General features: G+C 70.5%; 58 protein-coding genes, 1 tRNA gene and 1 other RNA gene (1 of these 60 cut by a window edge). 38 read left to right on the forward strand and 22 right to left on the reverse strand.

What is annotated here, in order from left to right:
* Positions 1 to 362: the 3' portion of a MarR family winged helix-turn-helix transcriptional regulator gene (locus RY076_RS13960; protein ID WP_323099078.1), read on the forward strand. Its footprint begins 151 nt before the window's first position; the window shows 362 of its 513 coding nt (coding positions 152-513); its start codon lies off the left edge, out of view; the stop codon is at positions 360 to 362.
* A gap of 60 nt (positions 363 to 422) precedes the next feature.
* Complete coding sequence (locus tag RY076_RS13965) at positions 423 to 1,307, forward strand: ZIP family metal transporter (RefSeq protein ID WP_323099080.1); 885 nt, start codon at positions 423 to 425, stop codon at positions 1,305 to 1,307.
* A 25-nt stretch (positions 1,308 to 1,332) separates the two neighbouring features.
* Here the strand turns inward: RY076_RS13965 and RY076_RS13970 are convergent, their stop codons facing one another.
* Positions 1,333 to 2,022 (reverse strand): response regulator, encoded by a 690-nt coding sequence (locus RY076_RS13970; protein WP_323099082.1) that lies wholly within the window; start codon positions 2,020 to 2,022, stop codon positions 1,333 to 1,335.
* Complete coding sequence (locus RY076_RS13975) at positions 2,019 to 3,626, reverse strand: sensor histidine kinase (protein WP_323099083.1); 1,608 nt, start codon at positions 3,624 to 3,626, stop codon at positions 2,019 to 2,021. The genes RY076_RS13970 and RY076_RS13975 overlap by 4 nt, the downstream gene beginning before the upstream one ends.
* Before the next feature lie 160 nt (positions 3,627 to 3,786).
* On the opposite strand from RY076_RS13975, the gene RY076_RS13980 reads away from it, so the two are divergent.
* The 6 genes from RY076_RS13980 (at position 3,787) to RY076_RS14005 (ending at position 9,634) form a co-directional block, all read left to right on the forward strand.
* Positions 3,787 to 4,596 carry an ABC transporter ATP-binding protein gene (locus RY076_RS13980; protein ID WP_323099085.1) on the forward strand — a complete coding sequence of 270 codons (810 nt, stop codon included), beginning with the start codon at positions 3,787 to 3,789 and terminating at the stop codon, positions 4,594 to 4,596.
* Positions 4,593 to 5,528, forward strand: a complete 936-nt coding sequence (locus RY076_RS13985; RefSeq protein ID WP_323099087.1) for an ABC transporter permease — start codon at positions 4,593 to 4,595, stop codon at positions 5,526 to 5,528. Before RY076_RS13980 ends, RY076_RS13985 begins: the two co-directional genes overlap by 4 nt.
* A gap of 63 nt (positions 5,529 to 5,591) precedes the next feature.
* Positions 5,592 to 6,650 carry an ABC transporter substrate-binding protein gene (locus tag RY076_RS13990; protein WP_323099089.1) on the forward strand — a complete coding sequence of 353 codons (1,059 nt, stop codon included), beginning with the start codon at positions 5,592 to 5,594 and terminating at the stop codon, positions 6,648 to 6,650.
* Positions 6,651 to 7,037: 387 nt separating this feature from the next.
* Positions 7,038 to 7,772: a hypothetical protein gene (locus RY076_RS13995; RefSeq protein ID WP_323099092.1), complete on the forward strand. Its 735-nt coding sequence runs from the start codon at positions 7,038 to 7,040 to the stop codon at positions 7,770 to 7,772.
* A gap of 470 nt (positions 7,773 to 8,242) precedes the next feature.
* Positions 8,243 to 9,115: a hypothetical protein gene (locus RY076_RS14000; protein WP_323099095.1), complete on the forward strand. Its 873-nt coding sequence runs from the start codon at positions 8,243 to 8,245 to the stop codon at positions 9,113 to 9,115.
* Positions 9,116 to 9,286: 171 nt separating this feature from the next.
* A complete protein-coding gene (locus RY076_RS14005) occupies positions 9,287 to 9,634 on the forward strand; it encodes a YtxH domain-containing protein (RefSeq protein WP_323099098.1) in 348 nt (115 codons plus the stop codon).
* Positions 9,635 to 9,736: 102 nt separating this feature from the next.
* Here RY076_RS14005 and RY076_RS14010 read toward each other — a convergent pair whose 3' ends face one another.
* Complete coding sequence (locus tag RY076_RS14010) at positions 9,737 to 10,786, reverse strand: M4 family metallopeptidase (protein ID WP_323099100.1); 1,050 nt, start codon at positions 10,784 to 10,786, stop codon at positions 9,737 to 9,739.
* Positions 10,787 to 11,185: 399 nt separating this feature from the next.
* Between RY076_RS14010 and RY076_RS14015 the strand changes: the two genes are divergently transcribed.
* The 7 genes from RY076_RS14015 (at position 11,186) to RY076_RS14045 (ending at position 17,014) form a co-directional block, all read left to right on the forward strand.
* Positions 11,186 to 11,554: a hypothetical protein gene (locus RY076_RS14015; protein ID WP_323099103.1), complete on the forward strand. Its 369-nt coding sequence runs from the start codon at positions 11,186 to 11,188 to the stop codon at positions 11,552 to 11,554.
* Positions 11,555 to 11,634: 80 nt separating this feature from the next.
* Positions 11,635 to 13,269 carry a DNA polymerase IV gene (locus RY076_RS14020; protein ID WP_413785777.1) on the forward strand — a complete coding sequence of 545 codons (1,635 nt, stop codon included), beginning with the start codon at positions 11,635 to 11,637 and terminating at the stop codon, positions 13,267 to 13,269.
* Positions 13,270 to 13,562: 293 nt separating this feature from the next.
* Positions 13,563 to 13,868: a DUF5808 domain-containing protein gene (locus RY076_RS14025; protein ID WP_323099108.1), complete on the forward strand. Its 306-nt coding sequence runs from the start codon at positions 13,563 to 13,565 to the stop codon at positions 13,866 to 13,868.
* Between the two features lie 161 nt (positions 13,869 to 14,029).
* Positions 14,030 to 14,569: an SRPBCC family protein gene (locus RY076_RS14030; RefSeq protein WP_323099110.1), complete on the forward strand. Its 540-nt coding sequence runs from the start codon at positions 14,030 to 14,032 to the stop codon at positions 14,567 to 14,569.
* Between the two features lie 570 nt (positions 14,570 to 15,139).
* A complete protein-coding gene (locus RY076_RS14035) occupies positions 15,140 to 15,523 on the forward strand; it encodes a hypothetical protein (protein WP_323099111.1) in 384 nt (127 codons plus the stop codon).
* A gap of 200 nt (positions 15,524 to 15,723) precedes the next feature.
* Entirely contained in the window at positions 15,724 to 16,149 is a 426-nt protein-coding gene (locus tag RY076_RS14040) for a Crp/Fnr family transcriptional regulator (RefSeq protein WP_323099113.1), read from the forward strand.
* Positions 16,150 to 16,327: 178 nt separating this feature from the next.
* Positions 16,328 to 17,014, forward strand: a complete 687-nt coding sequence (locus tag RY076_RS14045) for a GOLPH3/VPS74 family protein (RefSeq protein WP_323099115.1) — start codon at positions 16,328 to 16,330, stop codon at positions 17,012 to 17,014.
* Between the two features lie 140 nt (positions 17,015 to 17,154).
* Here the strand turns inward: RY076_RS14045 and RY076_RS14050 are convergent, their stop codons facing one another.
* Together RY076_RS14050 and RY076_RS14055 are read right to left on the reverse strand one after the other, a co-directional pair.
* Positions 17,155 to 17,868 carry a DUF4386 domain-containing protein gene (locus RY076_RS14050; RefSeq protein ID WP_323099117.1) on the reverse strand — a complete coding sequence of 238 codons (714 nt, stop codon included), beginning with the start codon at positions 17,866 to 17,868 and terminating at the stop codon, positions 17,155 to 17,157.
* A 490-nt stretch (positions 17,869 to 18,358) separates the two neighbouring features.
* The gene (locus RY076_RS14055) at positions 18,359 to 18,874 is read right to left on the reverse strand and encodes a hypothetical protein (protein ID WP_323099119.1); all 516 of its coding nucleotides are present in this window, start codon (positions 18,872 to 18,874) and stop codon (positions 18,359 to 18,361) included.
* A 418-nt stretch (positions 18,875 to 19,292) separates the two neighbouring features.
* Between RY076_RS14055 and RY076_RS14060 the strand changes: the two genes are divergently transcribed.
* The 3 genes from RY076_RS14060 to RY076_RS14070 are packed head-to-tail and all read left to right on the forward strand — an operon-like array spanning position 19,293 to position 22,447.
* Positions 19,293 to 20,567 carry an alkaline phosphatase family protein gene (locus RY076_RS14060; protein ID WP_323099121.1) on the forward strand — a complete coding sequence of 425 codons (1,275 nt, stop codon included), beginning with the start codon at positions 19,293 to 19,295 and terminating at the stop codon, positions 20,565 to 20,567.
* Entirely contained in the window at positions 20,564 to 21,706 is a 1,143-nt protein-coding gene (locus RY076_RS14065) for an alkaline phosphatase family protein (RefSeq protein WP_323099122.1), read from the forward strand. Before RY076_RS14060 ends, RY076_RS14065 begins: the two co-directional genes overlap by 4 nt.
* 42 nt (positions 21,707 to 21,748) lie before the next feature.
* Positions 21,749 to 22,447: a hypothetical protein gene (locus RY076_RS14070; RefSeq protein WP_323099124.1), complete on the forward strand. Its 699-nt coding sequence runs from the start codon at positions 21,749 to 21,751 to the stop codon at positions 22,445 to 22,447.
* Positions 22,448 to 22,474: 27 nt separating this feature from the next.
* Here the strand turns inward: RY076_RS14070 and RY076_RS14075 are convergent, their stop codons facing one another.
* A complete protein-coding gene (locus RY076_RS14075) occupies positions 22,475 to 23,467 on the reverse strand; it encodes an AraC family transcriptional regulator (protein ID WP_323099125.1) in 993 nt (330 codons plus the stop codon).
* Between the two features lie 211 nt (positions 23,468 to 23,678).
* Here RY076_RS14075 and RY076_RS14080 point away from each other — a divergent pair, with 211 nt between their 5' ends.
* Positions 23,679 to 24,512 carry an oxidoreductase gene (locus tag RY076_RS14080; protein WP_323099127.1) on the forward strand — a complete coding sequence of 278 codons (834 nt, stop codon included), beginning with the start codon at positions 23,679 to 23,681 and terminating at the stop codon, positions 24,510 to 24,512.
* Between the two features lie 216 nt (positions 24,513 to 24,728).
* Positions 24,729 to 24,965, forward strand: a complete 237-nt coding sequence (locus RY076_RS14085; protein WP_323099129.1) for a hypothetical protein — start codon at positions 24,729 to 24,731, stop codon at positions 24,963 to 24,965.
* Here RY076_RS14085 and RY076_RS14090 read toward each other — a convergent pair.
* Positions 24,958 to 25,149 (reverse strand): hypothetical protein, encoded by a 192-nt coding sequence (locus RY076_RS14090; protein ID WP_323099130.1) that lies wholly within the window; start codon positions 25,147 to 25,149, stop codon positions 24,958 to 24,960. The genes RY076_RS14085 and RY076_RS14090 overlap by 8 nt on opposite strands.
* Positions 25,150 to 25,420: 271 nt before the next feature.
* Between RY076_RS14090 and RY076_RS14095 the strand changes: the two genes are divergently transcribed.
* The 3 genes from RY076_RS14095 (at position 25,421) to RY076_RS14105 (ending at position 26,816) form a co-directional block, all read left to right on the forward strand.
* Complete coding sequence (locus RY076_RS14095; protein ID WP_323099133.1) at positions 25,421 to 25,669, forward strand: hypothetical protein; 249 nt, start codon at positions 25,421 to 25,423, stop codon at positions 25,667 to 25,669.
* A 338-nt stretch (positions 25,670 to 26,007) separates the two neighbouring features.
* Positions 26,008 to 26,370: a hypothetical protein gene (locus RY076_RS14100; RefSeq protein WP_323099134.1), complete on the forward strand. Its 363-nt coding sequence runs from the start codon at positions 26,008 to 26,010 to the stop codon at positions 26,368 to 26,370.
* The gene (locus RY076_RS14105) at positions 26,367 to 26,816 is read left to right on the forward strand and encodes a hypothetical protein (protein ID WP_323099136.1); all 450 of its coding nucleotides are present in this window, start codon (positions 26,367 to 26,369) and stop codon (positions 26,814 to 26,816) included. Before RY076_RS14100 ends, RY076_RS14105 begins: the two co-directional genes overlap by 4 nt.
* A 224-nt stretch (positions 26,817 to 27,040) precedes the next feature.
* Here the strand turns inward: RY076_RS14105 and RY076_RS14110 are convergent, their stop codons facing one another.
* From RY076_RS14110 to RY076_RS14120, 3 genes are all read right to left on the reverse strand, one after another.
* Positions 27,041 to 27,517, reverse strand: coding sequence for a (2Fe-2S)-binding protein (locus RY076_RS14110; protein ID WP_323099138.1), 477 nt, complete (start codon positions 27,515 to 27,517; stop codon positions 27,041 to 27,043).
* A 10-nt stretch (positions 27,518 to 27,527) separates the two neighbouring features.
* Entirely contained in the window at positions 27,528 to 29,774 is a 2,247-nt protein-coding gene (locus RY076_RS14115; RefSeq protein WP_323099140.1) for a molybdopterin cofactor-binding domain-containing protein, read from the reverse strand.
* A 428-nt stretch (positions 29,775 to 30,202) separates the two neighbouring features.
* Positions 30,203 to 30,826 carry a TetR/AcrR family transcriptional regulator gene (locus tag RY076_RS14120; protein ID WP_323099142.1) on the reverse strand — a complete coding sequence of 208 codons (624 nt, stop codon included), beginning with the start codon at positions 30,824 to 30,826 and terminating at the stop codon, positions 30,203 to 30,205.
* Between the two features lie 64 nt (positions 30,827 to 30,890).
* Here RY076_RS14120 and RY076_RS14125 point away from each other — a divergent pair, with 64 nt between their 5' ends.
* The 6 genes from RY076_RS14125 (at position 30,891) to RY076_RS14150 (ending at position 34,581) form a co-directional block, all read left to right on the forward strand.
* Entirely contained in the window at positions 30,891 to 31,379 is a 489-nt protein-coding gene (locus RY076_RS14125; protein WP_323099145.1) for a YybH family protein, read from the forward strand.
* Complete coding sequence (locus tag RY076_RS14130) at positions 31,369 to 31,674, forward strand: NIPSNAP family protein (RefSeq protein WP_323099147.1); 306 nt, start codon at positions 31,369 to 31,371, stop codon at positions 31,672 to 31,674. Before RY076_RS14125 ends, RY076_RS14130 begins: the two co-directional genes overlap by 11 nt.
* 245 nt (positions 31,675 to 31,919) lie before the next feature.
* A complete protein-coding gene (locus tag RY076_RS14135) occupies positions 31,920 to 32,738 on the forward strand; it encodes a hypothetical protein (RefSeq protein ID WP_323099150.1) in 819 nt (272 codons plus the stop codon).
* A 94-nt stretch (positions 32,739 to 32,832) separates the two neighbouring features.
* The gene (locus RY076_RS14140) at positions 32,833 to 33,297 is read left to right on the forward strand and encodes a NucA/NucB deoxyribonuclease domain-containing protein (RefSeq protein ID WP_323099153.1); all 465 of its coding nucleotides are present in this window, start codon (positions 32,833 to 32,835) and stop codon (positions 33,295 to 33,297) included.
* Positions 33,294 to 33,794 carry a hypothetical protein gene (locus tag RY076_RS14145; RefSeq protein WP_323099157.1) on the forward strand — a complete coding sequence of 167 codons (501 nt, stop codon included), beginning with the start codon at positions 33,294 to 33,296 and terminating at the stop codon, positions 33,792 to 33,794. Before RY076_RS14140 ends, RY076_RS14145 begins: the two co-directional genes overlap by 4 nt.
* A 466-nt stretch (positions 33,795 to 34,260) precedes the next feature.
* Complete coding sequence (locus RY076_RS14150; RefSeq protein ID WP_323099158.1) at positions 34,261 to 34,581, forward strand: hypothetical protein; 321 nt, start codon at positions 34,261 to 34,263, stop codon at positions 34,579 to 34,581.
* Between the two features lie 320 nt (positions 34,582 to 34,901).
* On the opposite strand, the gene rnpB is transcribed toward RY076_RS14150, so the two are convergent.
* Positions 34,902 to 35,297, reverse strand: an RNA gene (gene rnpB, locus RY076_RS14155) — RNase P RNA component class A.
* Positions 35,298 to 35,358: 61 nt separating this feature from the next.
* A complete protein-coding gene (locus RY076_RS14160) occupies positions 35,359 to 37,158 on the reverse strand; it encodes a GAF domain-containing SpoIIE family protein phosphatase (protein WP_323099161.1) in 1,800 nt (599 codons plus the stop codon).
* 67 nt (positions 37,159 to 37,225) lie between these two features.
* Between RY076_RS14160 and RY076_RS14165 the strand changes: the two genes are divergently transcribed.
* Positions 37,226 to 37,639 (forward strand): ATP-binding protein, encoded by a 414-nt coding sequence (locus tag RY076_RS14165; RefSeq protein ID WP_323099162.1) that lies wholly within the window; start codon positions 37,226 to 37,228, stop codon positions 37,637 to 37,639.
* 97 nt (positions 37,640 to 37,736) lie between these two features.
* On the opposite strand, the gene RY076_RS14170 is transcribed toward RY076_RS14165, so the two are convergent.
* Positions 37,737 to 38,066 (reverse strand): STAS domain-containing protein, encoded by a 330-nt coding sequence (locus RY076_RS14170; protein WP_323099164.1) that lies wholly within the window; start codon positions 38,064 to 38,066, stop codon positions 37,737 to 37,739.
* Positions 38,067 to 38,326: 260 nt separating this feature from the next.
* Between RY076_RS14170 and RY076_RS14175 the strand changes: the two genes are divergently transcribed.
* Positions 38,327 to 39,154 carry a hypothetical protein gene (locus tag RY076_RS14175; protein WP_323099165.1) on the forward strand — a complete coding sequence of 276 codons (828 nt, stop codon included), beginning with the start codon at positions 38,327 to 38,329 and terminating at the stop codon, positions 39,152 to 39,154.
* 106 nt (positions 39,155 to 39,260) lie between these two features.
* Here RY076_RS14175 and RY076_RS14180 read toward each other — a convergent pair whose 3' ends face one another.
* Complete coding sequence (locus tag RY076_RS14180) at positions 39,261 to 40,697, reverse strand: RNB domain-containing ribonuclease (RefSeq protein ID WP_323099167.1); 1,437 nt, start codon at positions 40,695 to 40,697, stop codon at positions 39,261 to 39,263.
* A gap of 146 nt (positions 40,698 to 40,843) precedes the next feature.
* Here RY076_RS14180 and RY076_RS14185 point away from each other — a divergent pair, with 146 nt between their 5' ends.
* The 3 genes from RY076_RS14185 to RY076_RS14195 all read left to right on the forward strand — a co-directional run bounded on the left by RY076_RS14185 (position 40,844) and on the right by RY076_RS14195 (position 43,161).
* Positions 40,844 to 41,593 (forward strand): YaaA family protein, encoded by a 750-nt coding sequence (locus tag RY076_RS14185; protein ID WP_323099169.1) that lies wholly within the window; start codon positions 40,844 to 40,846, stop codon positions 41,591 to 41,593.
* A gap of 4 nt (positions 41,594 to 41,597) precedes the next feature.
* Complete coding sequence (locus RY076_RS14190) at positions 41,598 to 42,689, forward strand: ArsB/NhaD family transporter (protein ID WP_323099171.1); 1,092 nt, start codon at positions 41,598 to 41,600, stop codon at positions 42,687 to 42,689.
* 82 nt (positions 42,690 to 42,771) lie between these two features.
* Positions 42,772 to 43,161 (forward strand): hypothetical protein, encoded by a 390-nt coding sequence (locus tag RY076_RS14195; protein ID WP_323099172.1) that lies wholly within the window; start codon positions 42,772 to 42,774, stop codon positions 43,159 to 43,161.
* Between the two features lie 45 nt (positions 43,162 to 43,206).
* Here the strand turns inward: RY076_RS14195 and RY076_RS14200 are convergent, their stop codons facing one another.
* The 8 genes from RY076_RS14200 to RY076_RS14235 all read right to left on the reverse strand — a co-directional run bounded on the left by RY076_RS14200 (position 43,207) and on the right by RY076_RS14235 (position 48,754).
* The gene (locus RY076_RS14200) at positions 43,207 to 44,400 is read right to left on the reverse strand and encodes an O-succinylhomoserine sulfhydrylase (protein WP_323099174.1); all 1,194 of its coding nucleotides are present in this window, start codon (positions 44,398 to 44,400) and stop codon (positions 43,207 to 43,209) included.
* A complete protein-coding gene (locus RY076_RS14205; protein WP_323099175.1) occupies positions 44,397 to 44,810 on the reverse strand; it encodes a rhodanese-like domain-containing protein in 414 nt (137 codons plus the stop codon). Before RY076_RS14205 ends, RY076_RS14200 begins: the two co-directional genes overlap by 4 nt.
* A gap of 24 nt (positions 44,811 to 44,834) precedes the next feature.
* On the reverse strand, positions 44,835 to 45,854 hold the full coding sequence (locus tag RY076_RS14210; RefSeq protein WP_323099177.1) for a reverse transcriptase-like protein: 1,020 nt from the start codon (positions 45,852 to 45,854) through the stop codon (positions 44,835 to 44,837).
* A gap of 19 nt (positions 45,855 to 45,873) precedes the next feature.
* Complete coding sequence (locus RY076_RS14215) at positions 45,874 to 46,614, reverse strand: zinc ribbon domain-containing protein (RefSeq protein ID WP_461782308.1); 741 nt, start codon at positions 46,612 to 46,614, stop codon at positions 45,874 to 45,876.
* Positions 46,611 to 47,513, reverse strand: coding sequence for a Nif3-like dinuclear metal center hexameric protein (locus RY076_RS14220; RefSeq protein ID WP_323099181.1), 903 nt, complete (start codon positions 47,511 to 47,513; stop codon positions 46,611 to 46,613). Before RY076_RS14220 ends, RY076_RS14215 begins: the two co-directional genes overlap by 4 nt.
* A gap of 1 nt (position 47,514) precedes the next feature.
* A tRNA-Val gene (locus RY076_RS14225) sits at positions 47,515 to 47,587 on the reverse strand.
* A 125-nt stretch (positions 47,588 to 47,712) separates the two neighbouring features.
* Positions 47,713 to 48,228, reverse strand: coding sequence for a peroxiredoxin (locus RY076_RS14230; protein ID WP_323099183.1), 516 nt, complete (start codon positions 48,226 to 48,228; stop codon positions 47,713 to 47,715).
* 109 nt (positions 48,229 to 48,337) lie between these two features.
* Positions 48,338 to 48,754, reverse strand: coding sequence for a DUF3052 domain-containing protein (locus RY076_RS14235; RefSeq protein WP_323099184.1), 417 nt, complete (start codon positions 48,752 to 48,754; stop codon positions 48,338 to 48,340).
* A 306-nt stretch (positions 48,755 to 49,060) separates the two neighbouring features.
* Between RY076_RS14235 and aceE the strand changes: the two genes are divergently transcribed.
* The 4 genes from aceE (at position 49,061) to RY076_RS14255 (ending at position 55,584) form a co-directional block, all read left to right on the forward strand.
* Positions 49,061 to 51,832, forward strand: a complete 2,772-nt coding sequence (gene aceE / locus RY076_RS14240) for a pyruvate dehydrogenase (acetyl-transferring), homodimeric type (protein ID WP_323099185.1) — start codon at positions 49,061 to 49,063, stop codon at positions 51,830 to 51,832.
* 270 nt (positions 51,833 to 52,102) lie between these two features.
* On the forward strand, positions 52,103 to 53,527 hold the full coding sequence (gene argG / locus RY076_RS14245; RefSeq protein WP_323099186.1) for an argininosuccinate synthase: 1,425 nt from the start codon (positions 52,103 to 52,105) through the stop codon (positions 53,525 to 53,527).
* A gap of 86 nt (positions 53,528 to 53,613) precedes the next feature.
* A complete protein-coding gene (locus RY076_RS14250) occupies positions 53,614 to 54,330 on the forward strand; it encodes a class I SAM-dependent methyltransferase (RefSeq protein WP_323099188.1) in 717 nt (238 codons plus the stop codon).
* 90 nt (positions 54,331 to 54,420) lie between these two features.
* A complete protein-coding gene (locus tag RY076_RS14255; protein ID WP_323099189.1) occupies positions 54,421 to 55,584 on the forward strand; it encodes a PucR family transcriptional regulator in 1,164 nt (387 codons plus the stop codon).
* Positions 55,585 to 55,721: the final 137 nt, after the last annotated feature.

Genomic DNA, 55,721 nt, shown 5'->3' on the forward strand with positions numbered 1-55,721 from the left:
CGGGACTCGACGCGGACGAGTTCGCGATCTACTCGGTTTTGGCGTCGGCGCCCGGCCTGACGCCGACCGAGCTGGCTCGCTGGATGGCGGCACCACCGACCACCGTGTCTAGCTACATCAAGCGGTTCGAACGCCGCGGCCACGTACGGAGGGCTGCCCATCCTGAAGACCGCCGCTCCTACCGCGTGCACCTGACGGCAGCAGGTGCGGCGGCCCACCAGGCCGCGGGCGAGCGGTTCCTGCCGAGGCTGCAGGAGGTCACCCGCCTCCTCGGCCGCGGCGGGCCGGACACGCATCGACGGCTGCGAGTCCTGCACGAGGCTCTCGCCACCCTGAACGAGAGCGGCGAACGGCAGATTTGACCAGTTAGGTGAGGCTGACCAAAACTTCGAGCTGGTCAACTGATCGTCGAAGGAGCTGTCGTGGGACTTGGCCGCACCATGGTGCTGGGTTTCATCGCGGGCGCCACCATCCTGCTGGGCCTGCCCATCGGTCGGCTGCGTCGCCCCGCGCCCACCCTGCGGGCGGTGCTCAACGCGACCGCCGTCGGCGTGCTGCTCTTCCTCGTGTGGGACGTGCTGTCCCACGCCTGGGAGCCGATCGACGCCGCACTCGGGGCGTTGCACGACGGTGGCGGCAGCATGTCCACCGTGCTCGGCTACGGGGTGCTCTTCGTCGGTGGACTGGCCGTGGGCCTGCTCTCCCTGGTGGCCTACGAGGGGTGGATCGGCCGGCTCACGGCCCGGGCTCGCCTGACACCGTCGGCCGATGCCGTCGCGGGCCTGCGGGTCGAGGACGCCGAGAGGCGGCCGACCGGGATCGCATCGTGGTCCGTGGCTCGGCGGCTGGCGCTGCTCATCGCGGTCGGCATCGGGCTGCACAACTTCGCCGAAGGCCTGGCCATCGGCCAGTCGGCGGCTCGGGGCGAGATCGCCCTCGCCACCTTGCTCGTCATCGGCTTCGCCCTGCACAACGCCACCGAGGGCTTCGGCATCACGGCGCCACTGGCAGGAGATCTGGGGCCTGACGGCGCTCCTCGGCGCCCGTCGTGGGCCTTCCTGCTGGGCCTCGGCCTGATCGGCGGCGGGCCGACGTTCGTCGGCGCGGCGGTCGGTCACGGGTACACCAGCGAGCCGCTCAGCGTCGTGTTCCTGACCCTCGCCGCCGGCTCCATCCTCTACGTCGTCACGCAGCTGCTCGGGGTGGCCGCACGCGCCAAGCGTCCCGACCTGCTCGCCTACGGCCTGCTGCTGGGCATGGTCGCCGGGTTCGCCACCGACGCGATCGTCACGGCCGGCGGCGCCTGAACGCGGCCTCCCGCTCTGCCGATCCTCAGCGGCGACGCGGCAGGTAACGGTGCTCGGGGCGTCCCGTCGCGCCGTAGGACAGGTCGAGGTCGACGAGCTGCTTCTTGACCAGGGTGGCGAGATATCGCTGCGCCGTCGGGCGGCTCGCCCCGAGGATCTGGGCCACCTCGGCGGCCCCGACGGGCGCGGGGGCGCTGGTGACGATCTCGAGGACGCGGGCCATCGTCGGCTGCAGCCCGCGGACCGTGGCGGCCCGACGCGGTGGCGTGCCACGGAGCGTGTAGAGGGCGTCGACGAGGTCCTGGTCGAGGTCGTCCGGGCCGGCAGGAGACCGGTGCAGCCGCTCGCTCCAGGCGCGGTAGGCCTCGAGCTGCTCGCGCAGCGCGGCGAAGCTGAACGGCTTGACGAGGTAGTAGAACGCGCCGAGCTGCATCGCGGTGCGGACCGACTCGAGGTCGCGGGCCGCCGTGACGAGGACGAAGTCCGGTACGGGCCGGCCGCTCGCGGCCAGGCGGCGCACGAGGTCGAGGCCGGTGAAGTCAGGCAGGTACATGTCGAGCAGGACGAGGTCCGGCTCGACCTCGCCGACGAGCCGCTCGGCCTCGGCGCCGGTGTGGGCCTCCCCCACGACGCGGAAACCCTCGACCTTTCCCACGGCCAGGGCGTGCGCGTGCGCCACGTGGTAGTCGTCGTCGACGACGAGGACGCTGATCACGTCGCTCCCTCCCGCACCCGGACCGGCAGGCTGACCTCGAAGCGCGCGCCGCCCGGCGAGGATGCCGCGATCGTCCCGCCCGCTCGCGTCACGAGCCGGTGCACGAGGGCGAGGCCGACGCCTCGGCGCATGGCCCCGCGCGGGTCCTTCGTCGAGTACCCGTCGACGAAGACGTCCTCGAGCCGGTCGGCCGGGATGCCGGGTCCCGAGTCGGTGACGCCCAGGTGCAGGACGCCGTCACGGCACAGGATGCGCACCGTGACCTCACCGCGCGGGTGCCGCCCTAGCGAGGCGGGGTCGTCGGCGACGGCGTCGACGGCGTTGTCGACGAGGTTGCCGAGCACCGTCGTCACGGGCAGCCCGTCGACGTCGTGGGCCTCGACGCGGCTCGCGGGGTCCAGCCGCACAGTGACGTCGCGCTCGGCGGCCACGGTCGTCTTGGCGAGCAGGAGGGCGGCGACGACCGGGGCCGCGACGCGCGAGCGGATCTCCTCGCTGGCCAGGGAGGTCTCCTGCCAGAGCTGCTGGCTGTAGCGGGTCGCCTCCTCCACCTCGCCCATCTCGAGCAGGACCGACAGCACGTGCAGCCGGTTGGAGAACTCGTGCTCCTGGGCGCGCAGTGCCGTCGTGAGCCCTTCGACGGAGTCGAGCTGGCGCAGCAGGCCCTCGAGCTCGGTCCGGTCCCGGATCGTCACGACCCAACCGGCACGCCGCCCCCCGACGACGACGGGCATCCGGTTGAGCACGAGCAGGTGCTCGTCGGTGACGGCGACGAGGTCGGTCCCCTCGACGTCGCCCGTCACGACGTTGCGCAGACGCCCCGGCGGCACGACCTCCTCGAGGGGCTGGCCCAGTCGGGCGGCCTCGAGGCCGAGGAGCCGGCGCGCCTCGTCGTTGAGCACGTTGATCGCGCCGTCGGCGTCGATGCCGAGCACCCCCTCGCGGATGCCGTGCAGCATCGCCTCGCGCTCCTGCACGAGGGCGACGATCTCGGCCGGTTCGACGCCGAAGGTGACCCGCTTGATGGCGCGCGCGAGCAGCAGCGACGCGATGACCCCGAGGCCCAGCGCGACGAGGCTGTAGAGGGCGATGTCGGCCACCTCCGCCGACACCTTGACCCCCACCTCCGACTCGAGGATGCCGACGGACACCTCCCCGATCGGGCGCCCGGACGCGTCGAGGATCGGCGCGCGCGAGTTGGCCGACCGTCCGAGGCTGCCCTCGTCGACGCCGGTGTGCACCTTCCCGTCGAGGGCCACGACGGGCTCCTCGACGCGCTGCCCGATGAGGGCCGGGTTCGGGTGGGAGTACCGCAGGCCGTCGCGGTCGATGATGACGACGTAGGAGGCCTGGGTGGCCGAGCGGATGTGCTCGGCGAGCTGCGGCAGCACACGTGCCGGATCGCCCTGCTCGACGGCCGTGGCCACCGCCGGGATGCGCCCGACCGTGACGGCCACGCTGGTCGCCTGGTCGATGGCGTGCGCGTCCGCGGCCTGGCCGGTGAGCCGCGTGAAGAAGCCGAAACCCACCGCCATCGTCACGACCACGATGCCGAGCACGGCGATGAGGATGCGCGACGCCAGCGTCCGGGCCCACCTCGGCATGGCTCTCCTCACGTCATCGGGACGCGATCAAGCATGGCTGAGCAGAACGCACAAAACCACAGACAACGCGACTATCACGACCAAGGCGCACAAGGCTTCAGGCCCGGGGCCGCCCACTCCTACGGTGACGCAACTCAACGAGGAGAAAGGGTTTCGGCCCATGGCCGCCATCGAGCTACGCAACGTCACCAAGACCTTCCCCACGAGCGGGGGCGGCACCTACACCGCGATCAAGGACCTGAGCCTGACCGTCGAGGACGGCCAGTTCTGCGCCGTCGTCGGACCCACCGGCTGCGGCAAGTCCACCACCCTCACCCTGGTCTCCGGACTGGAGCGCCCCACTCGGGGCGAGGCCTTCGTCCACGGCGCACCCGTCGACGGCATCGACACGAGCACAGGCTTCGTCTTCCAGCAGGACGCCGTCTTCCCGTGGCGGTCGGTCCTCGACAACGTCGCCTCCGGACCGCTCTACCGCGGCCGGTCCCGGGCGGAGGCCACCGGGCTGGCCCGGGACTGGCTGCGCCGCGTCGGGCTCTCGGGCTTCGAGGACCGCTACCCGCACCAGCTCTCCGGCGGCATGCGCAAGCGCGTCGCCCTGGCCCAGACGCTCGTCAACCAGCCGCGGATCCTGCTCATGGACGAGCCGTTCAGCGCGCTCGACGTGCAGACCCGGGCAATCATGTCGACCGAGCTGCTGCACCTGTGGGACCAGACGCGTCCGGCCGTCGTCTTCGTGACGCACGACCTCGAGGAGGCGATCGCCCTCGCGGACAAGGTCGTCGTCATCACCGCCGGTCCGGGCACCGTCAAGGCCGAGTTCGAGATCGACCTGCCGCGACCGCGCGTCGTCCAGGAGATCCGGCTCGACCCGCGCTTCACGCGCCTCTACACCGAGATCTGGGAGGCGCTCCGCGCCGAGGTCGAGGAGGCCTACGCGCGCACGACGCGTCTGGCGGAGGTGGCGTCGTGATCGACACGACCGCGGACCGTCCCGCCCCCGCCACCGACCAGCCGACCCCGCCGCAGGCGCGGAGGACCACGCCCGACGCGGCCGACGTGGCCGTCGCCACCGACGAGCCCCGCACCGACCCGCGCGTGGCGGTGCGACGCCGACGCGCGCGTCTCGCGGCCGTCCGTCTCGGCATCGTCGTCGTCCTCCTCGGCGCCTGGCAGCTGTGCGTCCACGCCGGGGTCGTCGACCCGTTCTTCTGGGGCGAGCCGACCGGCGTCTGGAGCACCCTCGTCGACTGGGTCACCGTCGGCACGCCGCAGGGCTCGCTCGGCGCCCAGATCGTCGTGACCCTCGAGGAGGCCGTGCTCGGCTTCATCATCGGCTCGGTGCTCGGCGTCGTCTTCGGCATCGCCCTCGGCCGCATCCGGATCCTCTCGGAGATCTTCGCCCCGTTCCTCAAGGCCGCCAACTCGATCCCGCGCATCATCCTCGGCTCGATCTTCACCGTCGCGTTCGGTTTCGGGATCCAGTCGAAGGTCATCCTCGCCGTCGTCCTCGTCTTCTTCGGCGTGTTCTTCAACGCCTTCCAAGGCAGCCGCGAGGTCGACCGCAACCTCGTGGCCAACGCCCGGCTGCTGGGTGCCTCGAGGTGGCGAGTGACCCGTGACGTCGTCCTGCCGTCCGCGTTCACGTGGATCCTCGCGAGCCTGCACATCAGCTTCGGCTTCGCCCTCATCGGGGCGCTCGTCGGGGAGATCCTCGGCGCGAACGAGGGGCTGGGACTGCTCATCCGGTCCTCGCAGAACAACTTCGACATGAACGGCGTGCTCGCCGGCATGGTGCTCGTCGCCGCCATCGCCCTGACCGCAGAGGGGCTCATCACCCTCCTCGAGCGCCGCCTGCTGCGGTGGCGTCCTCCGCAGACGCACGGAGGAGGCGCGCACGAGTAGCCGCCCACGCCTGCACCTCCAGCACCAGACCTGACCTTCACCACGACTCAAAGGAGAGTTCCCTTGAACACCAAGCGATTCGGCGCCCTCGGCGCCGCCCTGCTCGCCGCCTCGACGATGGCTGCCTGCGCCAACAGCGCGTCCGGCGCCACGGGCGCTGCCGGCTCGGTCGACGCCAACGCCCCCACCGTGACCATCATGGTCGGTGGCATGAGCAAGCAGATCTACCTGCCGTTCATGCTGGCCAAGCAGCTGGGCTACTACGCCAAGGCCGGCGTCAACGTCAACCTCGTCGACGAGCCCGCCGGCGGCGACGCGACCCAGAACATGCTCGCCGGCCAGGTCCAGGGCGTCGGCGGGTTCTACGACCACAACATCGCCCTCCAGGCCCAGGGCAAGTCGTCCGAGGCGGTCGTCTCGATGCTCCAGATCCCGGGCGAGGTCGAGCTGTGCCGCAGCGACCTCAAGGGCACCATCAAGAGCCCCGCCGACTTCAAGGGCCAGGCTCTCGGCATCACCGACACCGGCTCGTCGACGGACTTCCTGACGCAGTACCTCAGCAAGAAGAACGGCGTCGACCCGACGCAGGAGACCCGCCGTGGTGTCGGCGCCGGCCAGACCTTCATCGCCGCGATGAAGCAGAAGACCATCGCCTGCGGCATGACGACCGAGCCGACGGTCAGCAAGGCCCTCTCGGACGGCACGGCGTTCATCCTCCTCGACATGCGCACCGCGGCCGGGTCCAAGGCCGCGCTCGGCGGCACCTACCCGGCCACCTCCCTCTACATGCCGACCGAATGGGTCAACAACAACAAGGGCACGGTGCAGAAGCTCGTCAACGCCTACGTCGCGACGCTGACGTGGATCCAGGCGCACGACGGCGCCGCCATCGCCGACAAGATGCCGGCCGACTACTACAAGGGCGTCGGCAAGGACGCCTACGTCGCCGCGCTCAACAGCGAGAAGGGCATCTTCAACCCGACCGGCCTCATGCCGGCCGACGGGCCGCAGACCTGCCTCGCGGTCCTGGGCGAGTTCAACCCGAAGGTCCAGGGCAAGTCGATCGACCTGTCCAAGACCTTCACGAACGAGTTCGTCACGGCCGCGACCCCGCTGAGCTGACACCTGCCCGTCGAGAGGCCACGCCCCTCGGGCCTCGAGGCCATGACACCCGGTCGCCCGCTGGTTCGGGCGACCGGGTTGTCGTGCGGGGTCGACGGGCACTGTCCGACTACTAGAGGCTCGAGGAGCGGTCTGACTCGCACGCTCCTACCGCTGACGGCAAGGTCGTCGAGCGGCGATGTGGCGCTGGTGTCCGCGCCCCGGCGGCATCCAGGGTATGAGCGCCTTCTTCTCCTGGTCCTGCGAGTCCTCTCGCGGTTCACGCTCTTGCCGGGAGGACGTTCATCGGGCCACGAATGCGAGGTAACGGTTGCCGCACGGTGCTGCGTACCTGGACGATGCTCGGCGCGCTCGCCTCTAGCCTGACTCGGCAGGAGAGGGGTTGTGATGGGAACGGCTCAAGCGGCGGGCTGGAAGGCCCTGCAGGTTGCTCTCGTGTGCGCGGTAGTGGCCGCCGCGGGCTACGTGGTGCTGCTGACTGTCGTCGGCTTCGCCATGCAGGAACCAGACATCATGATGACCATCAAGAACAACAGCGGTCGGCCGTTGCTGGTTGAACGTCTCGCCGAACCACGCCCCGGCGCCGACCGTCAAAGCGTGCTCGTACGGCGTCGTGGGGCATGGGAGATCAACCGCCAGTGCGAGCACGATCGCCTGGTGGCCCGCGACCTGCAGGGCGCGGTCGTCGCCAGCCGCGACAGCGCCTGCGGCTCGGACACCTGGATCATCTCAGGGCAGGGCCTGCAGACCGCGCCCCGCTACCAAGGCGCACCGGCATCAGCTGACCGCATCGAGGTACGGCTCTTCTTCCCGGCTGACCTGCCCGATCAGACGTTGACCGCGTGGTGGCGCGCCCTACCAGCGACTCTCGAGCGGGCCAGCGCTGCCGGTCAACCGGCCGGGACGAGCGTGCACGGCCCGTTCCTCGAGGACGAAGCCCTGGTGCTGTACCTCCAAGGCTTGGACGCCGCCACCGTCGTCGAGTTCGCACAGGCACAGGTACTCCGCCCTTCACCCGGGCGGGTGTACGCCTACGTCAGCGCGCCGGGCAAGCCCGCGCCCCAAAGAGGAACGGCTGTACCCCTCGAGCCCGTGACGGTGCCCACCACCACCGCTCGCTGATGAGAGCGACCAAACCCGGTGCCTGAACCGACTCCGGCCGTCACCGGCCCTGCCGCCCGAGCAAGGTGGCAATTGGGCACGGCGTCTGTCAGGCGGCGGTGTGGGGCGCCCTCTTGATGGCCCTGCGCGAGCCTCACGTCCCCGCCGATCGACGCCCGAATGGCCGCGGTAGCGTCAAGCTCACAGCGATTGCTCGATCGCCGCGCGGGTCAAGGCGATGGCGGGGGATCAGGACTTCTTGCGCAGGCGGTGCCGCCCGTGATCGCCAGCGTCGCGGCACTCACCGTCCACGTTGGACATCGAGTGCGTTGTGCCCTGCTGACGGAACGCGCCAACATGGGATGACTCAACGGCGGCGCGGTGAGGGCCTGCAGTCCGAGAACTGTCGAGTCGAGACAACGTTCTGACACCTGACACGCGGCGAATGGACGCGATTGCACACACCGCGACCGCCGGGTTCGATGGTGGGTATGCCCGTGGACCTCGGCCGCGGCCCGGGCCGAGTCGCCGTGGCGTGGCTCCTGGCCCTCTCCCTCATCTGCCTCGCCGCATGCGACCCCGGCCGCGCGGTGAGCAACCCCGCCGGCACGAGCCGGGCGACCACCGGTTCGCCGGCGGCACACCTCCGCGTGCTGCAGATGAACCTGTGCAACAGCGGGCGCGCTGCCTGCTACACCGGCGGGCGTGCAGTCAGCGTGGCGGCCGCGCTGGTCCAACAGCATCGGCCGGACATGATCAGCGTCAACGAAGTGTGCCGCGATGACCTTCGCCTGCTGAAGCAGGCGATGTCGGTCACTCGTCCCCATGCCGCGATCGGCTCAGCGTTCGCGTCCGCCCAGGACCCGAACAGCCGCTCCCCCGTTCTGTGCCAGAACGGCCAGGATTTCGGTGACGCCGTGCTCGTCGTGGTCCCCTCGTCGACCTCCAACGTCCGCAACGTCAGCGGCATCTACCCGATGCAAGACCCCGGCGATATGGAGGACCGCGTCTGGGCCTGCATCGAACTGCCCCAACTCTCTGCCTGCACCACGCACACGGCCAGCACGAGCGCGACCGTCGCGCTCGAGCAGTGCCGATACCTGCTCACGTCGGTGGCACCGGCAATCGGCCGCCGCACCGGCGGCGCACCGAACATTCTCGGCGCGGACCTCAACCTCCCGGCTCGCGGTTCGCCCAGCGCACTGGCATGCCTGCCCAGCGGCTACCAGCGCGCTGACGACGATGGCGTTCAGAACGTCATGGCGAGTCCGGGTACCGCGGTGCGATCTCGCACCGTTCTCGACATGCAGGGAACCACCGACCATCCCGGCCTGCTGGTCGACCTTGCCCTGCCCCGCCAGTGACAACGGCCGTATGTTCACTCCTGCCGTGTTCGCTGCAGACGGACCGGCCGGCCGCGACGGCGGCGTGACCCGTCACGGCCTTGATGGTCGAACCGGGCGGTGGTGGGTATGGCTGAGGGAGATCGTCGGCGCCCGCCCCTCGGGCGACCGACCCCCACACCTGGAGGCCACATGAAGAGACTGCTCATCGTCACCGCCGGCGCGGTCGGATTCCTCCTCGGCTCGCGGGCCGGTCGGGCGCCCTACGAGCAGTTCATGCGCGCGATCGGCCAGTTGAAGGACGATCCCCGCGTGCAGGCGAAGGCGCACCAGGGTGCCCAGCTCGTGCGCGAGCAGGCGCCGGTCGTGGCGGACAAGGTGGCCGATGCCGCCCGAACCGCGACCGACAAGGTCGCCTCGGCGGTCTCGGGGTCCAGCGACGCCGGCGCCGCGAACTCGCACGAGGACGACGCGGAGCTCCGCGTCGAGCAGGCCGTGCAGTTCCAGAAGGACCACGGGCCCAAGGGTCCGCTCCCCTGAGAGCTGCCACCCGGTCGGGGCGCCGGACTCAGGGGCCGACCCTGCGAGCGACGTGACGTCCATGACGCCGGCGGGGTCGGCGGGGCGTCGGCCGGACCTGGATCAGCGAACCTTCACCTTGACCGCGTCCCACCCGGCCTTGACCGCCGCGGCCTCGGTGCTCGCCGCGCCGTAGCGAGCACGGGCCGAACGGAGCGTCAGCGAGGCGAACTTCGCGAAGGTGGAGTGCGGCTTGAGTCTCGGGTCGACCAGCGTGTCGTACCAGATCTGCCCGGCCGCCTCCCAGGCGTTGCCGCCGATGCTCGTCGCGATGACGTAGAAGGCATGGTTGGGGATGCCCGAGTTGGTGTGGACGCCGCCGTTGTCGGACGTGGTGTGCACGTAGCCGCCCATGGTCGAGGGCTGGTTGTCGTACGGGTTCGCGGTGCCGGGCGCCTTCATCGACCTGAGCGCGGGGGCCAGCTGCGGGCCGACGATGTCGGCGCCGATGAGCCAGTCAGCGGCCGCTGCGTCCTGGCCGAGGTGGTACTGCTTGACGAGTGAGCCGAAGACGTCGGATACCGACTCGTTGAGCGCGCCCGACTGTCCGGAGTACAGCAGGTTGGCTTCGTGCTGGGTCACCCCGTGGGTGAGCTCGTGCCCGACGACGTCGGTGCCCTTGGTCGTGTCGGTGAGCATCTTGCCGTCGCCGTCGCCGAAGAACATGTGCCCGGCGCCGTCCCAGAAGGCGTTGTCGTAGTTGGTGCCGAAGTGGACGAGTCCCTCGATCTGCATGCCCTGGTCGTCGATCGAGTCGCGGTGGAAGATGTCCCAGTACAGCTTGTAGGTGTAGCCGAAGTTGTCGTACGCCTGGTTGACCGACCCGTCCGTGGCCGGCCCTTGACCTTCCGACCTGGCCAACGTCCCAAGCGTGCCTGCTGTCGAGTGGTTCTGGTCGTAGATGGCGCGGTTCGGGGTGCCGGCCCCGACGCGCGGGACCACGGCCCGTTCAGTGGCGAGGGTCCGAGCAGCGGTCTCTGCCCGGACGAGACGGAAGGTCTGGTCCAGCTGGAGCGTGTCGAGCAATGCCTGACGCTGCTCGGGATCGGCCTCGCGGGCAATGGCGGCCAGCAGGTCGGGCGGGACGATGCATGCGAGAGAGTGGCGGGGCATGAAGGACTCCAATCAGGGAGGAGGTTCCCCGTGGAGCGGTGCCGCCCCCGGAGCTGGACCACCAGTCAGAGGCCCCAAGAGCCCCCGCAGATACGTGGGCGCTCGAAGGGCCCTGCACCACAACGGTATTCCGCCGGGGCTGTTTCCGTCGGCGGATCCGGTGGTGTGTGGCTGGGGCGCCTGGCGCGATGTCTCGCCCAGCGGTCCGGTGACTGAGCCGCTCGACTCAGTGACGGTGTGCTGATCGGAGCCGAGGAGGGGTCAGGCAACCGGCCTGCGGCGTTGTGACGCAGGTGCCGCACCCTGGCCACGAAACCGCTAGAACGGCCGAAGGTGGCCGAAATCCCTCATGAAACGGGCATGCAAAGCCGCCGTACTGCGGTAGGACCGCGTGACACCATGACGATCGTGGGCAACGGCACGGGAACCGGGGATGACCCCGAACATCAGACGCCAGCTCCTGGAGGCGCGCGTTCCCATCGTGCCGAGGCGATGGCCGCGACCGCCGTGGCAGCGCTCGCCGTGTGCACGCCGCTACCGGCGGCGCGGAACGACCTGCCGTACGAGTGGGGCGGGCTGGTCCTCGTGGGCAACACTGTGCTCGTCGCGGCGGGGGTGCTCACTGCAGGCGGGCTGCTGCTTGCCTTGGGCCGTATTCGCCCCCTGGCCGCCGCCTTCTGCAAAGGGGCAGTCCTGGGCGTCCTTGTGGGCGGCCTGATCTGGGCCGTGCTGCTCATCCTCTGGCCCGGTACCAGTCCCATCTCGTAACGGATCGCTTGAACAGCCGCGAGCCCGCGCGCGAGGCCCAATGCTCGGCGCGGCAGCGGCGCTCGACGGGGTAGGCCCTGATGCCGGCGCTCGGGGCGTGCGGCACAGTGAAGGCTGCGGCAGACCACGGGGCTGGTGCCGTCAGAGGGAGAGACCGGGAGGAGGCGAGGCAGGTGCGCGAGGACGCGAGCGTGATGCACGTCGACGCCGACTCGTTCTTCGCCTCGGTGGAGACCCGGCACAAGCCGTCCCTGGCGCGCACCCCGGTTCTGGTCGGCGGGACCGGCCCGCGAGGGGTGGTCGCGACCGCGAACTACGAGGCGCGTGCCTTCGGGTGCCGGTCGGCGATGCCGATGTCCCAGGCGCGGATCCTGTGCCCGTCCGCGACCGTGCTCACGCCACGGTTCCCCGCGTACTCCGCACACAGCCTCCTCATCATGGACACGCTGCGGCAGCTGTCACCGCTGGTGCAGCCGGTCAGCCTCGACGAGGCGTTCGTCGACCTGGCCGCGGGCCCGTTCGCCGCCGACCCGGTCACCGCCGCTGACCTCGCACGCAGGCTCATCTACAACCGGTCCGGGCTGGTGGTCTCCGTCGGGCTGGGACGCTCGAAGCTGATCGCGAAGCTGGCCTCCGACGCGGACAAGCCACACGGGTTCACCGTCGTGCCCGGTGCGGGCGAGGACGACTTCCTCATGCCGAAACCGGTGGGCGCCTTGTGGGGTGTCGGCCCGGCCACGGAGGCGACGCTTCGCACGCTGGGCATCCGCACGGTCGCTGACCTGCGCGCGGCAGGTCGGGAGGACCTGGTGCGCGTCCTCGGGGACGCGGCGGGGTGGAACCTGTACCGGCTCGCGCGCGGGGATGACCCGCGCCCGGTCGTCGTGGAGCGCGAGGCCAAGAGTGTCGGCGCGGAACGGACCTTCGCCCAGGACCTGCTGCGCTGGGAGCTGCCGGGCGCGCTCGAGGACGTCTTGGCGCGGGCGCTGCGCCGGCTCGGGCGCCACGGCGGTGGCGCGCGGACGGTCACGGTCAAGGTCCGCCTGTCCGACTTCACCACGCTGACCCGCTCGGTGACGCTGGCCCACCCGACGGCCGAGGTCGCGCAACTGCGCGAAGCGGCCGGCGCCGCTCTCACCGCGGCGAAACCGGTCGAGCCGGTACGCCTGCTCGGTGTGTCCCTGTCCGGGCTGACCCACTGGGCCCAGCTGCGTCTGCCGCAGGACGAGGCCGGTGGCGCTGCTGCCGATGTCCTCAACGCCTTGGACGTCCTCGCGGGGGCACCCTCCGCCACCGCGGCCTCGGACTCCCCGGCTCCGACGATGGACGAGAACCGCACCCCCGATTACGCGGCCCTCGAGGGCGCCGTGGGCCTGCTCCCCGTCGACGACCTGCTCGACGACGCGGATGAGGAGCGGCTGCCGACACCGCTGACGCCGCACACCGTCGGGGTCGGGCTGGACGTCTCGCACCCGGACCACGGTGCGGGCTGGGTGGTGCGGGCCGAGGACGGCGTGGTCACGGTCCGGTTCGAAGGCCCGGACACCCCGCCAGGGCCAGAGCGCAGGTTCGACATCCGTCGCGAGCTGCTGATGCGGGTGGACCCGCCGGAGCCGTGCCCTCCACCACGCCTGACATCGCTGGCGAACCTGGGTGAGGTCGAGCAGCTCACCGCGATGCTGCTGCCGAACGAGGCCGCTCCCCCGGCCTCGTGACGGTCCACTCCCACACCAGCCGGCCCACCGCGGGGTGCCGCCCCAACGGTGGGCGAACGGGCCTGAGGCTGAGGTTCGTTCGTTCGCTGTGTCCGATCACGCCTCCGGTCGCGAGGTTCACGTGGTCGCGTGGCGACGGGGTGACGCGCGTCAGTGCCCGTCGCTCGGTTGGCGACGTTGAGCTGCGGGTGAGCGATGGCCGCCGGACCACGAAGGATCTCACGACGAGATTGGACGTGATCGATGGCCGTCGGGTGGACGATAGGGGTGACCGCCGCGCACCAGGAGTCGAGATGACATCGCACCGCGAGACGAAGACTCGGTTGAACCTCGTCAGGCTGATCCGCCTCACCACGGCGGCCCTCGCGGTCGCGGCTGTCGTCAAAGAGCTGCGAACGCCCGCCCAGCAGCGCCACTGGCACGGCTCGCTCGGTTTCGTCCCCTATGACCTTCGAATGCCCACGTTTGCTCGGATCAAGGAGCGGATGTGGAACCCGGACAACGCGCAGGTCATCAGTCCGCGGGTGTTCGGCGTCGGCTGGACGGTGAACATCGGCCGGGTGGTGGAGCTTGCCCGCCACCGGGACGCTGCCGGCTGAGCCTGCAGGCCTTGCCTCGAGGGTGCTGTGCGCCACCTTGCCTCGAGGCCTGGTCACCAGTGCCAACATTCGAGCTGCTCGGCCCTGGGTGCGGGTGACGGCCGCAGGACGGCTGGTGCGGATAGAGTCATTGCTCGCCGACCATCGTCGATAGGCAACGCATGTTCGCGTCCATCGCGGCCACGGAGGCGGAGAAGGCCACACCACGTCCCGGCGACGAGCTGATCACCCCGGCCGACGTGGTCATGGACCGCGCCTTTACGCTGCCCGCCCCACCGTTGCAGGTGTGGCCTTGGCTGGCCCAGCTGGGCAAGAGGCGCGCCGGGTGGTACCTGCCCGCCGGCCTCGAACGGTTCCTACCGGCCACCAGGCGAGCAGCATGGGAGATTCACGACCGATGGCAGCACCTGCAGGTCGGTGACACCATCCCCGACTACGGCGGCAAGAACGAAACCTTCCGGCTCGCCCACATCGAACCACCAACCGCAATCGTCTACACCTCGCAGCGCGGCGCCACCACGGTCACCTGGTCCATCACTCTGGAACCGGCCGGCGCCGGCACCCGAGTGTTCCTCCGACTGAGAATGGCCCCCGTCCGCCGTAGATGGCTGGCCGAGACAGCCGGGGAGCTCGTCGACGTCCTGACCATCGCTGCCATGGCCACAGGCCTGCGGCAACGCCTGGGCGCCCGATCCATCTGACTCGCGCTGGGCATTCCCAACGGGCCACGGGCACGTGGGCGTTCGACCGCGACCTCCCCTCTAGGGCTTCCGCGGCGATGCAACGCACCGCCTGCCGAAGGCGCCAGTTGCCGGAGAAGCCGGTGAAGCACAGATGCGATGGCTCGTCGTCGGTGAAGGCCACGATGTACGCGCCCGACCAACTCGCCCGGTATGGGTTGATGCCCCTCTCTCCGTTCGGTGGCCGCGCCAGTGGCCCAGGATCCGCATCCTACGAATATCTCCGTGCCCGGCAGCGAATTGGCGCGGCTTCAGGATCCAAGGGTCGTTGGGTCCGAGAGGCCGTGTAGTCGGGGACGCAGATGTGCGCGTGCATGGGTGGTTCGGCGGCACCGGGAGGGTTGGGCGTTCTCCCGGGCGCGGGTGCATGCAGGTGATAGAAGTGCCCTTGCGTAGCTCGAGGTTCGGCGGATGGTTTCTCGCCAGGGTTCGAATGGGTACTGGCGGCTCGGTGCCGTGGCGCCTGGCCGACGACCAAGGTGTCCTGCTCGAGCGGCCCGACACAACAAACGACGAGCCACAGGGGGACTCGTGCCCAACTCACGCCTGATCACCGCGTCCTTGGCGGCCGCCGTGCTGGTCGGTGGCCCCTTGACGCTCTGGGCCATACGGGACGACGACGTGACCTGGCATTCAGGCACGGCCGTGATCGCGCGGGATCCGGCGACGGCCATGTTCTTCGTGCCGAACCGGTCGGTCGAAGATGCCGTGACCTACGGGGCTCAGGGCGCCGTCGCTCGCTGGGTCGACGGCAACGGCAACGTTCAGTCCGGTGGGTGGCCGACGTGCTTGGCCCGGCCAGCCGAGCCGAACCTGGCCGATCCCCAGGAGATGCCAGTTCGTTTCGGCACCGTCGACGTCGACGAGGACCTTGGCGGTGGCCCCATGGTCGTAGTGGTCGACTGTCGGGGATGAGCCGCGAGTGTTGGCCAGCGCGGTTCGCACTTCGGGACGTTGGTCATTGAGGGGCGTACACAACGCAGCAGTCCTGACGCCGGTCATCGCCAGTGTGGACGCTTGCCGCCTCGATCGAGGGTCCGTGACCTAACCGGATCTGCCGACGCCCGGACGGCAGCCGGGGCAGAATTTAGGGACTCGCTCGCAAGGAGACCGTCATGGCACGAGATCGAGCACACGAGGCCGTCATCGCCAACGTGGACCTCTTCCGGGACCTGTCGAAGGGGCAGCTGAAGCGGTTGGCCAGCGCAGCCAGCGAGGTCTCACACCCGCCGGGGAAGGCGGTTGCGATGGAGGGCCGCGGTGCGTTGGCCTTCCACCTCATCATCGAGGGGTCGGCAACGGTCAGCAAGGACGGTCGTGAGGTGCGCACCCTCGGCCCGGGTGACTACTTCGGCGAGATCAGCATGATCGACGGGCGACCCCGATCCGCGACCGTCACCGCACTCGAGGCCCTGAGGTTGATGGCCATTCCCCACCAAGACTTCGAGGCGGTGCTCGACCAGGATCCCGAGGTCGCCCGGCACCTTCTCAAAACCCTCTGCGCGAGGCTGCGCGAGGCTGAGGCGAGAGCCTCCGGCTGATCTCGGTGCGGACCCAGGAGCAGCGTCCAAGATCCGTCGCGCGGGCGCTCAGAAGTCGGCACGTGGCGAAGTGACGCGTCCCCGTACTCCTTGCCGTGGGCGCAGGCCTTGGGCGCGCTGGCAGAAGAGGGCCCAACGGCTCTGGTCCTTCCAGTGAGGGGCAGCGACCATCGCATGCATGTTGATCGCTGAGGATCTGCTGCTCCTGCTCACCGATGACGACACGGGAAGGCTCGTCGCGTCCGGGTCCATGGTGGACATCGCGCTCGGGGGCGCCCTGCTGGTCGAACTCGCGCTCGCCCACCGCATCGGGGTGGACGACTCCGACGGTGGAAACCGTCATGGCCGCATCGTCGTACGCGACGGCTCTCTCATCGGCGACGACGTCCTGGACCAGGCACTGGCGACGGTCACGCGCAAGGAGGGCAAGAAGACCCAGTCAGTCGTGACCGCGTTGGCCAAGGGCACCCGTGTCCGGCTGTACGGGCGCCTTGTGGACGCAGGTGAGCTGCGAGCCGAGAGCGGGCGCGTGCTCGGCATCATCCCCGCCCGCCGGTGGCCGTCCCAGGACGTCGACCACGAGACAGGCGTCCATGGTGAGCTCGTCGCTGCCCTACAAAGAGGCACCGCGACCGACGCGCGAACCGGCGCGCTGATCGCGTTGCTGTCCGCGCTCAGGGCGGTCCACACCGTCGTGGACCCAGTGGAGGTGGGTCTCTCCAAGCGAGAGCTGAAGGAACGCGCGGGCCGGATCGCCGAGGGCGACTGGGCGGCCGACGCCGTCCGGTCGGCCATCGACAGCCTGATGGCGGCCGTCGTCGCGGCGAGCGCATCGGCTGCCGTCGCCGCCGGCAGTGGTTCCTGATCAGCGACATGGCGCAGCGCTCGACCACGTCTGAGACACGCGGTCATGCCGCGCGAAAGACGGCTTGCCGCGTGAGGCGCTGAGTGGCCCCACTGGGCGGATACCACTGTCCGGCAACAGGGTCGGCGCGTCGTGTGGGACTACACGGCAGAGTGCGCCGCGGGGGTTTTGTTGGTCGCCCTGCTGGGGCTGGCGCCTCTGATCAGGAGCCACAGTGCGAGGCCCAGCTCGGCGACGAATCCCAGTGCCCACGCCGGGTAGCTGATCGCAGAGTGGTCAGGGGCGAGGAACACCTGGAGGAACCACACGAGCACTCCGACGCCATCGAGCAGGAGGAGCCAGCCGAGCAGGCGTGGGAGGAATCCTGAGCGCAGTACCAGCCAGCCGAGGGGAAAGAGCCAGGCGGAGAAGAACAGCTGGGCCGTGACGAACCCGTTCTGGTAGGTGGCGACCGAGATGGCAGCTGTGCCGTCGAACGTTGGTGCCGCCGTCGAGCTCCCTTGCTGTGCCAAGACCGAGAGCAGCGGCAGGTAGCTCGCGCACTGCACGGCCACCCCGATCGCGTTGAGGACCAGAAACAGGAGCGCGATCGCCTCGTTGACCGGGCGGAGAAGCACGTACAGGGCCCACGCCGTGAGCGCGAAGAACAGGCCCGATCCGATCGCCGCCACGAGCCCGAGCCGGAACAAGGTCTCCTCGCCGGCGATCGCCGCCCTCAGCGTGTTCGCGTCGCTCAGACCGATGCGGCCCAACAGGCTGGCGATGACGTTCAGGAAGATGTACGTCAGGTAGAGGCCACCGGCCAATCGGGCAACCTCACGGTGTCCCACCCGGGGTTCGTCGATGCGTGTCATGTCTTGCCTTCCTTCTCCCCGCGGCCCTTCCTCTCGCGGCCGACGGGACGGTCGTGGCGTTTGGTCCCGACATCCGTGACCAGCCCAGGAACGCGATGGGTGCGATGAACCCCTGCCACAGCCCCAACCAGAGCCTCAGCCAGAACCCCACCGAGTTGGTGCCCTCGGCGCGCGGATTCGCCGCGGCAGTGCGGCCCGCCAGCACCAGCGCCGAAGAGCTGAGCCCGAACGCGACAAGCAGCCTGCCCGTCCCCTCAGAGGCGTGAGTCCGCCGCCACGTCGAAGCGGCCGTCCTGCGCCTCGATCCCCGCATACCGACGCGTCGCGCCGGCCGCGTCCTGTCCTGATCTCCAATCTGCCACCGGACACGCGGCCCCGGGCGGGGATGTGACCGGACGAGCATCGCCTCCTTCACGACAGCCAGCGGACATACCGAACGCATGCCGAACGGGGGCAGGTCGGCATGAGGAAGCTACGCCTCGAGAGGGACTCAGCCCGCGAGGGCAGCGCAGAAGGCGTCCAGCCCGCGGCTCGTCCCCACCTCGGGCACGACGACGAACGAGAGGTCGGACGCGAGGTTGTCGACTCGCCCGGCAGAGAAGAAGGTCAAGCCGTCGGGCAGCGGGACCTTCTCCAGAATGCCCGCCGTGGTCTGCTTCACGATGTTGCCCTGCAGGTCACGCTCGCCGGTGAAGTGGTAGCTGTACGGATACGACGTCAGGCTGACGCCGTTGGCCGTGAACGTGTCCACCTCGCGGGCGCTCACTTGGAACAGCGTCCCGTTGGCGGTCTGACGGAACGAGATCGTGGCCTGCCGGGACAGATGAGCCCCGATGGGGAACCCACAGATGTCGGTGGTCACGAGGTCGTCGGAGTCGGCGACATGGATGACGGTGGCGTTCGGCTCTGCGGTCGCCGCCGCTGGGGCGCCCAGCAGCAGTGCCAGGGCAGCGCCACTGACGGTGAGTGTGCGAGCGGGGTGCGTGGTCGAGCTGTGCGTGCGCATGTCCACCTCCATGGACAGGTCGCGCTCGACGGCTCCAGATCGGGCACCGGCGTGCGCGGCGCTTCGGGAACTCCCCCAACCAGCCAGCGTAGGCCGGACAGCCGAGTCTCTCAGCGGAATGAGCTGACCGGCAACCGCATCCCCAGCCGTCCCCACGTGTGTTCCCGGCAACGTGACGCAGGCACTCAAGCCTTGTCGGTCGCCCCACCTGGATGGTCGTGGCCTGCCGGATGGGGAGCGTCGCCTGGTTACCTTCAACTCCTCTGGGGCAGAGCAGATTTCGCGCATACTCTCCCGGGTCGTGTGGCACAACTCACCACCCTGGACTCGTTGAGCGAACTTTCGGTGAACGCCACGCAAGATCGCCGTCCCGGCCTTGGTGTGTCCGATTCGGGCCATTAGCGTCGAGCGAGTGAAAATGACGCGACGACAGCTCCTCGGCACCGCGGCGGCAGCAGGCGGATCCCTCGCGCTCTACGGCGGCTCGTCGGTGCTGGGCTCCCAGCAGGCCGAGGCTGCCACCGGCCTACCGGCCCCCGGTGCGTCGGGCATCGACCACGTCGTGGTCGTGATGATGGAGAACCGCTCCTTCGACCACTTCATGGGCTGGCTGCCCGGAGCGAACGGCAAGCAGGCCGGGCTGAGCTATGTCGACCGCTACGGCGTCAGCCGCTCGACCCACCACCTCACGCAGTTCGCCAGCTGCGGCCACGACGACCCGGACCACTCGCAGGAGGGTGGCCTCATCCAGCTCAACGGCGGCCGCGCCGACGGCTGGCTGCGGGCCGGCGAGGACGACCTGCTGCCGATCGGGTACTACCAGCAGCCCGACCTCGCCTTCCTCGGTCAGGCCGCGCCCGCGTGGACCGTCTGCGACAGCTACTTCTCGGCGGTCATGGCCGAGACCTACCCGAACCGGTTCTACATGCACGCGGCGCAGACCGACCGGATCCACAACTCGACGACCACCTCGACGCTGCCGACGATCTGGGACCGGCTCGCCGCCGCCGGACGGACCGGCCGCTACTACTACTCCGATATCCCGTTCGTCGCGCTGTGGGGCACGAAGTACCTGCCGATCTCCAAGCCGTTCGCGACGTTCCTATCGGACGCCGCGACCGGGACGCTGCCGGACGTGTCCTTCATCGACCCGAGGTTCGAGGACGAGAGCTCGGGCTCGTCGAGCGATGACCACCCGCACGCGGACATCCGGGCCGGGGAGCAGTTCCTCAACCAGGTCTACCAGGCCGTGACCACGAGCCCGAACTGGTCGCGGACCCTGTTGATCGTCAACTTCGACGAATGGGGCGGCTTCTACGACCACGTCGCCCCGGGCACGGCCCCCGACAGCGGCGGCAGCACCGCGCTACGCGGCTTCCGCGTCCCGGCGCTCGTCGTCTCTCCCCGGGCCCGGCGCGGCTTCGTCGCGCACAACACCTACGACCACACCTCGATCCTGAAGGCGATCGAGTGGCGCTGGGGCCTCGCGCCGCTCACGCCTCGTGACTCGGGCGCGCGCAACATCGCCGAGGTCCTCGACTTCTCGTCTGCGCCAAAGCTCAGCGCGCCCAGATTCACGGTGCCGCCGTTCACCGCGACCGCCTGCACGCCGGAGGTCGTGACCGGCCCCGAGCAGTCCGAGTGGCCGGCCCTCAAAACCAAAGCGATCGCCGACGGATGGAGCCTCCCGTGACCCGCCTCTCCCACCGCCTGCGCCAAGCCCCCCGGTCGGTGCTCGGCGCCCTCGCGACGATGGCCCTGCTCGTCGTGGGCATCACCGTGTCCATCCCGAGCGGTGCCGCCACCAGCACGGCGGCATACGTCCCCCCGATCAAGCACGTCTTCGTCATCAACATCGAGAACAAGGGCTACGACAAGACCTGGGGAGCCGGCTCCGCCGCGCCGTACCTCTCGCAGACCCTCCGGTCCCAGGGCGTCCTGCTCAACACCTACTACGGCACCGCACACAACTCCCAGCCCAACTACGTCGCCCAGATCTCCGGTCAGGGGCCCAATGCCCAGATGCAGGGCGACTGCCAGGTCTACTCCCAGTTCGCCGGCACCGGCACGACCGCTCCCGGCCAGGCTGTCGGCAACGGCTGTGTCTTCCCGAGCTCGGTGCCCAACCTGACCGACCAGCTGGCCGCGCAGAAGCTGACGTGGAAGGGCTACATGGAAGACATGGCCACGCCCTGCCAGCACCCGGCCATCGACACCGTCGACCCGACGCAGAAGGCCACCGTGGGCAACCAGTACGCCGTGCGGCACAACCCCTTCATGTACTTCTCCTCCGTCACCGGCTCACCCACCTGCGCCCAGCACGTCGTGGGTCTTGATGCGCTCACCACAGACCTGGCCTCGACGACCACGACGCCGAACCTCAGCTACATCACGCCGAACCTGTGCCACGACGGCCACGACTCACCGTGTGTCGACGGCCAGCCGGGCGGGCTGACCAGCGTCGACGAGTGGATGAAGGTCTGGGTGCCCAAGATCCTCAACTCCCCCGCCTACAAGGCCGACGGGATGCTCGTCATCACGTCCGACGAGTCCGACGGCCCCCAGACCGATGCCACGGCCTGCTGCAACGAAGGTCCCGGACCCAACGCCGCACTGCCCGGCATCAGCGGTCCCGGCGGCGGACGCATCGGCGCCCTCGTGCTCTCCCCCTACGTCAAGCCGAACACCTGGAGCACCACCAGCTACAACCACTACTCGCTGCTGGCCTCCATCGAGGACGTCTTCCGGCTGCCCTACCTCGGCTACGCGCAGACCGCCGGCCTCAACCGGTTCGGCCTCGACGTCTACAACAGCGGCTGGAACCAACATTGACACTCCGCCGGCGGTATCCCCGGTTCTGTCAGACTCGAGTGCATGGGTTGGCTGGAGTCGCTGAGGCCCAGTCCCGGTGACACGGAGCGGCGCACGCCGTCGGCGCTGGGGGCCGCTGGTCGCGAGCATCCCGGGCCGATTGGCCGAGTCGTGCTTGACATCGCGCTCGAAGGTCTCGAACCGATCCGGTCGGCGGTCCAGGTCGCCGAGGCCGCGGTGCGTGATTCCGAAGATTCCGAGGAGGCCATCGAGGCGCTGGTGCGCGATCACCTAGCTCTCGGCGCCGTGGGTGGTTTCTTCACGGGCGTCGGCGGCTACGTGACGCTGCCCGTCGCGCTCCCGATGAATCTTGCGGAGTTCTACGTCATCGCCACGCGCATGGTCGGGGCCATCGCGGTAGTCCGAGGCTACGACCTGCGCCAGCCGGAGGTGCGCACCGCGGTGCTGCTGACCCTCGTCGCCTCGCGCTCGGACGAGGTGCTTGCCAAGGAAGGCTTCGGAGCCGGCACGCTGTCGCGGATCGGGCTGCGCCGAATGCCGCCGGGCGCATTGATGCTCGTCAACAAGGCCATCTTCTTCCGCCTGCTGCGGCGCGTGAACAAGCGGCTCTTCTGGACCCTCGGCCGCGGTGCGCCGCTCCTGGGCGGGGGCGCTGGCGCCGCGGTTGACTGCTGGATGATGGCGCGCATCGCCGGACAGGCCCTGGTGGAGTTTCCGCGTCGGGTCGCGAATGCCCAGTGAATGTCGGGAGTTGAGAGCGCGAGCGAGTCATCCTGCCTTGGCCGCACGCACCGCGTCGGGTGTGGTGCCGGTCCACGAGCGGAAGGCCCGGTAAAAGGAGTTCGTGTCGTCGTAGCCGAGGAGGTAGGCGATGTCGTGCGGCCGGAGGTCAGGTCGGTCGAGGTACTGGCGGGCGAGGTACTCGCGCGTGGTGGCGAGGACGGACTGGTAGGTGGTCCCCTCCTCTCGCAGCTGCCGTTGCAGCGTGCGGGGGCTCGTGGACAGCCGGTGTGTCACGGCACTGATCGAGGGGTCCCCGGCGGGCAAGGTCTCGTGGAGGACGGACCGCACGCGCGCTGCGACGGTGGCGCTCGCGTCGAGATCGGCCAGGCGGGTGCGCAAGTCGGGTGCCAGGACCCTCCACAGCATCTCGTTCTCCGTGAGGAAGGGGCGACGCGCGTCTGCCGCTGAGAACGTCACCGCGTGTTCGCGCCCTCGTCGGACCCGAGCACCGAGATAGGCCTCGACACCGCCCACGTCGCGTGGGAGATGCGGCACCGTCACACGTGAGGGCCGAACGTGGTGGCGCGTGGCGGTCCGGGCCAACGCCACCCAGAAGACGAGCTCGGAGATGGTCAGCAGGGGTGGCGGGGCCAGGGCACCCGGCCACACGTACCGGATGACGAGCGTCTCGTCGGTCTGGTCGACGTCGAGGGCCAGCGGACCCACGAGCGGCTTGTAGGTCGCCACCCGGTCGGCGGCGACGGCGAGGTTCGGACTGGCGAGGGCCGCGAGGATCGGTGGGCTGAACGCCTCGGGCGAGATGGCCTGGCCCACGTCGACGGCCAGGTCGCGCTGCCCGGCCTCGGCCTCCAGCGCGGACCACAGGGCGAAGTACTCGGCAGGAGTCAGCAGAGCAGCCGATCGCCCAGCGGTCGCGTCGGGCAGGCCGGCGCGCCGTAGGACCCGATGCCACGAGATCCGTAGGTCGCTGACGAACACCTTGAATCCGGGGTCGAGAGAGAACCGCGTTGCCGTCATCACAGCACCGTAGGGCGGTGAGCCAGCGCAGCACCTGCAGATCACGCCATTGAACTCGCCCATCGCGCCGGGAACCAGGAGTAGTGCGTTGATGCACCAGGACGCTCAACGTGGCGCGACCTGCATGTGACGAGGCGCGATCGGAATCCAGCAACAACTAGACGCGCCCTACCGTCGAAGGCGACCCGATCACCCAAGACAGGAGCACCTCATGACCACCCGAGTCGCACTCGTCACCGGAGGCTCGTCAGGCATCGGCGAGGCCACCGCCCGTGAGCTCGTCGCTGCCGGCATGACCGTCTACGCGGCCGCGCGCCGCGTCGAGCGGATGCAGCCTCTGACCGAGATCGGCGTCCACGCCCTCGCGATGGACGTCACCGACGACGCCTCCATGCAGGCGGGTGTCGATCGCATCCTCGCCGAGCAGGGCCGTCTCGACGTCCTCGTCAACAACGCCGGCTACGGCTCGTACGGCGCGCTCGAGGACGTCCCGATGGACGAGGCCCGGGCCCAGATGGAGGTCAACGTCTTCGGCGCCGTCCGGCTCACCCAGCTGGTCCTGCCCCAGATGCGCGCCCAGCACTCGGGGACGATCGTCAACGTCACCTCGATGGGCGGCAAGATCACCACACCACTCGGCGGCTGGTACCACGCGACGAAGTACGCCCTCGAGGCGATCAGCGACTGCCTCCGGATGGAGGTCGCCCCGTTCGGCATCGACGTCGTCGTCATCGAGCCCGGCGGCGTCCACACCGAGTGGAGCGGCATCGCGGCCGACAAGGTCCGCGCCGTCTCCGGCACCGGCCCCTACGCAGCCCAGGGAAACGCCGTCGCCGACTCCCTCGCATCGGAGTCCAACGCCCGACGCTCCTCCCCTCCCGAGCTCATCGGGCGCACCATCCGTCGCGCCGTCACCGCCCGACGTCCACGAACCCGCTACGCCGTCGGCTTCGGCGCCAAGCCCATGATCACCGCCCACGCCCTTCTGCCCGACCGCACCTACGACGCCATGATGCGCAAAGTTGTTGGCGTTCCCACCTCATGATGTCGACGTCCACGCACGTGACGCGCATGGGAAGGTCGGCTGGCGGCGGAGTGCTGCGCCACGCCGCGCGCCTGCACCGGGTCAGGGCCAGACCTGACGCCACAAAGAACAGCTGAGGGCCCTGCTCGGTAAGAGTTGTGAGCTATCGCCTCCCATCCAGCGGTCGACGTGCCGGGATCCGCGTGACCTGACCGGTCTAACGCGCGTTGGTTGTGCATGGACGACGAGCAGGCGCACGACGATGAGAACGAGCTGCTCGACGCGTGGATATCCGCGCGCGTGGCCTACGACGAGGTGCTCGAACGGCTGTTCCTCCCGACGGATCGCATGTTGCGACAGCGCCCGGACAAGGAACTGGTCGAAGAGGCATCTCGTGCGCGCGCGTTGGAAGAGGTGGCCAGGCGCAGGTACTACGCGAGCCGTGGAATGAGCGACGATCCCGGCTTCAGGTGAGCCCCTGTTGCACGTCTGGGCGCGCGTCTTTCGGGAATGGCAATCGGGGCTGCACCAGCACATCTGCCGGCTCCTCGAAGGTGGGCAGCGACACGCCCAGCGCCCTGGCCCGCGTCGCCGTGCGCTGCAGTTGCTCGGCGGCTCCTCGGGTCGCGTCCTCCAGATCGCCGTCATTCCCTGCCATGCCGAGCGGTGGCCTGTTCGAGCCCTGGTCGTCGTGGCCCCTGAGGACTGGCAGATTCTGCTCGCCGCAAGGCCTTGAGGACGAGCCGGACGACGATTCCCATTGCTCTGGATGAGAAGGCGCGCCTCGCGGCGAAGTAACGCTGGTGCAGGTCCCGCTGCGGGGTTCGTTGTCTCGCGGGCCAGGCCAGATAGCGGGCGGTAGCGGTCCAGCACTTCTGCTCGAGACTTGTGGAAGCCTCTGAAGCATGGCAGATGCCTTGGCTATCAAGATGAGGCGAGTCCGTGAGCGGCGCACCTGGCCGTTCGGTCAGATGCTGGCCGAGTACGAGATCGTCATTGTCGACGGCGACACTGAGATCTACTCCGGCAGGACAACGAGCCCCTCAACGGTGCTCGTCGCCAAGGGCGCGGTCCACACGACCGACTCCTGGGACTGGGTCAATGCCGCGGATTCCGTCTACGCGCCCGACCAGGAGTCGTGGGTTTCTAGTCCGCTCTGGGGGGACTCTTTCAACTAGGCCTCCACAATCTGCCGTGGATCGCGTGAGGGCGTGGACAACCCTCAGGTGCCGTCTACCAACGGATCGGCAGCGACGACCCGACAGGCCTGGCATCGCCACGGCTCAAGAAGGGCGCATCGCGGCGAAGTGGCGCGGGCCCCAAACCCCTCGACACTGGCTCGGACGGGCCCTTGGTCGACCGAATGTGCTGATGCGTGCCAGTCGTGTTCGGGCGTCGTGCGGCGCCCGAGGTCTCCCCTGCAGCTCGTGTGGCTGCATAAAACACGCATGTGTGGACTCATAGCCCGCTACCGTCGATCTGACGGACCGAAGTTCGTACCGGATGAGGTGTTCGCATGGCGCAGACCGACTGCCCCGCCGGGGACAACGGCGTCTGTAGTTACCCGGACAGAGTCCTGCTCGTGACGGACGGCCAGCTCTCCGTTGTGACCGCGTCCGTTGCTGAAGCCTCCCTTCGCGGCTTCGAACCGAGGTTCGTTGACGAGCTCGAGTGGATGTCCGGGGAACGGTACGACGAAGTGATCGACCTTGTCCTCGACTCTCTGCGGGCGCAGAGTCCCCGCGATAACCCGTTTCGAAGCATTGGAAGTGCTGCGGATCTCCAAGATCAGGTTCGCGAGATCGAGTCGCATGTACCGGCAAATTCCGGCGTGATAGTCACCTGTTCCTGCGGGCATACGTGGGTCACCGGGTCATGAGTACTGAAGATCCAGGCAAGCCCGCGGTGTCCCTGCGGCCGCTGCAGTTCGACGAGCAGGTCTACGTCAAAGCGTTCCCAGATGCGATCAGCAAGGCCATCGAGGCGTCGGACGACGCATGCGGCACCATCCTGACCGCTTCCTTCTCCATCGCGACGGCGTACGGAGCCGCAATCGCACTGGTGACCCCGAAGGACGCGCAGTCACCTGCCGTGACTCTTACCCCGTTCATCATTCTGGCGCTGGCGGTAGTCGTAGCGATGATCGGCAAGGCCGCCGGAGTCAGCCTCAAGAGGGTCGAGACCGTTGAGCAGGCAAGAGCAAGCATCAAAAACGCGGTATGGACCAAGCGGATCGCGAGCTGGGTCGCCATTGTCTTGCTTGCTGCCGGCATGGTGGTAGCGGGTGCCGTTGTTTACGCCACGTTTGGAACCGCCTCAACTTGATCGGCGCTGCTCCGTCCGAGACCCAACACAGATCGGGCGATGACGCTTGGCCGGCTGGGATGGCCGTTGCTTCGGCTGCGGCAGCAGTAGCGGCGATGCTGAAGCTCCCATCGCGTGTACTGGTGGGTCGCCTCGCGGCGAACTGACGCAGGTGGAGGACGGCTGCGGTCGTCTGACTCTGCCGCTCGTCGGACCTTGTGGGTCGTCGGGGCCTGGTCGCTGGGCTACATACGCTTGGCGCCGTCCCGGACCGCCTCCCGGATGCGGGTGTACGTGCCGCACCGGCACACGTTGCGGATCCCGTCGAGGTCGGCGTCGGTGATCTGGCGGCCCTCGGCCCGGACCTTGCGGACGAGTGCGACCGCCGCCATGATCTGCCCGGGCTGGCAGTAGCCGCACTGGGCCACGTCTCGATCGAGCCAGGCCTCCTGCATCGGGTGAAGGTCGGCGCCGACGGTGTCGGGCAGGCCTTCGATCGTCGTGATCTCGTCGTCGGGGCCGATGTCCTTGACCTGGACCGAGCAGGGGTTGAACGCCTTGCCGTTGATGTGCGACGTGCAGGCTTTGCAGACGTTGATCCCGCAGCCGTACTTGGGTCCGGTGATGCCGAGCACGTCGCGCAGGACCCAGAGGAGCCGGACGTCGTCGGCGACGTCGACGGTGACGGGCTCGCCGTTGACCCTGAAGGTGTGCTGTGCCATCGGGTGCTCCTCAGTAGGTGTGGGCCAGGCCGTCGGTGGGCGACGCCGGCACCGGGGGGACGAAGGTCTTGGGGGTGAACGACACGGTGCCGTGGTTGATCGGGAACCGTGTCGGGACGGTGCCGGTCGCCCGGGCGTACGCGCAGGCCGTGGCTGCGACCGTGGCCGCGACGCCGGCCTCCCCTGCGCCACCGGGCAGCTGCGCGTCGGAGGGCATGACGATGCATTCGAAGCTCGGTGGCACGTTCCACTGGCGCGTGTAGAAGTAGTTGTCCCAGCTCGCCTCGAGGAAGTGACCGTCCTGGAGGTGGTTGCTGCTCGTCAGCGCGAGCGCGATGCCATCGGACACCCCGCCCATCATCTGCGCCTCGAGGCCGCGTGGGTTGACGACGAGGCCGGCATCGATGGCGATGACGGCCTTCGTGACCCGCGGGCCGGTGACCGCGTCCCGGACCTGCCGGTTCACCGTCTCGGGCCGGCAGTCGATCTCGACGAGGACCGCCGTGGCGCCCTTGTACTCCGAGTGGATCGCGATGCCCTGCGCTGTGCCGGCCTGCATGGACCGACCCCACTGGCCGGCCTCGGCGACCTTGCGCAGGCAGGCCTTGACGCGCTCGTTGCGCAGGAAGCTGAGGCGGAAGGCGAGGGGGTCCTTGCCCAGCCTCTTCGCGAGCTGGTCGATGAAGAGCTCGTTGGCGCAGGCGACGTCGGGTGAGTAGATGTTGCGCATGCTGCCGGTGTTGAAGCCCATGTCGACCTCGTCGAGCAGCTGGGTCACGACCCCGAAGTTGTAGGGCAGCTCCTGGGTCAGGGTGAAGATCGACTCGGCGAGACCGAGGTTGCCCAGCCCGGCGGGCAGCTCCGACGCGAGGGCCGTCAGCCGTTCGCCGAGGCCGTGCGAGAAGTCGGTCTTGATGCTCGTGTGCCGCTGCTCGAAGGTCAGCACCTCCCCGGCGAGCAGCGTCGCCCGAATCCTCGAGGTGGCCATCGGGTGCGTCCGGCCCTGTCGGGGCTCGTCGGCCCGGTGCCACATGAGCTTGACGGGCTTGCCCATCGCCTTGGAGATCTTGGCGGCCTCGATGGCGGCGTCACCGAAGAGCTTGTGCCCGAAGGACCCTCCGCCGGTGACGACGTTCACGGTGACCTTGCCGATCGGGAGGCCGACGGCCTTGGCGATGTTGCGCTGGGCGACGATCGGCGCCTTGAGGCCGGCCCAGACGGTGGCCCGGTCGTCGCGGACGTCGGCGATGGCGCAGTTCGGCTCGAGCGCAGCGCTGCTGCGGAACATGAACTCGAAGCGCATGTCGACGGTCTGGGTCAGCAGCGGCACCTTGGGCACGGCCATCGGCAGCTCGGCGGCCTTGAGGCGTCGGAGCACCGAGTCGTCGGACTCGCCCTCGACCGGCCCGCCGGCCCACGTGACGCGCAGCGCGCGCACGGCGTCGATGCACTGGCCGAAGGTCTCGGCCCGCACCGCGACGCCGGTGTCGACGACGACGACGTCGGTGACGCCGGGCATCCCCTGCACGGCCACGAGGTTGTCGACGCTGCGTGGCGAGCCGTTGAGCGTCGGGGGTCGGCAGACCATCGTCGGCAGCGCGTCGGGCACGTCGAGGTCCATCGTGAACTGCTTGCGGCCGGTCACGGCGTCGAGCGCGTCGACCCGGTTCCGTGGGGTGCCGACCACCTCGAACGAAGTGGTCGGGGCGAGCTCGACGTCGACGGCCGTCGTCGTGGACGTGGCCGCGAGAACCGACAGCTCGGCGTACGTCCGGTGGCTGCCGTCGGGGGCCGTCACGACGCCGCCCTTGGCCACGAGTGACGACACCGTTGCACCGAGAGCCGTTGCGGCGGCGCGCAGGAGGGCTCCCTTGGCGATGGCGGCCGCGACCCGGATAGGCGTGAACATCGACTGCATCGTGTTGGAGCCGCCGGTGAGCTGGTTGAAGACCAACTCGGGACGAGCGGGGGCGAGCGTGACTCGGACATCCTCGACGTGCATCGCCAGCTCCTCGGCGATGATCATGGCGGCGGCCGTCGTGATGCCCTGCCCCACCTCCATGCGGGGAATGGCGAAGTGGGCGGTGCCCGTGTCGTCGACGGTGATGCGGATGAGCTGGGAGGTCGGCAGCGCCGCGTGGGTCTGCAGGTCGCCGAGGTCGTAGAGCTCTGGCACCTGCGGGGAGCTCGGGACCGCCGCGGCGGCCTCCTCGGCTCCTCCGACCTCGGCTGCGACGGTGAGCGTGGCACCCGCCACGACGAATCCGATGAACCTCCTGCGGGAGACCCCGCGTGCTGGTGGGTCCGATGCTCGTCCGCTGCTCTCGGCGTGCGACTGGCCAGAGGTTGTCGTCATCGACAGAGGTCCCATCTCGGAAGGACCACGTGCGGCCGGAGTGCCGGGGTGGTGGCGAGCTGCACGTGGGGGCGCGTCCGTGGTTCGCCACAAAGGCGCCTCCGGATTGCCCTGCCCCAACGAGCAGGGGATGCGGAACGTCACGGCAGCTGGACGGACCGGCCCGTACAGGTGATTTCCCGTCACGATTCTCGAGCGAATGAAGCGAGGCAATCTCACGCCTGCTGCACTGAGGCACTCCCCTGGGCGCAGAAGGACGTCTTGCCGTGCCGCACGTGACGCGCTCGGCAGGCGGCGAATAGACGCATCATGTGGAGGTCACGCTGCTCCTAGGCAACGAAGGTGCGGTGCAGCAGGTCGGCCAGCCACGTCTCGAAGCGCTGGGCCGACCAGCCCTCCTCGGTGACCAGGCGGTAGTAGGCGTCGGGGGGGAGCGTGAACAGCAGGTCGGCTAGCTCCTTCTCCTCGCGGCGCAGTGCAGTCTTGGAGGCGATGTCTGCGGCGATCGCGGCGGTGCCCTCGCGCCGCTGGCGCTTGGTCTGGGCCCACAGAGTGGCGGCATCCGTGTCCACGGCGGCGGCCGTCTCCAACGCGCGGAGCAGGGCAGCCACCCGACCCACGATCATGGCTATGTTCCTTGCGTGCAGGGTGATGGCGCGCTCAGGGTCGGGTTCGTTGATCGCCTCGAGGTACCAGGATCGGTCGGCGACGGTCACAGGTGCATCGTCTCCGGCCATGGCACGGTCGATCACCGCCTTGAGGACCGCGGGCTTGGACCCGACGGCGTTGAAGACCGTCGGGCGGGCCACGCCGGCCGCTGCAGCGATGTCATCGATGGTGGTGGCCAGGTAGCCGCGGGTCGAAAAGAGTTCGCGTGCTGCGGCACACACCAGCCCAGGGGCGTCGCCGCGCCGGATCTTCGAGTGGTAGCTGCGCCTCTTGACGGTGGTCACGGTCGGAATGATACTGGGATCTATTCAAATAGGTGCCACGCCTATTCGATGGGAGTGTCGACCAGTGAATCGGACCGAGGAGTTCCTGACGGCGATCAGGCCACAGCTCGACGAGGTCGAGCTCGCCCTCCACAACGGGGACGCGACGGGTCGCGCGGCCATGTGGTCGCGAACCACGCCGCTCACCCTGTTCGGTGCCGCGATGAACGCGGTGGGCTGGGACCGGATCGGTCCGGTATTCGAGGCCCTGGGCCAGCAGTTTTCGAACTGCACGTCATATCGGAACGAGATTCTCGCGGCTGAGGCCTCCGGCGACCTGGCCTACGTAGTGGCCCTCGAGCACACCACCGCGTCGATCAACGGAGCCGACCCCACACCGTACGCACTGCGCGTGACCACGATCTTCCGGCGGGAGGGCGGCACGTGGAAGGTGGTGCACCGCCACGGTGATGGCATCGCTGGCGAAGACGCGGCCGCTGTCTCGGCGCTGAAGGCTCCTGGGGCCACGCTTCCGCCGGCTCAGACCACCCAGGGGAGTCGCGGTGGAGATTGAGCTGCGGGACTACGTCACGGCCCCGGGCCTCCTCGACGACTGGATCCGCGGCTGGAGCGAAGGCATCATGCCAATCCGTGAGCGGTGCGGGTTCCAGCTGCTGGGTGCATGGGTAGACCGCCCACAGAATCGGTTCGTCTGGGTGATCGGGTACTACGGCCCCGGCGGCTTCGACGCGGCGGAGGAGCGCTACCACTCCCTCGCCGAGCGGGGCGCCCTGCACCCGGAACCCTCGTCGTTCGTCCAGACCGCCGAGATCACCCGGGTGGCCCCCATCAGCCGGGACCGTGTTTGAGCGAAAGACCATGGAACTCAGGATCACTCGCAGGTCTGCGTGCAGAAACGCGGCGAAGTGACGCACGCGCCGGCGGAACGGCCAGTGTCTCTCGAGGAGGAGCACACCAAGCACCCATACGTCCTCACAACCGACCGTCTTGCGTAGACCTGCGAGTTTTGCCGAACCGCTTGACGAGCCCCGTGACTGGATCGATGGTGACTCCACCAGAGCAGGTCTCGTTTCGTGTTCCACAGGGGGAACGCATGCGCCGTACCGTCCTAGCTCTCACCGCTGTCTCCGCGCTGGCTCTGGGGCTGACCGCTCCACCCGCGATCGCCGAGAGCCCCGCGCCGATCCGGGCCACCATCGTCCCGGACGACGGCAGCGGCGCCCCACCGACCATCGGACCCAACGGGTCACTCACGACCCGCGACGGCCGGTCCATGGGAACCGTGACTCACCCGCACCTGCCCACCGGTGAGAAGCATCAGCCCTCATCGGCCGGCAAGGATGTGGGCCCGGCCCCCAAGGACGCGGTAGCGCGCACCACGCCGCCTGGTGCAGCAGCGGCCCTGGCCACCGACTCCCCCACTTCGTGGACCGTCCAGGACTACGAGAAGACCGCCATCAACGAGTGCATGGATGACCCCAGCAGCTACGGTGCCCGCCTCAACCCGCACTCGCACCTGTACACGTGCGGCGGTGTGAAGACGCGAATCCTCTTCTACGTCATCAACATGGGCGTCTATGAGGAGATCTCTTGGATCCCGGTGACGATAACGACCATTGGGTACACGATGACGCCTGGGCAGGACCCGCGATCCGTGCAGATCTACCACCTGTTCAAGTGGGGCGAGCCAACGGGTCCGCAGCCCGAGGTCGTGCTGACCCTGCCGGTGCGCATCACCACCAGCTGCACCCCGGGCGCCGCCGCGACCTCCTGCGTCAGCGACACCCCACAGGGCTTCACGATGACGGTGGCCGATTGGGTCGCTTCTCAATCCAATGCGACGTTCTCGTCCACCACGCCCGCGACGGACGGGTTCGGGGCAGGGCCGGACAGCTCGCCTTGTACAACGTGAGCACGTTCCTCGAGGTCGTCGGCGGCACCGGAATCACGTTCGGGCAGGGGGAGGTGCGATGCGATTGGGCTCGCGGCCTGACCAACACGACCGGGTGTGTGTTCCCAACCCCTACAAGGACACGTTCAGGCGCATCGACTTCAACGACCCGAACGTCTTCTTCTCCGTGGAGCACATCAACGACGCGCTCTACTTCCCGAACACGACCATTCCGCCGGCCAAGTCGAAGCTCATCCCCGGCCTGCGCAGCTCCGGCAACGTGCTCAGCCGCGCGGTGGAGCAGAAGTCGATCGACGCGAACCGGAACAAGTCCCAGCGGGCATGCAAGCAGTACGACCCCAACTATGCGGTCGCGGCCCAGCAGAACCTGCAGTGCGACGAGTACCCGTTCGCGTCCACCTACCAGGGTGCGGCCTCGAACATCTTCGACTTCTCCGTGCGCGAAATCCCGGGGCCTGACAACGACACCGCTGGCAGCTACCTGCGGGCCTTCTACCAGACCTTCCGCATCGCCGACGGCGACCCGTTCTGGGTCGAGCTGCGCAAGGACCCGCAATGAGCCACGCGACCGAGGTCGTCCTTCGCGCCAGCGGCGGGCACCTGACCCTGTTCGACGGCGCGTTGCGTGAGCACGCGATCATGGCGGTACTGCCTGCGCCGGGCGGCGCCGCCAGGGCCGGCGCGTCCGAGCTGCGGCTCCACGTTCACGCCGAGCTGGTTCCGCTGCGACTGCTCATCCGGGCCGGTACCGCGGACGAGCTCGGACCAGCCGTTGGCCTAGGGCCCATATCTGCCGGCGCCGACCGAGAACCGCTCGCCACCGTGCTTGAGACGACACTCGAGCTGCCCACCGGACGTCTCCTGCTGAACACCTCCGCCGGGGCGCAGGTGAGCCTGGATGACTTCACAGCCCCCACCGGAACCTGCCACGTCAGGGTCCGAACCCGCGGAGGGACGGCTGCCCGACGCATCCAGGAGGATCACCTTGATGCCGACACCGATGAGCTCATCGAGCAGGTGGGTCCCGAGGAGTGGACCGTTGACCTCTACCGCTGACATCACGCGCACCTGCCCCCGCTGGACCAAGATGGCCGTGCTGGCCGCGGCGACCGTCACCACGTGGGCGCTCTGCGGCTGTGGCGCCATCCCGACTCCGAGCGACGCCGCAGCCGGCGTGCACGTCACCACGGGCGCTGGAGTGTTCCCGGTCGACGGACCGGCAGCCCTCACGACGGAGGCGGCATCCGCGACAACTTCCGCGGGCGTGGCGTCGCGCATTCCGTCGGCGCCGGCCGCGTCCGAGCCGCCAGCCTCCACCGTGGGGGTACTACCCCCAGACCCGTGCGCAGCGATCCCCCGCTCACAGGTCGCCGCATGGGCCGGAGGTGACGGGTCAGCGACCATCACCGCTGGGCCGGCGCTGCAGCACAGCGACCGAACCGCCCCAGAGTGCTCGTGGCACCTCCCGGACACGATCGGCCGACAGCTGGGTATGGCCGCTGGCGCCGCCGGAAGTCCTGACGTGACTGTGACGCTGGCCCGCTACAGCAACCGTCGACATGGCGACGCCAAGTCCCCGTGGTGGCCGTCAGACCCCGACACGCTCGTCCAGACGTACTACGACGCCTACCAGCGCCCGGGCCCAGGTGACCCACTCGTGAAACTGCTCCACGGCCAGCCCAAGGCGGTCCAGAACGGGGCCACCACGCTGATCGCCCAGGACCGGCAGCGTTGGCTCATGGTCAGTTTCCACCGGTGCCGTCCCGCCGACTGCGCCAATCAGGCCACCACCTTCGCCCGGCAGCTCAGTGCGGCGATCACCGTCGGGCGCGTAACCGCCTGAGGCGCCGGGGTGCTGCCGGGCTACTCAGGAACACCGACACGACAGCAACCCGTTCGAGGCAGGCACGAGGGTCCTGCGCTGGGTACCCGGTCGCCAGACGTAGCAGGCGCACGATCACACCGTAGGTGCGACGCAGGCTCGTGCGTATCCGTGTGGAGAACATGGCGCGGCGCCGTAGAAACGTCCGCAGTTCGCTGAAACACCGCCGTCCCGCTCTTGCTGTCCGCGGTCGTTCGTCTGGCGGCGGTGTGGGGCCCGGTGGGAGGGACGGCGGCGAGGGCTGACGGCGCCAACAGGGCGCCCATGCCGACAGCTGAAAGTGGATGAGTCGGCCGGTACGCCGGGTTCTGTCCCGCGGCGCCGTTACCGGCATCCGCGGTGGCGGCCATCCATCTAGGCCGACCATTGCTGGCCGGCTCGAGCGTCCTACCCGCACACTCGACCGGGCCGGTCTCCCGACGCCCGAGGGCGTCGATCGTGCGCTGTCTGGACTTGCTCCGGGTGGGGTTTACCGAGCCGCTCCAGTCACCTGGAGCGCTGGTGGTCTCTTACACCACCGTTTCACCCTTACCGGGGGCCGAGGCCTCCGGCGGTCTGTTCTCTGTGGCACTGTCCCGCGGGTCACCCCGGGTGGCTGTTGGCCACCACCCTGCCCTTCGGAGCCCGGACGTTCCTCGGCAGGGCCGAAGCCCTGACGCGACCGCCTGGCCGACTCATCCGCGCACCAGCATAGGGGCCCCGACGCGTCGGGCCCCAACCAGCACAGGCCCGCCGGCGTCAGGCGACGCGTCGGAAGCCGACGAGCGCGACGTCGTCGTGTCGTTCCGGGTCGGTCACGGCATCGACGAGGGCGTCGAGGAGATCGTCGAGGTCGGCGTCGGCCGCGATGTCGCGGAAGTGCTGCTCGGCGGTGCCCCGCAGCCGCTCCAGGCCGATGTCGATGCCTTCCCCGCGACGCTCGACGAGGCCGTCGGTGTAGAGGAGCAGCACGTCACCGACGCCGAAGGGCAGGGTGACGACAGGGCGGGGAACCGTGCCGAGGCCGTGCAGCGGCGAGCCGTCCTCGATGTAGCGGCCCTCCCCGCCACGGATCAGCAGGGGCGGCGGGTGACCGGCGACGGTCATCGACAACGTGTCGGCGGCCGGGTCGAAGAGCACGTACACGGCCGAAGCCATCGGCGTCGGCGCCTCGACCGCCATGAGCCGGTCGACGGCGCGGGCGAGGGCGTCCGGCTCGGGGTGCTGGGTGGCGAGCACGCGGACCGCAGAGCGCATCCGCGAGCCGCCCAGCGCTGCGTCGACGCCGCGTCCCATGACGTCGCCCACGACGGCGACGAGTCGCTGGTCCTCCAGGGCTGCGACGTCGTAGTAGTCGCCGCCGATGTCGGTGCGGCCGGCCTGGCGGTACACCGCGCCGAACCCCCAGCCTTCAACGTCGGGCAGCTCCTGCGGCAGCAGCGTCGCCTGCAACACGGCGGCGGTGCGGCGGGTCTGCGAGTAAAGGTCGGCGTTGTCGATGGCCACGCCCGCGCGCCGGGCCAGGTCCTCGGCGAAGACGATGTCCTCGGGCGTGTACCGGCGACCGGACTCTGCGGCCACGAACGTCAGCACGCCGAGCACCCGATCCCTAGCGATCAGCGGTACCGACATCGCACTCTGCAGGCCCAGCTCGCGAGCGATGCGCAGGTGCTCCTCGTCGCGCGCCGACGCCACGAGCATCTCGTCGGTCACGGTCTCGACGAGCAGGCTCGTGCCGGACCGGACGACCTCCGAGACGCCACCGGGTCGTTCGAGGTCGGGCGGCCAGCGCGTCTCGAGCTCCTTGGCGAGGGCCACCTTGGCAGGGTCGACGTGGGCCACGGCAAGCGTGCGCAGGACGCCGTCGTCGATGAGCTGCACCGAGCACCAGTCGGCATGGGTCGGCACGGCCAGCGAGGCGACCTGGCGCAGGGTCTCTCGGTAGTCGAGGCTGCCGGCGAGGGCCTGCGAGGCGTCGGCGAGGAACTCCAGCTGGGCGGCCCGCGCGGCGCTCTCCTCCTCGGCCCGAAGCCTCAGGATCGTCTGGGCGCACATGTCCGCGAGCACCCCGAGCACCGCGACCTCCTCGGCGTCGGGTGGCCCGACGCGCCCGTCGAAGCGGAAGGCGACGGCACCCACGACGTCCCCCGTCGGGCGTGACACGAGCGGCAGGGTGATGTTCGAGCGTTCGGTGCCGTCGTCCTCGACGTCTGGGTAGCGGGCGAGCATGTCGGCCCGGCTCTCGACGACGACGGTGCGGTCGAGCCGCACGGCGTCGGTCATCGGGGTGGGCTGGGCCAGGTCGAAGACGGCCCACTGGCGGGCCAGCCTGCGACTCATCCCGTGCGTGCCGACGGTCCGCAGGCGGTCGGGACCGTCGCGCAGCGCGACCATCGCGCGCGAGGCGCCGATGACCCCCGACGCGCGCTCGGTGACGATCTCGGTGAGGTCGTCCATCGTCGTCGCGGACGCGAGGTCGGCGACGATGCGCGCGAGGGCGGCGATGCGTGGCGCGACGGCTGTTGTGCCGCCGCCGGCACCTGGCTCCGTCGCGCTCATGCGCACATCTTGGCAGTTGGCCGCGTCGTCGTCCCCGATACGGACGACGGAGTGCCACCATGGAGGGGTGACCACGCCGACGGTGGACGGCGACACCGAGCTCGCCCGCCTCGACTTCGGCCCGGACGACCTGCGCCGGGTCCGCGAGGTCGTACGGTCGATCACCGAGGACCGGGTCCCGGACCGCGTCGGCGATGCCGAGATGGCGGTGCACGAGGTCGCCGTGAACAGCATCGTCCACGGCGGCGGGCACGGTCACCTGCGCATCGACGCGGTCGACGAGTCGCTCGTGTTCACCGTCGAGGACTCCGACGGCACCGGCTCGACGCCGATGGTGCGCGAGGCCGGTCACGAGGCCCTCAGCGGGCGTGGCCTGTGGATCGCCGAGTGCCTGACCGACCGTCTCGTCATCGAGTCGACGCCCGAACGCACGACGGTGCGGCTGCACGTCGATCTCCCGAGTCGCCGGCCCGCTCGCTAGGCGCCTGCGGGCCGCGTGCGGGCTGCGCGCTGGCGTCAGGTGGGCCGAGTGCGGACCCCGTCCGCGGCCAGACGCGTGTCCGGGTAGGTCCCGGCCCTCAGTGGACGGCGTGGTCCGGCGTCGGCGACGTGTCGACGTCGATGACCTGGTCGAGCCTCGTGAGGCGCACGAGACGCAACGACACCCCGTCGCACAGGAGCCGCAGCGTGGCTCCGGCCGCGCGGGCCCGGTGGTAGAGCCCGATGACGGCGCCGAGACCCGAGGAGTCGAGGAACGTGACGTCGCGAAGGTCGACGACGACGGTGGAGCCCGGTGCGAGGGCGACCGCGTCGAATGCGGCGCGCACGTCGGGCACGGTGTAGGTGTCGACCTCCCCGGCCAGCCGCACGAGGCTGCTGCCGTCCGCACTCGAGACCGAGACGTCCACCTGGATCCTCCACTCCCCCCGGACCATCCCCACCGTAGGCCCGCGAACCTGTCGCCGTCACCGGTTTCCGGGGGCCGTGTTCCCGCCCACGACCGCAACCGGCCCTGCGTGAGGCCCGCGTGTGACCCGAGTCACAGATCGCCACAGACGTCAACGATCCCGGCGCGTCGCTCGTCGTCCTTGGGAGGGACGGTGCGCACGTCCCTTCTCGTCAACGTGGACGTGGACCGCCCCGCAACCGGAGACCAGCCCTGAGGACGATGACCCAGACCGCTCCCCCGACCACCCGCCCCTCTGCCGACGACACCCAGGTGCTCGCCGCCGACCGCACGACCGAGCTGCCGCTCGCGACGCGCGACGACGACTCCCCTCGCTCGCGCCTGCTCGACCTCTCGCTGACCCAGATCCTCGGCGGCTCCCTCGCCGCCGCCACCGCGGCCGCCCTCGGCTCGCGGCTCGGCCTGCCCGGCACGATCGCCGGCGCTGCCATCGGTTCGGTCATCACCGCTGTCGCCGCGAACCTCTACACGAACTCGATGGCCCGCGCGCGTGAGGCCGTCGTGCTCGCCCGCGCGTACAACCGGGGGGCCGTCGAGTCGCGCCGCCCCGACTGGTGGCGCCTGCCCGACCGCACCGGAGCGCGGCGCCTGCTCGCGACCACCGGCGCCCTCTTCGCGGTCGCCGCCGCCTTCCTCACCGGGGTCCAGCTGACCACGGGCGCCCAGGTGACGGGCACGACGATCGGCCGCAGCGCCGCTGCCGCCCCCGTCGTCGAGGCGCCGCCCGGCTCCGACGCGTCGGGCACGTCCGGCTCCACGGGCACCGACGCGCGGAACGCGTCCACCGCCCAGACGCCGACGAGCCCCACCACGGGCACACCGGCACCCGCGGCCACCACCGACGCGCCCGCGTCGGGTGGCGCCGCCGGAGCCGCGGGGACGGGCACCGCCGGCTCGACCGCCACGTCGACGCCGGACGCGTCGTCGACCGGCACGTCCACCCCGACCGCACCGGCGGGCGGCACCGACGCGCAGCCATCCGGCACGCTGCCGGCCAACCCGGCAAACCCGGTTCAGCCGACGCCCTGACGCGTCCGGCCTCGCATCATCCCGGCCCCGCACCGAACGACTCGTTCGGTCGCCAGGTACCGGGTGGGTCAGAGCGTTGGTGGAGTGGGCGCGGCGCCGCTGGAGCTCAGACGAGAGTGAGCCCGACGTCGCCGGTCGACACGTCGGCCGCCTCGACGCGCACCCGGACCGAGTCGCCCGGACGCGCCGTGCCGGTGGCCTTGGCGACGATCGCGAGGTCGATGAGCTGCACGACGACGCCCTTGCCGTTGACGTCGACGACGACCGCGTCGAGCACCGCGCCCAGGTGGCCCGCGAGCTCGGCGGCCTCGACGGCGTCGGTGCAGGCCCGCTCCACCTGGCCCGCGCGTCGGTCGGAGGCTGCCATGACCTCCGGCAGCGCGGCGAGCGCCTCACGGGCCCAAGCCGGCACGTCGCTCCCCGCCGACAGGGCCTCGCAGACGACGAGGCCGAAGCGGTCGACGAGCCGGCGCAGCGGCGCAGTGACGTGGGCGTACGGGTTCGCCACCGCGGCGTGGTCGGGCTGGTCCGGCACGGTGCCGTCGAAGGGTGTGTAGCCGGCACCGCGGAACAGCGACGTCGCCTCGTGGATGAGAGCCAGGTGCCGGGGGTCGGCGCGGTCGAGGGTGCGGAGGAACTCGCCGTACGCGAGCCCCTTCGGCCACGGGACCCCGGCGGCCGCGGCCTGGTGGCGGAACCGCGCGAGGTCGCGCTGGTCGGGCGTCGGCATGGTGCGCAGGATGCCGATCTTCCCGCGGAGCATGAGGTCGGCCGCGCCCATGCCGGTCAGCAGCGAGATCTGCGCATTCCAGTCCTCGGAGGCGAGCAGCGGCCGGAACGAGATCGTGAACCCGCCCGAGCCGTCCTCCTGGACCTCCTGCTCGGGCATCGGCAGGGACGCCCCACCGCGCTTGCGCTCGAGGGCGATCCGCTTCTCGCCGACCTCCTTGAGCAGCACGAGGACGTCCTCGGCGGTGCCGGCGTCGACGGCCTGCTGCACCTCGGCGTAGTCGTAGCGCCGGACGCTGCGCACCAGGGCCCGGAAGACCTCGACCGCGGTGCCCTCGCCGTCGGCGTCGAGCGTGATGTCCCAGACGAACGCGGGTCGCACCTGGTCGGGCAGCAGGCTCGCCGCCCCCTCGCTCAGCTCCTTCGGGTGCAGCAGCACCCGCTCGTCAGGGCAGTAGACCGTCTGGCCCCGCCGGCGCGCCTCGGTGTCGACGGCTCCTCCGGCCCGCACGAAGGCCGGGACGTCGGCGATGGCGTAGCGGACCCGGAAACCGTCGCCGGCGCGCTCGATGTGCATCGCCTGGTCGAGGTCCATCGAGGACGGCGGGTCGATGGTGACGAACGGGACCGCGGTCTCGTCACGCTCGGGCAGCTGCGCAGCGCCGGCCGCCGTCGCGGCCTCCGCGACGACGTCTGGCGGGAACGCGTCGGGCAGCTTCGCCTCGCGCCGGATCTCCCCGAACCGCGCGGTCAGGGCCTGGGCCACGTCTCCCGGCGTCGGCGCCGGGTGGAAGACGATATGTCTCGAGGGCATGGCGCCACCCTATGCACGCGCCGTCCTCAGCGGAGCCGACGCACCAACGCCGTTCGACGCGTCGGCCGACGTGCCAGCGGCGTCCGGCGCGGCGCGTCGCGGGAGGGGCGCGCCTGCCCCAGCCCGGAGTCCCTAGGCTGGCCCCCGTGCTCATCCTCCTGCCCCCGTCCGAGGGCAAGACCCCGGCCCGCCGGGGACGACCGCTCGACCTCGGCTCCCTGTCCTTCCCCGAGCTGACGCCGCTGCGCGAGGACGCCGTGCGCGCCGTCGCCGCCGTCAGCGCCGAGCCGGGGGCGCCCGAGGTGCTGGGCGTCAGCCCCAACCTCGTCGAGGAGGTCGAGCGCAACACGCGCCTGCTCACCGGCCCGGCCCGGGTCGCCGCCGACGTGTACTCGGGCGTCCTCTACAAGGCGCTCGACCTGCCGAGCCTCGACGCCGCCGCCCGCCGCCGCGCCAACCGCAGCATCGTCGTCATGTCAGCCCTCTTCGGCGCGGTGCGGCTCACCGACCGCATCCCCGCCTACCGCGTCCACGCCTGCGCCGACCTGCCCGGCATCGGCCACCTCGAGCGGGTCTGGCGCCCCCACCTCGCGCCCGTGCTCGAACGCGCTGCCGGCGAGCGCGGCCTCGTCGTCGACTGCCGCTCCAGCACCTACGCGTCGATGTGGCGTCCGCCGGCGCACGTCGCCCGCCGCACCGTCCACGTCACGGTCCCGGGGGCCTCGCACATGGCCAAGCACACCCGCGGCCTCGTCACGCGCGACCTCGTCGGCCGCGAGGCCCCGCGGACGCCGGAGGCCCTGGCCGACGCACTGTCCGAGCGTTTCGCGGTGACCCTCACCCCGCCCGAGCGGCCCGGCAAGACGTGGCAGCTGGCCGCGACGGCGAAGGACTGATGCCGTGCTCGACCTCGCGCAGCTCGTCGACCGGGTGGCCCCGATCCTCGTCTTCCTCGTGGCCATCACACTCGTCGCCGAGCTCTGCGACCAGGCGGGCCTCTTCGACGAGGCCGCACACTGGGCCGCGCGCCTGGCCCGCGGTCGGGTCGCCGTGCTGTGGCTGCTCGTCGTCGCCCTCGCGGTCGTCTCCACCGTCGTGCTCAGCCTCGACACGACGGCGGTGCTGCTGACCCCGGTGGCCGTGACCGTCGCCCGGCAGGTGGGGGCGCCGCCCCTGCCGTTCGCGATGACGACGCTGTGGCTGGCCAACACCGCCTCGCTGCTGCTGCCGGTGTCGAACCTGACGAACCTGTTGTCCCTGCACCCGTTCGCCGAGCTCGGCGTCTCGACGTGGGGCTACATCCGGCTCCTCGCGCCCCCAGCCGTCGTGGCCGTGGCCGGCACGATGGCCGTGCTCTGGCTGCTGCACCGCACCGAGCTGCGCGGCCGCTACGACACCCCGCCGCGCGCCGAGCCGCACGACCACCTCCTCATGGTGATCACGGCGTGGACGTGCGGGGCCCTGGCCGTCGCGTTCGTCGCCGGGATCCAGCCGGCCCTCGCCTCGGTCCCCGCGGCGCTCTTCCTGCTCGCCGCCACGTACTGGCGAGCTCCCGTGCTGCTGCGCCGCATCAAGATGCCGTGGCTCACCGTCATGGGCATCTGCGTGCTGTTCCTCGCCGTCGACGCCGCCCTGCGCGCCGGGCTCGAGGAGTGGCTGCACACCCTCGTCGGCGAGGGGACGGGCGTCACGGCCCTGCTGCGCATCAGCGGCCTCGGGGCCCTGGCCGCCAACGGGATCAACAACCTCCCGGCCTACCTCGCGCTGGAGCCGACCGTCACCGACGCCCCGGCCCGTCTTGCGGCCCTGCTCGTCGGCGTCAACGCCGGCCCCCTCGTCACGATGTGGGGTTCGGTGGCGACGCTGCTCTGGGCCCAGCGGTGCCGCTCGGCCGGGCTCACCGTCGACGCCGGTCGCGTGGCCCGAACCGGCCTGCTGTGCGCGGTCGTGGTCGTCGGCGCCGCGACCCTGACGCTCGCCGCGACGGCCTGAACGGTCCGCGCGTCGCCAGGACCCACTGGCCCGCCGGCCCCGGGGGCACCCGGGCCGGGGGACGACGACCTACAGTGGGCGCGTGCCCGACGGATTCGACGACGACTGGTCGGCCACCGTGTGTGCCGCCCTCGACAGCCTGTTCCTCGGCGCCTCCGCGGGGTTCTCCCGCAGCTCACCCGGACAGCCCCGTGACGGCGTCGTCTCGGACATGCTCTGGGAGGCCGACCCGCTCCGGTTCGCCGAGCGTTACCCCGACAGCGGAGTCGTGGAGTCGTACGGGGCGGGGTGGCCGCCGCCGTGCATCGACTACTGGGTCTACGTCGACGTCCCGACCCGCCTCGCGATGCTGTCGACGGAGGGCTGGACGGGTGACCACCGACCCGTCGAGCTGTCGGGCCGTGGCGCCGTCGACGCCCGTCGCCTCGCTGCGGCCCTCGGGGAGATCCTCTCCGTCCCGGCCGAGGACTGATCGCGTCCGTCCAGCCACTCGCGCCGGCCCTCCGCGTGGACGCCGTCAGCCGAGAGCGCGGCCCAGGTCGTCGACGAGGTCGCGGACGTCCTCGAGGCCGACCGACACCCGCAGGACGCCATCGGTGATGCCGACCGCGGCGCGCGCCTCCGGCGTCAGCCGTCGGTGGGTCGTCGTGGCCGGGTGCGTGATGAGCGACTTGGAGTCACCGAGGTTGTTTGAGATGTCGATGACCTGGAGGGCGTTCATGAGCGTGAAGGCCTCGTCCTTGCCGCCGTCCAGCTCGAACGTCACCACGGTGCCGGCCGCCAGCATCTGGCGCCTGGCGAGCTCGTGCTGAGGATGCGAGGGCAGGAACGGGTGCACAACGCGCGTCACTCGCGGGTGCGACTCGAGGAACCGGGCCACCTCGAGAGCACTGGCCGCCATCCGCTCGACACGCAGCGACATCGTCTCCAGGCCCTTGACGAGGACCCACGCGTTGAAGGGCGACATCGACGGGCCGGTGTGCCGCATCAGGTTCTGCACCGGGCCGTCGACGAACTCCTTGGGCCCGAGCACCGCACCGCCGAGCACCCGGCCCTGGCCGTCGATGTGCTTGGTCGCGGAGTAGACGACGATGTCGGCGCCGTGCTCGAGCGGCTTGCTGAACACCGGCGTGCCGAAGACGTTGTCGACGACGACCTTCGCGCCGGCGGCGTGGGCCAGCTCGCTGACCGCGGCGATGTCGACGAGCTCCTGCATCGGGTTGCTCGGCGTCTCGAAGAAGACGGCCGTCGTCGGCTCCGAGAGTGCCTCGCGCCACTGGTCGAGGTCGGGCCCGTCGACGAACACCGTCTCGACGCCCCAGCGCGGCAGGATCTCGTCGAGGATGACGAAGCACGAGCCGAAGAGGGCGCGGGAGGACACGACGCGGTCGCCCTGGCCGAGCAGCGCCGCCAGTGCGACGAAGACCGCGGACATGCCCGACCCGGTGGCGAAGCACGCCTCGGCGCCCTCGATCTGGCGCAGCCGTTCCTCGAACATCGAGACGGTCGGGTTGCCGTAGCGGGAGTAGACGAAGCGGTCGACGTCGCCCTTAAAGGCCGCCTCGGCGTCCTCGGCGGTGTCGTACACGAAGCCCGAGGTCAGGTAGAGGCCCTCGGACGTCTCCTCGAACCCGCTGCGGGACAGGCCTGCCCGCACCGCGAGGGTGTCGGGCCGCCAGCTCTGCGTCGCGTCGGTGCCGGTGTCGCTCATCCCTGCACCCACGGCAGGCCCGCGACCTTCCAGCCTGAGACGGCGCGGTGGCGCTGCGCGTCGTGCGGGCCCTCGAAGCCCTCGAGGACGTTGCGCGACTGAGCCCAACCAGCCGCGGTCGCGGCCTCGGCGGCGCTCACCGAGCGCACGCCCGAGCGGCAGAGGAAGTAGACGGGCTGCTCCTTGTCGACGCCGGCCTCGGCCAGCTCGTCGACGAAGCGCTCGTTGACCCGGCCGTCGGGGTAGGACTGCCACTCGACGAGCACGACGTCCTTGCCGACCTCGCCGAGGTCGGGCAGGCCGACATAGGACCACTCCGCACTCGTGCGCACGTCGACGAGCACCGCACCCGGCTCGTCGCGCAGGGCCGCCCAGGCCTGCTCGGGGGTCACGTCACCGGCGTAGCTCATGCAGCGAATATCGCACAGCGTCCGTCAGGCGAGATGGTCGGTCCGATTGGTGAAAGCCACCGACGCGGAGCCGTCCTCCCAGACCTCGACGGCCGACAGGCTCCCGGGCGCGGTCGCCAGCGCCCAGAACCGCTCCGTGGGCGTCGCGAGGACGTCGCCGAGCACCGACAGCACCCCGCGGCGGGAGGTGACGACGACGACGGTGCCGCCCTCCGCGCGGAGGCCCCGGTAGGCCCCGCGGACGGCGTCGTCGGCGCCCTCACCGGGTGCGGTGCCGTCCCACGCGTCGGTCGTGTCGACGGACGCGTCGAGCGCCGCCCCGACCGCCTCGGCCAGGGCGGCGGCCGGGGGTTCGGCCGAGCCGACGACCCGGGCGTCTTCACCGACGAGCCGCTGCACCGCGCGCGCGATCCGTGGCCCGACGCTCTCGTCGTAGGGCACCTGCACGAGCAGGAGCCGCAGCGGCCGCGTCGACGCGCCACCGGGCAGCTGCGAGGACGCCGAGGCGGCGACGGCGCCGGCCGCGTCGGCAGCGTGCTCGAGCACGACGGACGCGTCGGCGCCCTCCGACCCCGCACCGCCCTCGAGGACGCGTCGGACGCTCTTGCCGTCCATCGCGTCGTTGCTCAGGGCGTCGGCCGCCTTGTTCTTCTCGCGCGGCACCCACTCGAACTGCACCGAGCCGCCCGCGTCGGCGATGCGGCGCACCACCTCGCGCGCCTCGAGCGCCAGGCGGCGCATGTCCTCGTGCTTGATCTTCCAGCGGCCCGACATCTGCTCGACGACGAGCTTGGAGTCCAACCGCGCGACGACGTGCGGCCCGGTGGCCAGCTCGGCGGCGGCCGTCAACCCTGCGACGAGTCCGGAGTACTCGGCCACGTTGTTGCTCTGCTGACCGAGCGGCTCGGCCAGCTCGACGAGGACCGCCCCGGTCGCGGCGTCGCGCACGAGGGCGCCGTAGCCGGCGACGCCGGGGTTGCCCCGCGACCCGCCGTCGGCCTCGACGACGAGGCGACGCCCGGAGGTCGCCGAGGCCCCGGTCACGCGCTGCGCTCCGGACCGGTCACAGGCCTGACTCGGCGGTGCGCACCATGATGCGGCGGCACTCCTCGCAGCGGATGATCTCGTCCTGCGGGGTGCTGCGGATGCGGTCGATGTCGACCGGGTTGAGCTCGAGGCGGCAGCCGCCGCACCGCCGGTGCTGCATCGCCGCGGCGGCCAGACCACCGCTCGAGGCGCGGATCTTCTCGTAGAGGCTCACGAGGTCGTCACCCACGCCGGCGACGACGTCGGCGCGGCCGCCGCCGACCTTCACGGCCTCGGCGTCGAGCTCGGCGAGCTTGGCGTCGCGCTCGGACTCGAGGCGCGTCAGGCGCTCGGCCACCTCGGCGTGCCGGCTCTGCAGCTCGGTGACGCGGGCCGCACGCGACTCCGCGCGCTCCATGACCTCGAGCTCGACGTCCTCGAGCTCGGCCTGGCGGCGGGCGAGGGAGGTCAGCTCGTGCTGCAGGGCCTGCAGGTCCTTGGCCGAGCCCTGCCCGGAGTCGAGCCGGGCCTGGTCACGGGCCGCACGGTCGCGGACGAGCTGGACGTCCTGCTCGGACTTCGTCAGCTCGCGCTGGACGTCGTCGGCCGCCGTGCGGGCGTTGACGACCTCGGTCTCGAGGGCGCCGACCTCACGACGCGCCACGTCGACGGCCGCGAGCTGGGGCAGGTTCGCCTTGGCGTGCGCGATCTGGTCGAGACGCGTGTCGATGGCCTGCAGGTCGAGCAGGCGCCACTGGCGGGACGGGTCGGCTTTCAGGACGCACCTCCGGGGTCGGTCCGGTCGCGGGCAGGGCCCGGCTCGGGTTGGGCTCGGTTGGCACCGACGACGAAGGTCCACGGCTCGGTGCGCACGCTCGAGAGTCTGCCCACGACCCTAGTCGGTTCCGTGCCCGGGGTCGGGTCCTCCCCCAGCGCCCCGAGCACGCGCTCGCGCGCGCTGGTCAGCCACAGCGACTCGGTGGCCCAGTGACCGGCGTCGACGAGGTAGGGCGTGCCGTCGCGCGCCTCCTCGCGAGCCTCGAGCACCGGGTGGTGGCGCAGGTCGGCCGTGACGAACACGTCGGCGCCCGACGCGCGGGCGGCGTCGAACAGGTCGTCACCGGAGCCGCCCATGACGGCGACGCGGTGCACGACGGCGTCGGGCTGGCCGCTGACCCGCATCCCGCCGGCCGTCGCCGGCAGCGCGTCGGCCATCGCCTCGGCGAACTCCCGCAGCGACACCGCCACGGGAAGCTCCCCGACGCGTCCCGCCGGGCGACCGCCGATCTCGGTCAGCGGGAGCTGGCTCGTCAGGCCGAGCGCGTCGGCGAGCACGGTCGACACGCCGGGGTCGGCGACGTCGGCGTTGGTGTGCGCGACGTAGAGCGCGACGCCCCCGGCGAGCAGCGCCGTGACGGACGCGCCCTTGGCCGTCGTCGTGGCTACCGAGTGGACGCCGCGCAGCAGAAGGGGATGGTGGGTCACGAGCAGGTCGGCCTCGCAGCGCACCGCCTCGTCGATGACGGCGAGCGTCGGGTCGAGGGCGAAGAGGATCGTGCGGACCGGCTGGTCGAGGTCGCCGGCCACGAGACCGACGCGGTCCCAGTCGGCCGCGGTCTCGGGCGGGTACAGGGACTCGAGGACCGCGACGACGTCGCGCAGCGTCACGTCAACCACGTGGGCCCGGCCGGGATCGAACCGACGACACCCGCGGTGTAAACGCGGTGCTCTACCAGCTGAGCTACAGGCCCCCTCCCGCCGGCGCGCTCGGCGTCCGGTCGGGCGGCCGACAGCCTAGCGGGCCGACGCGTTCGGCGCGCCCGACTCACGCGGGCACGCGCGTCACGCGGGCACGCGCGTCAGGCGGGCACGCGCGTCACGCGTCGGGGCCGGCGTCCGCGGCACGCAGGCGCGCGAGCGCCGCACGGTACTCGCGGAAGTCGCGGCCCTGGCCGATGCCTCGCACCTCCGACCACACGACCCGACCGGAGCGGTCGAGCAGGAACGTGCCACGGAGCGCGAAGCCGTCCTCGTCGCTGAAGACCCCGTAGCTGCGGGCCACCTCGCCGTGCGGCCAGAAGTCGGACAGCAGCGGGAAGAAGTGGCCCTCGGCGTCGGCCCACGTGCGCAGGGTGTACATCGAGTCGCACGACACGGCGAACACCTGGATGTCGTCGGTCTGGAAGTCCTCGAGGCCGTCGCGGATCTCGCGCAGCTCGCCCCGGCAGATGCCCGAGAACGCCGCCGGGTAGAACACGACGACGGCGTTCTTGCGCCCGCGGACCGTCGACAGGCTGACGTCGACGCCGTACTGGTCGACCAGCGTGAAGTCGGGGGCGAGGTCGCCGACGGCCGGCTGGGCGGACGCGTGGAGCGAGGGCGCGTTCGTCATGCCCACGAGTGTCGCACCTCGCGGGGACGCCCGCTGCCACGCCCGCGGACACCCCCACGGGTACCGGCGGAGGCGTGCGTACCGGGCAGTCCGGAGGCGGGTGCACGCGTCAGCGGCGCGGCCCCTTCGGCGGCATGAGGCGCGAGGCGGTCCAGTTCGTCGCGACGTTGACCTGACCACCCGTCACGAGGCCCGCCGTGGAGGCGGCCTCCTCGACGACGGCGGCATCGACATGGCCGGACCGGCCGGCCTTCGGCGTCAGCAGCACGACGAAGCCCTGGTCGAACAGCTTCGTCAGGGCATCGACCATGAGGTCGACGAGGTCCTCGTCGCCCTCGCGGTACCAGACGATGACACCGTCGGCTCCGTCGTTGAACTCCTCGTCCTCGAGCTCGGTACCGATGGCGTCCTCGACCTCGAACCGCAGGTCGTTGTCGACGTCGTCGTCATAGCCGAACTCCTGGATGACCTGCCCTTTGGCAAATCCGAGCTTGCTGAGGGACGCCGCTCCCGCGGTCGCGCTCACTGTCACCGGTCCTCTCCGTCAGGGGGCCCGCGCAGGTCGCGCGGGCCGGGTCGTGCAGGTCGTGCTGGCAGCTGCTCGTCGCATCGCGTCGGGGACGGCGGGCGACGGCACCGGGTACCAGTCCACCGGTTCCGACGGTACCGCGCAAGGTGTGGCGGACGGGCCCAACGCCGTACAACACGCGTCGGTGTCCCACTGCCGGACCCGAGTGTGACGGCTACCACGGTTTGGTGGAGGATGGATGGGAGCAGCGCCCCGACCACCCGGTCCGAGGGCGCCGCGACGCGACGAGAAAGGACCCACGACGTGGCTTCCGAGGCCGGCCCGATCCTCAACGGCATCCCCAGTCAGCTCCCGGACATCGATCCCGAGGAGACCCAGGAGTGGCTCGACTCGCTCGACGCCGTCCTGGATGAGAAGGGCCGCACGCGGGCGCGCTACATCATGCTCAAGCTCATCGAGCGGGCCCGCCAGCAGCAGGTCGGGGTGCCGTCCCTGACGGCCACCGACTACATCAACACCATCCCGCCGGAGCGCGAGCCGTGGTTCCCCGGTGACGAGGAGGTGGAGCGCGAGTTCCGCCGCTACATCCGCTGGAACGCCGCGGTCATGGTGCACCGCGCCCAGCGTCCGGGCATCGGCGTCGGTGGGCACATCTCGACGTACGCGAGCGCCGCGACGCTCTACGAGGTGGGCATGAACCACTTCTTCCGCGGCAAGGACCACGAGGGCGGCGGCGACCAGGTCTACTTCCAGGGCCACGCCTCGCCCGGCATGTACGCCCGCAGCTTCCTCGAGGGCCACCTCAGCGAGGCCGACCTCGACGGCTTCCGCCAGGAGAAGAGCCACCTCGTCGACGGCAAGATCCGCGCCGTCCCGTCCTACCCCCACCCGCGCCTCATGCCGGACTACTGGGAGTTCCCGACGGTGTCGATGGGCATCGGCCCGATGAACGCCATCTACCAGGCGCAGTTCAACAAGTACCTGCACAACCGCGGCATCAAGGACACCAGCCAGCAGGACGTCTGGGCCTTCCTCGGCGACGGCGAGATGGACGAGCCCGAGTCGCGCGGCCTGCTCCAGCTCGCGGCCAACGAGGAGCTCGACAACCTCACCTTCGTCGTCAACTGCAACCTGCAGCGCCTCGACGGGCCGGTCCGCGGCAACGGCAAGATCATCCAGGAGCTCGAGGCGTTCTTCCGCGGGGCGGGCTGGAACGTCATCAAGGTCGTCTGGGGCCGCGGCTGGGACCCGCTCCTCGCCGGCGACCGCGACGGCGCGCTCGTGCACCTCATGAACTCCACGAGCGACGGCGACTACCAGACCTTCCGCGCCAACGACGGCAAGTACGTGCGCGACCACTTCTTCGGCCGCGACCCGCGGACCGCCAAGATGGTCGAGAGCTGGACCGACGACCAGGTCTGGTGGGACCTCAAGCGCGGCGGCCACGACTACCGCAAGGTCTACGCGGCCTACCAGGCGGCCCGTGAGCACACCGGCCAGCCGACCGTCATCCTCGCCAAGACGATCAAGGGCTACAGCCTCGGCTCGCACTTCGCCGGTCGCAACGCCACGCACCAGATGAAGAAGATGACGCTGGACGACCTCAAGGCCTTCCGCGACAGCCTCCGCATCCCGATCTCCGACGAGCAGCTCGAGGCCAACCCCTACCAGCCGCCGTACTACCACCCGGGGCCCGACAACGACGTCGTCAAGTACTCGATCGACCGCCGCGCCAAGCTCGGCGGCACGCTGCCGAGCCGACGCGTCGAGTTCGAGACCGTCAAGCTGCCCGGCGACGAGGCCTACGCCCAGGTCAAGAAGGGCTCGGGCAAGCAGGAGGTCGCCACGACGATGGCGTTCGTCCGCCTGCTCAAGGACCTCCTGCGCGACAAGGAGTTCGGCAAGCGGATCGTGCCGATCATCCCCGACGAGGCGCGCACCTTCGGCATGGACGCGTTCTTCCCGACGATCAAGATCTACAACCCGAACGGGCAGAACTACACGCCGGTCGACGCCGAGCTCATGCTCGCCTACCGCGAGAACACCCAGGGCCAGATCCTGCACCTCGGCATCAACGAGGCGGGCTCGCTCGCCGCATTCACGGCCGCCGGCACGTCGTACGCGACGCACGGCCAGCCGATGGTCCCGATCTACGTCTTCTACTCGATGTTCGGCTTCCAGCGCACCGGCGACTCGATCTGGGCGGCCGCCGACCAGATGAGCCGCGGCTTCCTCATCGGCGCCACGGCCGGTCGCACGACGCTGACCGGCGAGGGCCTGCAGCACGCCGACGGCCACAGCCCGCTGCTGGCGTCGACCAACCCGGCCGTCGTGCACTACGACCCGGCCTACGCCTACGAGATCGCGCACATCATGCAGGACGGCCTGCGTCGGATGTACGGCGAGGGACAGACTCCCGAGGAGTCCAACCTCATCTACTACCTGACCGTCTACAACGAGCCGATCCAGCAGCCGGCCGAGCCGGCCGACGTCGACGTCGAGGGCATCCTCAAGGGCATGCACCGCATCTCCGCGGCAAACACGGAGGGCTGGCAGCACACGCCGGCGCGGGCCCAGATCCTCGGCTCGGGTGTCGGGGTGCCGTGGGCGCTCGAGGCCCAGCAGCTGCTCGCCGACGACTGGGGCGTGGCCGCCGACGTCTGGTCGGTCACCTCGTGGAACGAGCTGCGCCGCGACGGCCTCGCTGCCGACGAGCAGGAGTTCCTGTCCCCCGACGCCGAGAAGCGCGTCCCGTGGGTCACCCAGTGCCTCGAGGGCACCGAGGGCCCGGTCGTCGGCGTGTCCGACTACATGCGGGCCGTCCAGGACCAGATCCGCGAGTGGGTCCCGGGCACGTACGCGACGCTCGGTGCCGACGGGTTCGGGTTCTCCGACACGCGTCCGGCCGCCCGCCGCTTCTTCCACATCGACGGCCCCTCGGTCGCGGTGCGCACGCTGCAGCTGCTCGCCAGGGAGGGCAAGATCGACGCCGACGTCCCGGCCAAGGCCGCGGACAAGTACCGCCTCGACGACGTCACCGCCGGCACGTCCGGCAACGCCGGCGGCGAGAGCTGACGCTCCCCCACTGACCGACGCTGACCGACACTGACCGACACTGACCGACGCCGGTGGCCCGGCCCCACGCGAGGGGGCCGGGCCACCCGCATGTCCGGCCCCGATGTCCGGCGGCCCCGCCGACCGACGTCCGTTGCTGCGCGTCAGCCCGACCGTGCGGCGTGTCGAGCCGCGTGTCGGAGCTCTGGCGTGAGCAACGGTCGTCGGTGGGTGGTGCCATCCAGACCGTCGATTGGATAGGTATGCGCGACTGTGCATATACTTGCACTCGTGTCCAAGGTACTGACCTCCCTCCCTGTCGGTGAACGCGTCGGCATCGCCTTCTCCGGTGGCCTCGACACCTCGGTGGCCGTCGCGTGGATGCGTGAGAAGGGCGCGGTGCCCTGCACGTACACGGCCGACCTCGGCCAGTACGACGAGCCCGACATCGCCTCCGTCCCCGGCCGAGCCGGCCAGTACGGCGCCGAGCTCAGCCGGCTCGTCGACTGCCGCCAGGCGCTCGTCGAGGAGGGCCTGTCCGCCATCGCGTGCGGCGCCTTCCACATCCGCAGCGGCGGCAAGACGTACTTCAACACGACGCCGCTCGGCCGCGTCGTCACCGGCACGCTCCTCGTGCGGGCCATGCAGGACGACGGCGTCTCCATCTGGGGCGATGGCTCGACCTTCAAGGGCAACGACATCGAGCGGTTCTACCGCTACGGCCTTCTGGCCAACCCGCAGCTGCGCATCTACAAGCCGTGGCTCGACGCCGACTTCGTCACCGAGCTCGGTGGCCGGCACGAGATGTCCGAGTGGCTCACGGCCCGCGAGCTGCCCTACCGCGCCTCCGCGGAGAAGGCCTACTCGACCGACGCCAACATCTGGGGCGCGACGCACGAGGCCAAGACGCTCGAGTTCCTCGACGAGTCGATGGAGGTCGTCGAGCCGATCATGGGCGTCCGGTTCTGGGACCCCGCCGTCGCGATCGAGACCGAGGACGTCACGGTCCGCTGGGAGCGCGGCCGCCCCGTCGCCATCAACGGCGTGACCTTCGAGGACCCGGTCTCGCTCGTCATGGAGGCCAACGCCATCGGCGGCCGCCACGGCCTCGGCATGAGCGACCAGATCGAGAACCGCATCATCGAGGCCAAGTCGCGCGGCATCTACGAGGCCCCGGCCATGGCCCTGCTGCACCTGACCTACGAACGGCTCCTCAACGCGATCCACAACGAGGACACCATCGCCGCCTACCACGCCGAGGGCCGGCGCCTCGGCCGCCTTCTCTACGAAGGCCGCTGGCTCGACCCGCAGTCGCTCATGCTTCGCGAGTCGCTGCAGCGCTGGGTGGCCAGCGCCGTCACCGGCGAGGTGACGCTGCGCCTGCGCCGTGGTGACGACTGGTCGGTCGTCAACACGACGGGTCCCGCGTTCAGCTACCACCCGGAGAAGCTGTCGATGGAGCGCACCGAGGACGCGGCGTTCGGACCGGTCGACCGCATCGGCCAGCTGACGATGCGCAACCTCGACATCGCGGACTCGCGCGCCAAGCTCGAGCTGTACGCGTCGCAGGGCCTGCTCGGGTCCGAGGCCACCGACCTCGTCGGCGAGCTCTCCCCCGGCGGCGCCCAGGCCATCGCGGCGAACCCCGCCGCGGCAGACGTCGACGAGCAGGACGACGCGCTCGACCGCGCCGCCATGGAGTTCGGCACCGACTGACATCCCAGCCCGACGCCCCGCGCGGCCGACCCCACCCACCCGGTCGGCCGCGCGGGGCGTTGCTCGTCCCGGTAGGGTCGGCGGCCATGCAGCCGATGGACTCGATGACCGACCGCGACACCGTGGACGCCCAGTACGCCCACACCGACAACCTGCGCACGCGGCGCGACGTGTGGGGCCCCGGCCCGGAGGGCGTCTCCCCCACCGAGGTGCTGCTCAGCTCCGTCATCGCGGCGCGCCCGACCAAGGTCATCGAGATCGGCTGCGGCACAGGCCACTTCGCACGCTCAGTCCTCGACGCCCTGCCCGGCGTCGACTACCTGGCCACCGACATCTCGGCCGCGATGGTCGAGGCCGCCTCCGCGCTCGGGGTGCCGTCGCGGCAGCTCCCCGGCGACGCGCTCCCCTTCGCCGACGACACCTTCGACGGCGCTGTCGCGGCGTGGATGCTCTACCACGTGCCCGACCTCGACGGCACCCTCGCCGAGCTGCGGCGCGTGCTGCGCGACGGCGGCCGGCTGAGCGTCGCCACGAACGGCGCGGAGCACCTCGCCGACCTGCTGCGGGAAGCGGGCGGTGAGCCCCTCGTCACCCAGTTCACGGCCGAGAACGCCGAGGACACACTGTCGCGCCACTTCCAGCACGTGTCGCGTCGCGACGTCGAGACGCGCGCGACGTTCCTCGACCACGGCGCTGCGGTCGCCTACCTGTCGACCTTCGACGCCGAGCTCGCGGCTGCCCTGCCTCACTTCGAGGGCCCGCGCGCCTACACCGGGCGCTCGTGCATCCTCACGGCGCACTGACGTCGCCGGGCCACGCATCAGGCACCGGCGCGTCACTCTCTTTGTGAGCGCCGTACAAAGCGCTCCGCCGTAGCGTCCTAGGCTGGCGCCGTGACCGACCGCCCCGTCCAGCCGAGCGACGCCACGACCCGCACCGTCGAACGCAGCGCCGGCGAGCTGTCGACGCTCGCCGCGCGGCGGATGGAGGAGAACCTCGGCTGGTACCGACGCCTCTCGGCCGAGGAGCGCTCGCAGGTGGGCCTCGTCGCGCAGGCCGGCATCTCGCAGTTCATCGCGTGGTTCCGGTCCGAGGGCCACGCGCCGTCGGCGATCTCGATCTTCTCCAACGCGCCCCAGGAGCTGACCCGGTCGGTCAGCCTGCGCCAGACCCTCGACCTGGTGCGCACCGTCGTCGACGTCGTCGAGTCGCACGTCGAGAGCCTGGCCGGCCCGGGCGACGAGCAGCTGCTGCGAGAGTCGGTGCTGCGGTTCTCCCGTGACATCGCCTTCGCCGCGGCGGAGGTGTACGCCGGCGCGGCCGAGGCCCGTGGCGCCTGGGACGCCCGGCTCGAGGCGCTCGTCGTCGACGCCGTGCTCCGTGGCGAGGCCGACGAGTCCATGCAGTCGCGCGCCACAGCCCTCGGCTGGGGCGAGGTCTCGCACGTGACGTTCGTCGTCGGCACGACGCCCGAGGCCCGCGCGAGCACGGTGCCGGCCGTCGACGAGCTGCGCCGGGCGGTGCGCAAGGAGGGCGTCGAGGCGCTCGTGCTCGTGCAGCGCACCCGGCTCATCGCCGTCGTCGGCGGCACCCGCGAGCCGCTGGCCGTCGTCGGGGCCGTCGTCGACCGCTTCGGGCCCGGACCCGTCGTGGTCGGGCCCACGGTGCCCCACCTGTTCGCCGCCGGCCGCTCGGCGCGCGCCGCCCTGAGCGGCCTCTCCGCGGCGTCGGCCTGGCCCGACGCCCCCCGCGTCGTCGAGTCCGACGCCCTCCTTCCCGAGCGCGCCCTGGCCGGGGACGCCAGCGCCCGCCGCATCCTCGTCGAACGGATCCACCGGCCCCTGCGCGGCGCGCAGCAGGCACCGCTGCTCGACACCGCGACCGCCTACCTGGAGAACGGCGGCAGCCTCGAGGCCACCGCCCGCACCCTCTTCGTGCACCCCAACACGGTCCGCTACCGCCTCGGTCGGATCAGCGACGCCACCGGTTACGACCTGACGACGCCCCGGGAGGCGTGGGCGGCGCGCGTCGCGCTCGCGCTCGGCCGGCTCGCCTGAGCGCGCCGGCGACGTGGCCTGTCGACCCACGCCTGCTCGACCGAACGCTCGTTCTCCCTTGGAGGTATCCTCCAAACAATCGCGACCGAGTTGGTGACATTCGGTGGCGAGGTCCTGACCGGTAACCGGGAAGTGTT

Source organism: Intrasporangium zincisolvens, assembly GCF_034724055.1.
GTDB classification, from domain to species: Bacteria; Actinomycetota; Actinomycetes; order Actinomycetales; family Dermatophilaceae; genus Monashia; species Monashia zincisolvens.

What these genes read in the sequence shown, in the direction of transcription:
- RY076_RS13975 (WP_323099083.1), bottom strand. Translation starts at nt 3,626, where the DNA reads ATGCCGAGGTGGGCCCGGACGCTGGCGTCGCGCATCCTCATCGCCGTG.
- RY076_RS13980 (WP_323099085.1), top strand. Translation starts at nt 3,787, where the DNA reads ATGGCCGCCATCGAGCTACGCAACGTCACCAAGACCTTCCCCACGAGC.
- RY076_RS13995 (WP_323099092.1), top strand. Translation starts at nt 7,038, where the DNA reads ATGGGAACGGCTCAAGCGGCGGGCTGGAAGGCCCTGCAGGTTGCTCTC.
- RY076_RS14000 (WP_323099095.1), top strand. Translation starts at nt 8,243, where the DNA reads ATGCCCGTGGACCTCGGCCGCGGCCCGGGCCGAGTCGCCGTGGCGTGG.
- RY076_RS14005 (WP_323099098.1), top strand. Translation starts at nt 9,287, where the DNA reads ATGAAGAGACTGCTCATCGTCACCGCCGGCGCGGTCGGATTCCTCCTC.
- RY076_RS14010 (WP_323099100.1), bottom strand. Translation starts at nt 10,786, where the DNA reads ATGCCCCGCCACTCTCTCGCATGCATCGTCCCGCCCGACCTGCTGGCC.
- RY076_RS14015 (WP_323099103.1), top strand. Translation starts at nt 11,186, where the DNA reads ATGACGATCGTGGGCAACGGCACGGGAACCGGGGATGACCCCGAACAT.
- RY076_RS14020 (WP_413785777.1), top strand. Translation starts at nt 11,635, where the DNA reads ATGCCGGCGCTCGGGGCGTGCGGCACAGTGAAGGCTGCGGCAGACCAC.
- RY076_RS14025 (WP_323099108.1), top strand. Translation starts at nt 13,563, where the DNA reads ATGACATCGCACCGCGAGACGAAGACTCGGTTGAACCTCGTCAGGCTG.
- RY076_RS14030 (WP_323099110.1), top strand. Translation starts at nt 14,030, where the DNA reads ATGTTCGCGTCCATCGCGGCCACGGAGGCGGAGAAGGCCACACCACGT.
- RY076_RS14040 (WP_323099113.1), top strand. Translation starts at nt 15,724, where the DNA reads ATGGCACGAGATCGAGCACACGAGGCCGTCATCGCCAACGTGGACCTC.
- RY076_RS14045 (WP_323099115.1), top strand. Translation starts at nt 16,328, where the DNA reads ATGTTGATCGCTGAGGATCTGCTGCTCCTGCTCACCGATGACGACACG.
- RY076_RS14050 (WP_323099117.1), bottom strand. Translation starts at nt 17,868, where the DNA reads ATGACACGCATCGACGAACCCCGGGTGGGACACCGTGAGGTTGCCCGA.
- RY076_RS14055 (WP_323099119.1), bottom strand. Translation starts at nt 18,874, where the DNA reads ATGCGCACGCACAGCTCGACCACGCACCCCGCTCGCACACTCACCGTC.
- RY076_RS14060 (WP_323099121.1), top strand. Translation starts at nt 19,293, where the DNA reads ATGACGCGACGACAGCTCCTCGGCACCGCGGCGGCAGCAGGCGGATCC.
- RY076_RS14070 (WP_323099124.1), top strand. Translation starts at nt 21,749, where the DNA reads ATGGGTTGGCTGGAGTCGCTGAGGCCCAGTCCCGGTGACACGGAGCGG.
- RY076_RS14075 (WP_323099125.1), bottom strand. Translation starts at nt 23,467, where the DNA reads ATGACGGCAACGCGGTTCTCTCTCGACCCCGGATTCAAGGTGTTCGTC.
- RY076_RS14080 (WP_323099127.1), top strand. Translation starts at nt 23,679, where the DNA reads ATGACCACCCGAGTCGCACTCGTCACCGGAGGCTCGTCAGGCATCGGC.
- RY076_RS14085 (WP_323099129.1), top strand. Translation starts at nt 24,729, where the DNA reads ATGGACGACGAGCAGGCGCACGACGATGAGAACGAGCTGCTCGACGCG.
- RY076_RS14090 (WP_323099130.1), bottom strand. Translation starts at nt 25,149, where the DNA reads ATGGCAGGGAATGACGGCGATCTGGAGGACGCGACCCGAGGAGCCGCC.
- RY076_RS14095 (WP_323099133.1), top strand. Translation starts at nt 25,421, where the DNA reads ATGAGGCGAGTCCGTGAGCGGCGCACCTGGCCGTTCGGTCAGATGCTG.
- RY076_RS14100 (WP_323099134.1), top strand. Translation starts at nt 26,008, where the DNA reads ATGGCGCAGACCGACTGCCCCGCCGGGGACAACGGCGTCTGTAGTTAC.
- RY076_RS14105 (WP_323099136.1), top strand. Translation starts at nt 26,367, where the DNA reads ATGAGTACTGAAGATCCAGGCAAGCCCGCGGTGTCCCTGCGGCCGCTG.
- RY076_RS14110 (WP_323099138.1), bottom strand. Translation starts at nt 27,517, where the DNA reads ATGGCACAGCACACCTTCAGGGTCAACGGCGAGCCCGTCACCGTCGAC.
- RY076_RS14135 (WP_323099150.1), top strand. Translation starts at nt 31,920, where the DNA reads ATGCGCCGTACCGTCCTAGCTCTCACCGCTGTCTCCGCGCTGGCTCTG.
- RY076_RS14145 (WP_323099157.1), top strand. Translation starts at nt 33,294, where the DNA reads ATGAGCCACGCGACCGAGGTCGTCCTTCGCGCCAGCGGCGGGCACCTG.
- RY076_RS14160 (WP_323099161.1), bottom strand. Translation starts at nt 37,158, where the DNA reads ATGAGCGCGACGGAGCCAGGTGCCGGCGGCGGCACAACAGCCGTCGCG.
- RY076_RS14175 (WP_323099165.1), top strand. Translation starts at nt 38,327, where the DNA reads ATGACCCAGACCGCTCCCCCGACCACCCGCCCCTCTGCCGACGACACC.
- RY076_RS14180 (WP_323099167.1), bottom strand. Translation starts at nt 40,697, where the DNA reads ATGCCCTCGAGACATATCGTCTTCCACCCGGCGCCGACGCCGGGAGAC.
- RY076_RS14200 (WP_323099174.1), bottom strand. Translation starts at nt 44,400, where the DNA reads ATGAGCGACACCGGCACCGACGCGACGCAGAGCTGGCGGCCCGACACC.
- RY076_RS14205 (WP_323099175.1), bottom strand. Translation starts at nt 44,810, where the DNA reads ATGAGCTACGCCGGTGACGTGACCCCCGAGCAGGCCTGGGCGGCCCTG.
- RY076_RS14230 (WP_323099183.1), bottom strand. Translation starts at nt 48,228, where the DNA reads ATGACGAACGCGCCCTCGCTCCACGCGTCCGCCCAGCCGGCCGTCGGC.
- RY076_RS14250 (WP_323099188.1), top strand. Translation starts at nt 53,614, where the DNA reads ATGCAGCCGATGGACTCGATGACCGACCGCGACACCGTGGACGCCCAG.